This window comes from Roseibium aggregatum (genome assembly GCF_017309185.1).
In the GTDB taxonomy this organism is placed as follows: domain Bacteria; phylum Pseudomonadota; class Alphaproteobacteria; order Rhizobiales; family Stappiaceae; genus Roseibium; species Roseibium aggregatum_B.
The window spans coordinates 1-57,671 of the sequence record NZ_JAEKJZ010000003.1; the positions used below are offsets into that span (position 1 = coordinate 1).

General features: G+C 61.4%; 44 protein-coding genes. 18 read left to right on the forward strand and 26 right to left on the reverse strand.

Annotation, left to right across the window (positions count from 1 at the left end; all coding sequences use genetic code 11):
• Positions 1 to 278: 278 nt before the first annotated feature.
• The 8 genes from JF539_RS15245 to JF539_RS15280 all read right to left on the reverse strand — a co-directional run bounded on the left by JF539_RS15245 (position 279) and on the right by JF539_RS15280 (position 11,279).
• Positions 279 to 1,301 (reverse strand): YeiH family protein, encoded by a 1,023-nt coding sequence (locus JF539_RS15245; protein ID WP_207141562.1) that lies wholly within the window; start codon positions 1,299 to 1,301, stop codon positions 279 to 281.
• A 61-nt stretch (positions 1,302 to 1,362) separates the two neighbouring features.
• Entirely contained in the window at positions 1,363 to 3,147 is a 1,785-nt protein-coding gene (gene xsc / locus JF539_RS15250; protein ID WP_207141563.1) for a sulfoacetaldehyde acetyltransferase, read from the reverse strand.
• 212 nt (positions 3,148 to 3,359) lie between these two features.
• Positions 3,360 to 4,127 (reverse strand): SDR family NAD(P)-dependent oxidoreductase, encoded by a 768-nt coding sequence (locus JF539_RS15255; RefSeq protein WP_207141564.1) that lies wholly within the window; start codon positions 4,125 to 4,127, stop codon positions 3,360 to 3,362.
• Positions 4,128 to 4,352: 225 nt separating this feature from the next.
• Positions 4,353 to 5,204, reverse strand: coding sequence for an IclR family transcriptional regulator (locus JF539_RS15260; protein ID WP_207141565.1), 852 nt, complete (start codon positions 5,202 to 5,204; stop codon positions 4,353 to 4,355).
• Positions 5,205 to 5,275: 71 nt separating this feature from the next.
• The gene (locus tag JF539_RS15265; protein ID WP_207141566.1) at positions 5,276 to 6,988 is read right to left on the reverse strand and encodes a thiamine pyrophosphate-binding protein; all 1,713 of its coding nucleotides are present in this window, start codon (positions 6,986 to 6,988) and stop codon (positions 5,276 to 5,278) included.
• A gap of 360 nt (positions 6,989 to 7,348) precedes the next feature.
• Entirely contained in the window at positions 7,349 to 8,158 is an 810-nt protein-coding gene (locus tag JF539_RS15270) for an IclR family transcriptional regulator (RefSeq protein WP_207141567.1), read from the reverse strand.
• A 132-nt stretch (positions 8,159 to 8,290) separates the two neighbouring features.
• A complete protein-coding gene (locus JF539_RS15275; RefSeq protein WP_207141568.1) occupies positions 8,291 to 9,211 on the reverse strand; it encodes an NAD-dependent epimerase/dehydratase family protein in 921 nt (306 codons plus the stop codon).
• Between the two features lie 370 nt (positions 9,212 to 9,581).
• Positions 9,582 to 11,279 (reverse strand): thiamine pyrophosphate-binding protein, encoded by a 1,698-nt coding sequence (locus JF539_RS15280; protein WP_207141569.1) that lies wholly within the window; start codon positions 11,277 to 11,279, stop codon positions 9,582 to 9,584.
• 191 nt (positions 11,280 to 11,470) lie between these two features.
• Between JF539_RS15280 and JF539_RS15285 the strand changes: the two genes are divergently transcribed.
• From JF539_RS15285 to JF539_RS15295, 3 genes are read left to right on the forward strand one after another with little or no spacing between them, the layout of a single operon-like run.
• A complete protein-coding gene (locus JF539_RS15285; RefSeq protein WP_207141570.1) occupies positions 11,471 to 12,496 on the forward strand; it encodes a LacI family DNA-binding transcriptional regulator in 1,026 nt (341 codons plus the stop codon).
• Between the two features lie 28 nt (positions 12,497 to 12,524).
• Positions 12,525 to 13,475: a 3-hydroxyacyl-CoA dehydrogenase family protein gene (locus tag JF539_RS15290; RefSeq protein WP_207141571.1), complete on the forward strand. Its 951-nt coding sequence runs from the start codon at positions 12,525 to 12,527 to the stop codon at positions 13,473 to 13,475.
• Entirely contained in the window at positions 13,472 to 14,233 is a 762-nt protein-coding gene (locus JF539_RS15295) for an SDR family NAD(P)-dependent oxidoreductase (RefSeq protein WP_207141572.1), read from the forward strand. Before JF539_RS15290 ends, JF539_RS15295 begins: the two co-directional genes overlap by 4 nt.
• 74 nt (positions 14,234 to 14,307) lie before the next feature.
• On the opposite strand, the gene JF539_RS15300 is transcribed toward JF539_RS15295, so the two are convergent.
• The 4 genes from JF539_RS15300 to JF539_RS15315 all read right to left on the reverse strand — a co-directional run bounded on the left by JF539_RS15300 (position 14,308) and on the right by JF539_RS15315 (position 19,697).
• Positions 14,308 to 15,393: an acyl-CoA dehydrogenase family protein gene (locus tag JF539_RS15300; RefSeq protein WP_207141573.1), complete on the reverse strand. Its 1,086-nt coding sequence runs from the start codon at positions 15,391 to 15,393 to the stop codon at positions 14,308 to 14,310.
• Positions 15,394 to 15,405: 12 nt separating this feature from the next.
• Positions 15,406 to 16,566 carry an acyl-CoA dehydrogenase family protein gene (locus JF539_RS15305; RefSeq protein WP_207141574.1) on the reverse strand — a complete coding sequence of 387 codons (1,161 nt, stop codon included), beginning with the start codon at positions 16,564 to 16,566 and terminating at the stop codon, positions 15,406 to 15,408.
• Positions 16,563 to 18,770, reverse strand: a complete 2,208-nt coding sequence (locus JF539_RS15310) for an acetate--CoA ligase family protein (RefSeq protein WP_207141575.1) — start codon at positions 18,768 to 18,770, stop codon at positions 16,563 to 16,565. Before JF539_RS15310 ends, JF539_RS15305 begins: the two co-directional genes overlap by 4 nt.
• A 129-nt stretch (positions 18,771 to 18,899) precedes the next feature.
• Entirely contained in the window at positions 18,900 to 19,697 is a 798-nt protein-coding gene (locus JF539_RS15315; protein ID WP_207141576.1) for an IclR family transcriptional regulator, read from the reverse strand.
• Between the two features lie 223 nt (positions 19,698 to 19,920).
• Here JF539_RS15315 and JF539_RS15320 point away from each other — a divergent pair, with 223 nt between their 5' ends.
• From JF539_RS15320 to JF539_RS15330, 3 genes are read left to right on the forward strand one after another with little or no spacing between them, the layout of a single operon-like run.
• Positions 19,921 to 20,322, forward strand: a complete 402-nt coding sequence (locus JF539_RS15320) for a Zn-ribbon domain-containing OB-fold protein (protein WP_207141577.1) — start codon at positions 19,921 to 19,923, stop codon at positions 20,320 to 20,322.
• Positions 20,319 to 21,482 carry an acetyl-CoA acetyltransferase gene (locus JF539_RS15325; RefSeq protein ID WP_207141579.1) on the forward strand — a complete coding sequence of 388 codons (1,164 nt, stop codon included), beginning with the start codon at positions 20,319 to 20,321 and terminating at the stop codon, positions 21,480 to 21,482. Before JF539_RS15320 ends, JF539_RS15325 begins: the two co-directional genes overlap by 4 nt.
• Before the next feature lie 20 nt (positions 21,483 to 21,502).
• Positions 21,503 to 23,557 carry a 3-hydroxyacyl-CoA dehydrogenase NAD-binding domain-containing protein gene (locus tag JF539_RS15330; RefSeq protein ID WP_207141581.1) on the forward strand — a complete coding sequence of 685 codons (2,055 nt, stop codon included), beginning with the start codon at positions 21,503 to 21,505 and terminating at the stop codon, positions 23,555 to 23,557.
• Between the two features lie 339 nt (positions 23,558 to 23,896).
• Here the strand turns inward: JF539_RS15330 and JF539_RS15335 are convergent, their stop codons facing one another.
• The 6 genes from JF539_RS15335 to JF539_RS15360 all read right to left on the reverse strand — a co-directional run bounded on the left by JF539_RS15335 (position 23,897) and on the right by JF539_RS15360 (position 30,306).
• Positions 23,897 to 25,183 (reverse strand): TRAP transporter large permease, encoded by a 1,287-nt coding sequence (locus JF539_RS15335; RefSeq protein WP_207141582.1) that lies wholly within the window; start codon positions 25,181 to 25,183, stop codon positions 23,897 to 23,899.
• Positions 25,180 to 25,698 carry a TRAP transporter small permease gene (locus JF539_RS15340; protein ID WP_207141583.1) on the reverse strand — a complete coding sequence of 173 codons (519 nt, stop codon included), beginning with the start codon at positions 25,696 to 25,698 and terminating at the stop codon, positions 25,180 to 25,182. The genes JF539_RS15335 and JF539_RS15340 overlap by 4 nt, the downstream gene beginning before the upstream one ends.
• Positions 25,699 to 25,848: 150 nt before the next feature.
• Positions 25,849 to 26,886, reverse strand: coding sequence for a TRAP transporter substrate-binding protein (locus tag JF539_RS15345; protein ID WP_207141584.1), 1,038 nt, complete (start codon positions 26,884 to 26,886; stop codon positions 25,849 to 25,851).
• A 509-nt stretch (positions 26,887 to 27,395) separates the two neighbouring features.
• A complete protein-coding gene (locus JF539_RS15350; RefSeq protein WP_207141585.1) occupies positions 27,396 to 28,178 on the reverse strand; it encodes a DeoR/GlpR family DNA-binding transcription regulator in 783 nt (260 codons plus the stop codon).
• 59 nt (positions 28,179 to 28,237) lie between these two features.
• The gene (locus JF539_RS15355) at positions 28,238 to 29,554 is read right to left on the reverse strand and encodes a hypothetical protein (RefSeq protein WP_209017340.1); all 1,317 of its coding nucleotides are present in this window, start codon (positions 29,552 to 29,554) and stop codon (positions 28,238 to 28,240) included.
• A 146-nt stretch (positions 29,555 to 29,700) separates the two neighbouring features.
• Complete coding sequence (locus JF539_RS15360; RefSeq protein WP_207141586.1) at positions 29,701 to 30,306, reverse strand: DUF1134 domain-containing protein; 606 nt, start codon at positions 30,304 to 30,306, stop codon at positions 29,701 to 29,703.
• A 211-nt stretch (positions 30,307 to 30,517) separates the two neighbouring features.
• On the opposite strand from JF539_RS15360, the gene JF539_RS15365 reads away from it, so the two are divergent.
• The 8 genes from JF539_RS15365 (at position 30,518) to JF539_RS15400 (ending at position 38,958) form a co-directional block, all read left to right on the forward strand.
• Positions 30,518 to 30,919 (forward strand): YHS domain-containing (seleno)protein, encoded by a 402-nt coding sequence (locus JF539_RS15365; protein ID WP_207141587.1) that lies wholly within the window; start codon positions 30,518 to 30,520, stop codon positions 30,917 to 30,919.
• A gap of 215 nt (positions 30,920 to 31,134) precedes the next feature.
• The gene (chpT, locus tag JF539_RS15370; protein ID WP_207141588.1) at positions 31,135 to 31,779 is read left to right on the forward strand and encodes a histidine phosphotransferase ChpT; all 645 of its coding nucleotides are present in this window, start codon (positions 31,135 to 31,137) and stop codon (positions 31,777 to 31,779) included.
• A gap of 134 nt (positions 31,780 to 31,913) precedes the next feature.
• Positions 31,914 to 34,727 carry a hybrid sensor histidine kinase/response regulator gene (locus JF539_RS15375; protein WP_207141589.1) on the forward strand — a complete coding sequence of 938 codons (2,814 nt, stop codon included), beginning with the start codon at positions 31,914 to 31,916 and terminating at the stop codon, positions 34,725 to 34,727.
• Positions 34,724 to 35,215, forward strand: a complete 492-nt coding sequence (locus tag JF539_RS15380; protein ID WP_207141590.1) for a chemotaxis protein CheW — start codon at positions 34,724 to 34,726, stop codon at positions 35,213 to 35,215. The genes JF539_RS15375 and JF539_RS15380 overlap by 4 nt, the downstream gene beginning before the upstream one ends.
• Positions 35,216 to 35,251: 36 nt before the next feature.
• Positions 35,252 to 35,617 (forward strand): response regulator, encoded by a 366-nt coding sequence (locus JF539_RS15385; RefSeq protein WP_207141591.1) that lies wholly within the window; start codon positions 35,252 to 35,254, stop codon positions 35,615 to 35,617.
• A 20-nt stretch (positions 35,618 to 35,637) separates the two neighbouring features.
• Positions 35,638 to 36,861, forward strand: a complete 1,224-nt coding sequence (locus JF539_RS15390; RefSeq protein ID WP_207141592.1) for a protein-glutamate methylesterase/protein-glutamine glutaminase — start codon at positions 35,638 to 35,640, stop codon at positions 36,859 to 36,861.
• Positions 36,858 to 37,718: a CheR family methyltransferase gene (locus tag JF539_RS15395; protein ID WP_207141593.1), complete on the forward strand. Its 861-nt coding sequence runs from the start codon at positions 36,858 to 36,860 to the stop codon at positions 37,716 to 37,718. The genes JF539_RS15390 and JF539_RS15395 overlap by 4 nt, the downstream gene beginning before the upstream one ends.
• Positions 37,719 to 37,986: 268 nt before the next feature.
• Entirely contained in the window at positions 37,987 to 38,958 is a 972-nt protein-coding gene (locus tag JF539_RS15400; RefSeq protein WP_207141594.1) for an MBL fold metallo-hydrolase, read from the forward strand.
• Between the two features lie 79 nt (positions 38,959 to 39,037).
• On the opposite strand, the gene ctrA is transcribed toward JF539_RS15400, so the two are convergent.
• Positions 39,038 to 39,730, reverse strand: a complete 693-nt coding sequence (ctrA, locus tag JF539_RS15405) for a response regulator transcription factor CtrA (RefSeq protein ID WP_207141595.1) — start codon at positions 39,728 to 39,730, stop codon at positions 39,038 to 39,040.
• A 372-nt stretch (positions 39,731 to 40,102) separates the two neighbouring features.
• Between ctrA and fliI the strand changes: the two genes are divergently transcribed.
• Both fliI and fliJ read left to right on the forward strand, forming a co-directional pair.
• Positions 40,103 to 41,428 (forward strand): flagellar protein export ATPase FliI, encoded by a 1,326-nt coding sequence (gene fliI / locus JF539_RS15410; protein WP_207141596.1) that lies wholly within the window; start codon positions 40,103 to 40,105, stop codon positions 41,426 to 41,428.
• A 28-nt stretch (positions 41,429 to 41,456) separates the two neighbouring features.
• Positions 41,457 to 41,864 carry a flagellar export protein FliJ gene (fliJ, locus tag JF539_RS15415; protein ID WP_207141597.1) on the forward strand — a complete coding sequence of 136 codons (408 nt, stop codon included), beginning with the start codon at positions 41,457 to 41,459 and terminating at the stop codon, positions 41,862 to 41,864.
• A gap of 245 nt (positions 41,865 to 42,109) precedes the next feature.
• Here fliJ and fumC read toward each other — a convergent pair whose 3' ends face one another.
• The 6 genes from fumC to JF539_RS15445 all read right to left on the reverse strand — a co-directional run bounded on the left by fumC (position 42,110) and on the right by JF539_RS15445 (position 52,957).
• Positions 42,110 to 43,507, reverse strand: a complete 1,398-nt coding sequence (gene fumC, locus JF539_RS15420) for a class II fumarate hydratase (RefSeq protein ID WP_207141598.1) — start codon at positions 43,505 to 43,507, stop codon at positions 42,110 to 42,112.
• A gap of 30 nt (positions 43,508 to 43,537) precedes the next feature.
• Positions 43,538 to 43,897, reverse strand: a complete 360-nt coding sequence (locus tag JF539_RS15425; RefSeq protein ID WP_207141599.1) for a VOC family protein — start codon at positions 43,895 to 43,897, stop codon at positions 43,538 to 43,540.
• A 78-nt stretch (positions 43,898 to 43,975) separates the two neighbouring features.
• On the reverse strand, positions 43,976 to 44,566 hold the full coding sequence (locus JF539_RS15430; RefSeq protein WP_207141600.1) for a hypothetical protein: 591 nt from the start codon (positions 44,564 to 44,566) through the stop codon (positions 43,976 to 43,978).
• On the reverse strand, positions 44,559 to 45,566 hold the full coding sequence (locus JF539_RS15435; RefSeq protein WP_207141601.1) for a ChuX/HutX family heme-like substrate-binding protein: 1,008 nt from the start codon (positions 45,564 to 45,566) through the stop codon (positions 44,559 to 44,561). The genes JF539_RS15430 and JF539_RS15435 overlap by 8 nt, the downstream gene beginning before the upstream one ends.
• 72 nt (positions 45,567 to 45,638) lie before the next feature.
• Positions 45,639 to 47,411 (reverse strand): sulfite reductase subunit alpha, encoded by a 1,773-nt coding sequence (locus tag JF539_RS15440; RefSeq protein ID WP_207141602.1) that lies wholly within the window; start codon positions 47,409 to 47,411, stop codon positions 45,639 to 45,641.
• Between the two features lie 41 nt (positions 47,412 to 47,452).
• Positions 47,453 to 52,957 (reverse strand): glutamate synthase-related protein, encoded by a 5,505-nt coding sequence (locus tag JF539_RS15445; RefSeq protein ID WP_207141603.1) that lies wholly within the window; start codon positions 52,955 to 52,957, stop codon positions 47,453 to 47,455.
• 354 nt (positions 52,958 to 53,311) lie between these two features.
• On the opposite strand from JF539_RS15445, the gene JF539_RS15450 reads away from it, so the two are divergent.
• Entirely contained in the window at positions 53,312 to 53,746 is a 435-nt protein-coding gene (locus tag JF539_RS15450) for a paraquat-inducible protein A (RefSeq protein WP_207141604.1), read from the forward strand.
• 133 nt (positions 53,747 to 53,879) lie between these two features.
• Here JF539_RS15450 and JF539_RS15455 read toward each other — a convergent pair whose 3' ends face one another.
• Entirely contained in the window at positions 53,880 to 54,998 is a 1,119-nt protein-coding gene (locus tag JF539_RS15455; protein WP_207141605.1) for a DUF2336 domain-containing protein, read from the reverse strand.
• Between the two features lie 281 nt (positions 54,999 to 55,279).
• Between JF539_RS15455 and JF539_RS15460 the strand changes: the two genes are divergently transcribed.
• Positions 55,280 to 57,565, forward strand: coding sequence for a mechanosensitive ion channel domain-containing protein (locus JF539_RS15460; RefSeq protein WP_209017341.1), 2,286 nt, complete (start codon positions 55,280 to 55,282; stop codon positions 57,563 to 57,565).
• Positions 57,566 to 57,671: the final 106 nt, after the last annotated feature.

Below are 57,671 nucleotides of genomic sequence, written 5' to 3' on the forward strand. Positions count from 1 at the left end.
CTGAAGGTCGCAGGTTCAAATCCTGCTCCCGCAACCAGAAAAACCAAAGGCCGTCCATCAGGGCGGCCTTTGGTTTTTCTGCGCGCGGGGTCGAGGAGTTGATCCTGACGGGGTCCCCGAAAGGAGGGCTATGCCCGACGCAACAGGGCAGAAAACATCAAATCCTGCGAACCAAACCAATAAAAAAACCCGGCCACGCGCCGGGTTTTTTGTTGGAAAGGGCGGTCATGGTTGGGGGTCTTGCAACCCCTATGGATACGCTGTTGGAAATTCGCCGGTCAGGCAAGGAAATGCAGGCCGGCGACGATGAAGACGCCGAGGAACACCGTTTCGGCCACCACCAGGCCGATGGCTGCCGGGCCGACTTCGACCATGCGGCCAAGCGACGTCTTGATCCCGACCGCGGCCACGGCGATCAGCAGCGCCCAGCGGCTCAGCGACCCGACCCAGTCGGACAGAAGGTGCGGGATCAGACCGATGGAGTTCAACGCCGCCAGGACCAGGAATCCCACCACGAAGAGCGGCATCAACGGCGGCCGGTTTGTCTGTTGCGCATCGGATTGACCGATCTGGCGGATGACAAGCGAGAAGACCAGCACCACCGGGGCCAGCATCGAAACGCGGATCAGCTTTACCAGAGTGGCGGTTTCGCCGGTTTCCGGGCCGATTGAAAAGCCCGCGCCGACCACCTGCGCCACGTCGTGAATGGTGCCGCCCAGAAAGAGACCGGAATCGCGCGCATTGAACTCGAACAGTTGCGCCAGCATCGGGTAGAGGACCATGGCGACGGTCGACAGAACGGTCACGGACAGCACCGTGAAGACCAGATCGCGTTCGGATTTCTCGTGCCGGGGCAGGACGGCGGCGATCGCCATTGCCGCTGAAGCGCCGCAGATCGCAACGGAGCCTCCCGTCAATAAGCCGAACCGCCAGTCGCGATTGAAAAGCCGGCTTGCCAGCAAAGCGAACAGGATGGTCAGAACGACCCCGGCGGCGACCAGCGCCACGGACATGCCCCCGAGCTGGACCAGCAGGTCGACGCTGATACGCGCGCCCAGCAATGCGACCCCGATCCGCAACACGCTGCGTGCGGTGAACTCCACGCCCTTTGCCGTCCGGGTGCCCGGTTCGGAGAGAAAATTCAGCGCCAGGCCGAGCAGAAGCGCCATCAGCATCGCGGGAGCGCCATAATGCTCCGACAGGAACTGCGCGGTCGCGGCGGCGAGCGCGGAAACCGCGAAACCGGGAAAAATCGACTTCAGCGCCTGCCCGCCGGGCAGCCGCGTAGCTATGCTGGTCATGGAAGAAGTGCTCCGGTGGAAACGGCCCGGCGGTGAGAAGCCGCCGGGCCGGTTGCCGCAGTCAGACCGCGCCGTTTTGCGGGCACATGTCGTCCTTGCTGATGCCGGCGACCGCGACGGGTTTCTTCATCGCGTCGCGACGGAACGGTTCGCCCAGCTCCTGGTTGATGAGAGCCTCGATCAACGTGGTGACACCGTTTTCCATCTGGTCGGTGACCGCCTGGGCCAGGGCTTCCGTCAGTTCGTCCATGGTGCGCGCGACAACGCCCTTGAGCCCGCAGGCATTGGCGATGGCGGCATAGCTGACCTGTTCGTCCAGTTCGGTGCCGACGAAGTTGTCGTCGTACCAAAGCGTCGAATTCCTCTTTTCCGCACCCCACTGATAGTTGCGGAAAACGACCTGGGTGATGGCCGGCCATTCCTCGCGGCCGATGGCGGTCAGTTCGGTCACGGCGATGCCGAAGGCGCCATCGCCGGAAAAGCCGACCACGGGGACGTCCGGGCAGCCGATCTTGGCACCGATGACGGCCGGCAGACCGTAACCGCACGGTCCGAACAGGCCGGGCGCCAGGTATTTGCGGCCGGCGTCGAAGCTCGGATAGGCGTTACCGATGGCGCAGTTATTGCCGATGTCGGACGAGATGATCGCCTCTTTCGGTAAAGCCGCCTGGATCGCGCGCCAGGCCATGCGCGGGCTCATCCATTCCGGCTTGTCCGCGCGGGCCCGCTCGTTCCAGGTGGTGCCCGGATCGTCCTGCTCATGATCCATGGACGTCAGCTGCTGGGCCCAGCGGCTCTTGGTCTCGGCGATGCGCGCCTTGCGCGCGTCCCGGCCGGCATTGCCGGCGGAGCCCGACAGCTGGGTGAGGATGCCCTTCGCCACCCGCGCGGCGTCGCCAACGACGCCGACGGAGATCTTCTTGGTCAGGCCGATGCGGTCCGGGTTGATGTCGACCTGAATGATCTTCGCATTCGTCGGCCAGTATTCCATGCCGTAGCCCGGCAGGGTCGAGAACGGGTTGAGGCGTGTTCCCAGCGCCAGAACCACATCGGCTTCCTTGATCAGCTCCATGGCGGCCTTGGAGCCGTTGTAGCCGAGAGGACCGGCGAACAGCGGATGCGATCCGGGGAAGGCATCGTTGTGCTGGTAGCCGACACAGACCGGCGCGTCGAGCCGCTCGGCCAATTCCATGGAGGCGGCGATCCCGCCTTCCGCCAGCACCACGCCGGCGCCGTTTAGGATCACCGGATTTGTCGCCTCGCTCAGGAGGCGGGCCGCCTCGGTCACCGAGGTCTCGCCGCCGGAGGAACGCTCGAAGAGGATCGGATCCGGAATGGCGATGTCCACGACCTGGGTCCAGTAATCGCGCGGCATGTTGATCTGCGCCGGTGCCGAAGCCTGCTTGGCCTTGGAGATCACACGGGTCAGAACCTCTGCAACGCGGCTCGGATCGCGCACTTCCTCCTGATAGGCGACCATGTCGCGGAACAGCGCCATCTGCTCGACTTCCTGGAAACCGCCCTGTCCCATCGTCTTGTTCGCGGCCTGGGGCGTCACCAGCAGCAGCGGCGTATGGTTCCAGTAGGCGGTCTTCACCGCGGTGACGAAATTGGTAATGCCGGGACCGTTCTGGGCGATCATCATCGACATCTTGCCGGTGGCGCGCGTATAGCCGTCCGCCATCATGCCACCGGAGCCCTCGTGCGCGCAGTCCCAGAAGGTGATGCCTGCCTTGGGGAACAGGTCGGAGATCGGCATGAACGCCGACCCGATGATGCCAAACGCATGTTCAATGCCGTGGCGCTGCAGCGTTTTGACAAAGGCTTCTTCGGTGGTCATCTGCATGGCTGGAACTCCTGTAAGTCAATATGGGCCGCAGCTGCGGCGGTAAGGGACCGACCCGCCGGCCGGACCGCGCGGGCAAACGCAATTCTTTCAAACCGGGTCCTGCATCCGTCTGGTGCCTTTTCGGATATGCGGGAAAACATACTGCCGGGACCTGAGACCCGATTTCCACCCGGTCCGGAAGAAGAGGGCGCGAAGCGCCCGGTTTCAAATCATGAAGCCATTCCTTGCCCGCCGTTCACGTCCAGCAATTGCCCGGTAATGAAGCCGGTTTCATCGGAAGCGAAAAACGCGACCGCGGCGGCCACGTCCTCAACCCGGCCATGGCGACGTACGGGGATGGATGCCAGCACAGCGGCCCGTTCTTCCGGGGACTGGCGCTCGCTCAAAAGCCGCTCGACCCGAGGGGTGAGGATCGCGCCCGGGCAGACGGCGTTGCAGGTAATGCCGTGCGGCCCGAATTCCTGGGCGAGCTGCAGCGTCATCGATTGTACCGCGCCCTTGGCGGCGACATAGTTGGCGCCGGTGAAGAGGCTGCCGTACCGTCCCGCTTTCGAGCCGAGATTGACGATGCGACCGTGGCGACGTTCAACCATTCCCGGCACGGTGGCGCGGATCAGCCTGACGGCGGCGGTCACGTTAAGGTCCATGACCCTTGCCCAGTCCTCGTCGGTTTCCTCCACAAAGGCGCGTGGTGTGTGCAGAGAGCCGCCGGCGTTGTTGACCAGGATATCGAAGCCGAAACCGGCGTCGTGGAGCCGGTGGACGACCGATGCGATTTCTTCGGCATTTGACAGATCGACCTGTTCAAAATGCACATTCGCCATTTCGGGGCGCGCGGATGAGCGCTCAATGGCATCCGGGCTGCGATCAAGCACGACGACACGCGCGCCATCGGCAGCGAGCCTTGCGGCGATCGCTTCGCCGAGACCATCCGCTGCCCCGGAGACGAGGGCGGTTTTCCCCTCTAGACTTGTCACGATAACGGTCCTCCCAAACCATTTCAGACGGTTCCGACCGCCTGCCAAGAATTGTATATATTGAATTCTAATTCCGCAATATAAAATTAAATGAGGAAGCCATGATGGGCTTCGCGGACCGGTTCTTGAAAAGAAGCCATGAAATTGGGCGAAAAGCAGGTTGCTCCGCGCACCGAGACGGCACGTGTCAGCCCATCGACGGGATCACGCTCAATAAAGTCTGTTTTATTCGGTCGGGCCGCCGCCGAGCGCGGAAATGTCCTGCGCGGCGCTCAGGAGTTTCGGCAGATGTTCCTTGCGAAGCCGTTCCGGCGTCAATACGGACGCGTTTCCGCCGACGCTGAGCGTGTAAATGTCACCGGTTAGCGGATCGTACAAAGGAATCCCGATCGCGTTGTGGTCCGGCTTCCATTCCCCGAAGCTGTCCGAGTGGCCTTGCCGGCGCATGCGGTCCAGGGAGGCCGTCAGGGCCGGCTCGACGTGATCCTGCCACGCTTCGCCATGATGTTGCGCGAGTTCCTTGAGAACGGCCTCGCGTTCCTTTTCCGGCGCCGCGAACAGATAGGCTCTGCCGGGCGCGGATTCCGCCATGGGAATGCGTGAACCCACATTCAGGGACAGATAGATCGCGGTGGGTTCGCGAATGAGTTCCACGAACATCATGTCCAGCCGGTCGCGCACGCTGAGGGCGACGACACAGTCGCCCTGCGCCGCGATCTCCTCCATGCGCCGGCGCATGAGTTCGCCGAAGCCGAACCGGCCCATGACCGCATAGCCGAGTGTCAGCACCTGGTTGGAAATGGCGTATTTGCCGTATTCCGGCATGTAGCGCAGATAGCCAAGCTTGGTGAGGGTGCCGAGCAGACGCGACACCGTCGTTTTGTGCAGGCCAGTGCGTTCGGCCAGCACCTGCGTTCCCAGCATCCGGTCCTCGGCCCGGAAGGCGCGCAGGATCGACATCCCGCGCGCCAGTGAGCTCACAAATGGGCGGTCGTCGGTGAAGTCGTCCGCGTCAGCTCCCTGACGCGGCCTTCCCCGGCGGCGTTTCCCGGGATCTTTCGGAGGCGTGTCGCTCATGATTGCCATTTACAGCAGCAGCATGGCGGTGTCACCCGCAATCCGCCGCCACTCCCAGGAAGGGCGAACGGTCAGGCCCGCCCATTGAGATCGGGAAGCTCGGCGTAATCCGAGCAATCGCGGTGGCTTGCCGCCGGATCGACCTTCACGTCGATGACCACCGGGCCGCCCCGGCTGTGGGCCTCGCGCAAGGCGTCGCCGATCTGATCGGCTTCGGTGACCGTGACGCCAGAGCCACCGAGGCCTTCGGCCACCTTGGTGAAATCATGGTCGTTGAAATCGACGCCGATCGCCTGGTTGCCGAGGTTGTCGCGTACCATGCCGAGGCCCGCGTTGTTGGCAACGACATAGACCGCGTCGAGCCCGCGCTCGGCGGCGGTTGCGATCGCGTCCATGGTCATGACGAAACCACCGTCCCCGATCATGCCGGTGACGCGTTTTTCCGGACAGACCACCTTGGCGCCGGTCGCGGCCGGCGTGCTCCAGCCCATGCCGCCGATGCCGCCGGGAGCGACAAGCTGGTGGGGGTGGCGAAGCGGCAGCCGGGACGTTGCCCAGATCCGGTTGGTGCCGGCATCGAGCGTCAGCAGATCGTCTTCCGTGAGGAAGTCGGACAGGGCTCGCATGATGTCCGCGTAATGGACCGTGCCCGGACGGGTCTTGTATTGCGGCAGGACACCGTAATCGTTGTCCGCCTTGATCTTTGCGATCGTGTCCTTGCGCCGGTTCACGGTGATTGCGTCCTGCGCGGGCTTCGTCAGCAGGAAATCGAGCACATCGGACACATCGGCGGTGACGGCCTGATCCACCGGCAGGACCCAGCCGGCCTGAAGCGGATCGATGTCCACCTGGATGATGGTCTGGTCGCCCGGACGAAGCATCTTTTCATCGCGAAAGCGGGTGTATTCTGCGCCGAGGCTGCAGCCGAGAACGAGGATCACGTCGGCGGCCTGCACCATGCGGTTGGCGGCGGCCGACGCCCAGGTGCCCATCATGCCGACGGCGATGTCCGAGGTCTCGTCGATGGTGCCCTTGCCGTGATAGCTGGAGGCGACCGCGATCCCTTCGCGGGACGCGTATTCCTGCAGCTTCCTGCCCGACCGGCTCATGTAGATACCGTTGCCGGCGATGATCACCGGGTTTTTGGCGCCGGCCAGGGCGGTGGCAATTTTTTCCAGCGCCGTCCGGTCCGGGACCATCGGCGTGTACCGGAGGTATCCTTCGGTCGGGTAGAGCTTTGCCCGCAGATCGTCAGGCACGTCCTGCTTGATGATGTTGGTCCGCATGACCATCGCCGCCGGTCCCTGGCGCGGGGTCATGGCGTGCTTGATGGCCATTTGCGTGCCGTAGATCGCTTCGGCGGGCGTCGTCGCATAAGTCGCGAATTTGGTCATGGTCTTGAGGACGGCGAAGGCGTCGCCTGCGCCGTAGTCGCCGGTCATCGTCTGGTAGACGCCCTGCTGGGCAAAGCCGTCGTAGCAGGAGGTGTCGGTCATGATGACCATGGGCGAGGAGGAGAAATAGGCTTCCAGAATGCCGAAGGCGCCGGTCGTGGTCGCAAACGGCCCCTGTGCCATGAGCAGTCCGGGCTTGCCGGTCAGCTTGCCGGCCACCTGCGCCATGACGGAAGCGGACTGTTCGGTGCGTGCCAGGACAAGGTCAAACTCGGACTTGCGGTCATGGAAGGCCGGCAGCGACCAGGTGATGCCAAGACCGGGCAGTGTGAAGCCGCGCGTGATGCCTGCCTCGATAAATGTCGAGATCACGCCTTCATTCGTTCTCATTCCAGTTTCCTCCAACTCCGCTGGCGATGTTCAGCCTGCGTGAATGCTTGTTCTTTCTTTTATTAATTCTGCTATGCGCAATTTTATTTTGCAATACGGTTTTTGAAATTGCGTTTCAAAACACGCGAAACGGCGTTGAAGGAGGTCATCCGGGGGACAAAAGAGTGTGTCTTAGCAGGGGTGGGGCATGTCGCCGCCGGGAGAAAGCCTCGCGGCAAGACACGCGAGGCTACCGCCTTGCCGCAGACAAGGGAGCGCACAGATCCTGCGCCGAGCGTTCGCGAGCCAGGACGTCAATTGAGTTTCTGTAAGAAGCCAGGGTGAGGGGTCAGGACCCCGGGCGCTGTGGGGAATGCGGCTTCAAAGCATGCCCCGGGCAACCATTTCGATCTTGCGCGTTACGCCCAGAAGGCGCGGGGCAAGATCGTTCATGAGCCTGTCCGTGGTGATGATCGACCGCAGTCCACCCACGTTGACTGCATAGACGGGATAGCCGTCGGCCCGGCAGACGGCGGCCCCCGCGGAGTTCGCTTCGGCAATCCAGTCGCCGCCGCTCAGCGCAAAGCCGTTTTCCTTGGCAAAGGCGATGGCATTGCGAGCCGCGTCTTCCACATCCGGCCATTCCTCGTCGGAGAAGCCGCTTCGGATCTGGGCAAGGCGTTCTTCACGCTCGGATTCCGGCAGGGCAGCCAGAAAGGCACGGCCCATGCCCGTGCTGATCATGGGGATGCGTGAGCCGACGCCGAGGCGAATTGCCATGGAAGCCGGGGTCCGGCAGGCTTCGATATAAATGATCTCGATGCCGCTCGGCGTTCCGAGATAGACGCTGGCATCCGCGTATTCCGCCAGCTCCTGCATGTAGGGACGGGCGATGTCCCGGATCTCCATCTGCGCCAGAACGTCGTAACCCAGCGTCAGGACTTCCGGGCCCAGCGAATAGCGGCCGGTGCCTTCATCGTAGTTGAGGTAGCCAAGCTCGGTCAGTGTGAATGTCAGGCGTGAAACGGTCGCCTTGGGCAGCTTCACACGTTCCGCGATCTCCGCATTGCCTACGGGACGGTTGTCCGGACCGAAAGCCTTGAGGACAGACAGGCCCCGGGCAAGACCTGAATTGACCCTGTAGTCTTTTTGTCCGCTGTCTTCGGGCGGTGCGGCTTTACGTTTGACCAATTCGATACCTGTTCTGCGATGGTTGAAAAGATGATCGCACAAACTGGCATTTATCGGAAATTCGAAGACAATCCAATCCTGCGTGCGGAAATCTTGCGCCACGTAAGTTGTGCCGTCAGAAAGTAGCCGCGATTACCGTGCGGCAATTTCGCGATAGAGACTGACGGTTTCGCGGATTCCCTCGGCAAGAGGAAGCTCCTTGAAGTCTCCAACAACCATTTTAAGAGCGCTCGTGTCGAAGCCGTCGCTGGGCGAGATGCGGATGGTCTCGGCACAACTGATGGCGGCCTCGGGCACAACCTGCCGAATCGCCTCGACGACATCGTCGGTGGAATGGACGGTGTCGGTGACGTCGGAAAGCAGGGCTCCGTCCCAGCTCGATAGCGCGGCACGGACGAAAACATCGGCCACATCCGCCGCATACTGAAAGCAGCTGCGGGTGGAGAAGGGGATTTCGTAAGGCTTGCCGAGGGCCGCCGCTTCGATCGCACGGGTAATGGCCGACGTCTCGCCGTCGTCGCGGCCGACCCCGAAAACCACATAGGGCCGGAGGCCCAGACTGGGAAGCTTGTGATCCTCCCAGTAGATCCGAGCGATTTCCTCGTCCGTTTTCTTGAAGACGCCATAGAAATTGGAAGGGGCATTCGCCTTGCCGCGGGGTTTGGCCGCAATCGAGCTGGTGTAGAGGATCCGATCGATGCCGTGCTTGCGGGCCGTCTCGAAGATGTTGATGTGGCCGCCGATATTGATTGCCGCGCCGAGCGCCGGATTGGCCCGGCACTGAGGGATCTGCAAGGCGGCGAGGTGGATGATGCCTGTCGGCCGGGTTTCCTCGATCTGCGCATTCAGTCCCTCGGCATCCGTGACATCGCAAATGCGGAAGTCGATCAACTCTCTGGGAAGGTCGGGTTTCAGAAGCTCCAGGCGCCGGTGGTCGTTGCTGATGTCCGTTGCGACCACCTCAATGCCGCGGTCGACCAGACGCGCAATAATCCAGGAGCCAAGAAATCCCGTCGCGCCTGTAATGAAGATCTTTTCCCTCGACCGGGTCATTCCCTACCTCGCATACCACCAGGGTTGAGCGGCCTCCTCCCGCCGATCTTCATCAACGCAAAGCCTTTTTTCGTTGTCCCGGGCAGCCGGTTCAATGCCCGCTGCCGAAGTGATTTTCAATTTTTAAAACACTATTTCAAAAATGATTGCAAGCGATATCGCATCGGCGTCGGGGCGGCTCCTGCAGTGTTTGCCGCTATTCTGTTTTCAGATGGGGCGCCGAAGAGTGTAGGCGTTAGGTATCTGAAAAAACGAGGATAATCTGTCCGAGAGGTGGCGGCAAAAATGGCGTCAGATCGGGAGAACCAGTCTGACGCCAAAATGTCGTTCCAGCGGATGGATGCGCTGGAACCATCGGGATTTATCGAGTTCAGGCCCCCGTCGGCTCCCAGGGCTCGGGGGCACGGGGATGAATATCGGTCACGACGTCGATCAGCACCGGCTTGCGCGCGGCGATGGCATTTTGCAGCACGGGGGCGAGCTCGGCGGGATCTTCGACACGGATACCCTCGACGCCGAAGTCACGTGCCACGGCAGCGAAATCCGTCGGGCCGAACCGGTTGATTTCGGCCGGGTTGCCGCCTGCACGGCCTTCATAGAAAGAAGCCACCTTGGGCGTGCCTTGGCCGAAGCCGGAATTGTTGTTGATCACGGTCACGACCGGGATGTTCCAGCGCTTCTGGGTCTCCAGCTCACTCAGGTGATAGTAGAAGGCGCCGTCGCCGGAGAAGCAGACTACCGGACGGTCCGGCGCGCCGCACTGCGCGCCGAGCGCGGCCGGGAAGGCCCAGCCGAGCGAACCCGCCGCGCGCAGGTAGCTCTGGCTCGCATACGGGAGATCGAGCATCGTCGCCGTCCAGATGCCGGAATACCCGGTATCGGCGACCAGAACGCCGTTTTCGGGAAGGGCTTCGGAGATCTCCCGGCACAGCCGCTCGACACGGATCGGCGCGGCATTCGAAAAGCTCAGCGGTTCCATTTTCGCCCGCCACTTGCCGACGACCTCGGCTGCGTGCGCGGCCCAATCCGCCCATCGCGGGCGGGCCACTGTCTTTTCGACAAGGTCCGCGAGAGCCTGTTTGGGGCAGCCCCAGACCTTTGTGACATTGGGGTAGTTCCGGCCGATTTCCTGGCCGTCGAGATCGATCTGAACACTAGGCGTGCCTTGGGCCGGGACCTTGTAGTTGTTGGTCGGCTGGTCGCCCGCATGGCAGCCGACGAAGATTACCAGATCCGCCTCGTAGACCAGCCGGTTGCCCGGAGGTGCCGAGTAGGTCCCGACGGTGCCGACATGCCTGGGGTGCGTTGTCGGAATGATGGCCCGTCCCCCGAGGGACGTCGCGACGGGGATGTTCAGTTGCTCTGCGAGGGCGAGCACTTCCGCCTGGGCGTCGGCCTGGATGGCCCCCGCGCCGACGACCAGCACCGGACGTTCGGCTTCACCCAGACGGCGTGCCGCCTCCGCGATCGAGCGCGGGTGCGCCAGGGGGCGGTCTTCCGGCAGGCGGCCAAGCTCTGCAGGAGGAAGCACGGGATCGGAAACGACGCCCTTTTCGATGATTTCGCCGCCAAGGCCGTTCAGGTCCAGATGGACCGGGCGGGGAGATCCGTCGGCGGCCTGGCGGAACGCCTGCGCCAGAAGATGCGGCAGTTCGCGCGCCTCGGCCACATCCAGGGAGTCCTTGGTCACGGAGGCGTAAAGCGGTGTGTGCGGCACTTCCTGATAAGCGTTGCGATGGCGGAGCATCGGCTCCTTGCGGCCCGTCAGGGCAACGATCGGCGCGCGGTGCAGGTAGGCATCCTGCAGTCCCGCCGCGAGATTGGCCGCCCCGACCGACTGCGCCATACAGACACCGACCCGTCCGCTCACCCGTGCATAGCCGTCTGCCATATAGGCTGCGGACTTCTCGGAATGGGCGAGGATGCGATTGATGCTCAGTTCCTCCATCTCTACGAGGGTTGGGCGAAGGATCGCGTCCATGAAGAAGACGTGGCTGACCCCCAGCTGCCTGAAGGATTCGGCGATATAGCGCGCGCCGTTTTTCGGCGCGGTGCGGTTCGTGGACATGTCAGACCTCCCGATTTTTTCAGATTTGCAAACGCTTACATTTTTCTTCATTTCAGAAAAAATGTCTTTTTTCAAGAAATTTAATAGTTTTTGAAATTCGATTTCATATTTTATTTTGTAAGCGCTTGCAGAAAAATTTCATCGTTTCTATAGTCGTGGCTCAACCTGAGAATTGGAAAGCCCGGTCACGCGTGAGCCCGCAGGAAAAGACACAAACATCGCCCCGCAAGGTGCGAATGGAAGAGGTGGCCAAGGTCGCCGGCGTTTCTGTCGCGACGGTTTCGCGTGCGCTTCGGACCCCGGATGCCGTGTCGCCGAAGCTGCGCACCCGGATCGAGGAAGTCTCTCAACGGCTCGGTTATGCGCCCAACCGGATCGCCGGAAGCCTTGCAGGTGCGCGCAGCCCCCTGATCGGTGTGATTGTCCCGAGCCTGACGAACTCCTTCTTCGCGGGAACGCTGGATCAGATGACCACGCTCTTCGAAGCGAGCGGCTACCAGTTGATGATCGGACAGCACGGCTACGACACGGACCGGGAGGAGCGGATCGTCGCGGCCTTCGCCAGCTGGAACCCTTCCGCCCTGATCGTGACCGGCCGCCGACATGCGCGGGGCACGCTGGCCACTCTTTCCGCCGCGGCCTGCCCGGTGGTCGAAATGTGGGACCACGGCGAACGGCCGCTTGACTCAGGGATCGGTTTTTCCAACCGGGCCGCCGGAGAACTGGCTGCGCGTTACTTCGTCGAACAGGGCTTGATCCGGACCGCCTTTGTCGGCGCCACCCTCGACAAGGACGACCGTGCTCGCGCAAGAGCCGAAGGCTTCAAGGATACATTCCGGGGGCTGACCGGTTTGGAACCGTTGATCCTGCCCGCCGGCAGCCGCGAGTTGGGCGAGGGTGGGGCTGCGCTGAAACGAGTGATCGCGCGCCAGCCGGAGATCCAGGCGATTGCCTTTTCCGGCGACATGCTGGCCGTCGGCGCCATGTTCGAGGCCGACCGGATGGGTCTGTCCATTCCAGGCGAGCTCAAGATCCTGGGATATGGCGACCTTGAAATCGCACGCCACACCAATCCCCGCCTGACGACCATCCGCCCACCTCACAAAGAAATCGGCGAGGCGGTCGTCCGGCATGTGCTGGAGAGGCTCAAGACACCGGACACTCCAAGCGTCAACCTGGACCTCGGCGTGAAGCTGATCCTGCGGGAGACCGTCTGAAACGAACGACTATCAAGGGAGGACCACGATGGAGATCCAGCGCGTAGCGGTGATCGGCGCGGGAACCATGGGCCACGCCTTGGCCCTGGTGCATGCGCTTGGCGGCTGCCCTGTAAACCTATTCGACAGCAGTCCGGAAGTCCTGAGCGGTGCGCCCGTCCGGATCGCCGCGGCCTGTGGAACCCTGGAAGAGGCCGGGAGGATTTCTGAGGAACAGGCACAAGCCGCGCTTCAGCGGATCGCTTTTTCCGGATCTCTGGCCGAAGCCGTGGCGACAGCGGACCTGATCGTTGAGGCCGTTGTCGAAAAGGCCGGGATCAAGCGCAGTGTCTTCGCCGAGATCGACGCACACGCGCCCATGGAGGCTGTCATCGCCAGCAACACCTCCTATCTCGACGTGTTTCCACTGATCCCGCAGGCGCGTCAGGCGACCAGCGCCATCGCGCATTGGTATACGCCGCCGTATATCGTCGATCTTGTCGATCTCGTTTCGGGACCCCGGACGAATCCGGAAATCGTCCCGGCCCTGAAGTCCCTTTATGAAGGCTGGGGCAAGGCGCCGCTGGAGTTCGATACGATGGTGCCCGGATATATCGCCAACAGGCTTCAGGCGGCCCTCAATCTCGAATGCCTGCGCATGATCGAGGAGTTCGGCGTGTCGGCGGAAGACATCGATTTTTCCATTCGTCACGGATTGGTCGAACGGCTCGCCGTGCTCGGCCACATGCGCAAGATGGATTTTACGGGCCTGGAAATGGTGCGCAACGGCATTGCGAGCGGCACCTATCAGCCTCCGGTCAACAACGGACAAAGCCCCGTCCTCGACAGGTTGATCGAAGACGGGCGCAGCGGTGTCGGCGCCGGTGCCGGCTTCTTCGATTATGGCGGGGCGTCGGCCGAAGAGCTGTTTCACGACCGTGACCTGCGCCTTCTCAAGTTCAAGACACAACTTAAAAATCTCATGGGGGAAAAACAATGATCCGCGCCGATTTGACGGGAAAACGGGCCCTGGTGACAGGCGGGGCCTCGGGCATCGGGTTTGCTTGCGCGGCGATGATGGCGGAGATGGGCGCCACGGTCGCCATAAATCATCTGGATGACGATCCCAACGGTCCGGAGAAAGTGAAAGAGCTGACCGGGAAAGGCCTCAAGGCGATCTCCGCGCCCGGCAACGTCTCCGTTCCCGGCAATGCGGAGGCCATGATCGAAGCCGCCGTTTCGGAGATGGGCGGGCTGGATTATCTGGTCAACAACGCGGGCACGTCGGGCACGCAGGACAAGATCCCGCCCGGTGAACTCGACAAGATGACCGAGGACTTCTGGCAGCTTCTTCTCGGCACCAACCTGATCGGTCCGTTCCGGTGCGCGCATGCGGCGGCCGGTGCCTTGAAGGACAGCCGGGGGGCGATTGTGAACATGGCCTCGATCGCGGGGATCGGCCAGCAGGGCAGTTCGATCGCCTATGCCGCCAGCAAGTCCGGTCTTGTGAGCCTGACCCGCAGCCTCGCGCGGGGACTTGCTCCCGAGGTGCGCGTCAACGCGGTTGCTCCGGGACAGACGAAGACGCCCTGGACCGAGAACTGGCCGGAAGAGCGCAAGCAATGGGCCCGCGATCAGGCGGTTCTGAAGCGCCGTTCCTCGCCCGAGGACATTGCCGAGGCCGTTCTTTATCTTTGCGCCGGAGCAAGCATGGTGACCGGTCACGTGCTCGTCGTCGACGGCGGCATGACGCTTTAGGCAAAAGGCAAAAAAGAGCCGGGGCAAAACCCCGGCAAGTCACGGTTTCCTTGGGAAGAGCTCCTGAATGTCTGTCAGGCAGCCTTGCGGAACTTTCCGAGAGCTGCCTGCCGGCCCCCGTCGAGTTGGGTGAGCATCAGCATGCGCTTGACCATATGGCCCACCGGCAGCTCGTCGGTGACCCCCATGCCGCCGTGAAGCTGGACGGCGTCGCGCAGAACTGCGCGGGCGTTGTCGTAGATCTTGACCTGCGCGGCGGCAACCAGCTTGGAACGAAGGGCGACGTCTTCGCCCGTCATGGCTTCCGCGGCCATGTCGACCATCGACTGGGCTTCCTCGCGCTTGATGAACATGTCAGCCATGCGGTGCTGAACCACCTGGAACCGTCCGAGCGGCCGGCCGAATTGTTCGCGCAGCTTCATGTAGTCCAGTGTCTTGCGGTACAGGCGATCGATCAGACCGGTCAGTTCCGCCAGCTTGCCAACCATGGCCAGATCGTTGCCATAGGCGAGGGCTTCTTCGCAGTCCGTCACGGCGTCCGCCGCAGAACAGCGCGCTCCCTGCAGGGAAACCTTGGCGGCCGATTGTCCGTCGATCAGCGGAAATTCCTCGACCCAGACCTTTTCCGCGGGCACCGGGACGAGAAATGGGACGCCTTCGCAGTCGGCGACGATCCAGAAAACCGACGCCTGCGCGCCGCCGATCACAAGCGGGATGGTGCCGGTCAGGACGATGTCGTCACCTTCGCGGCCTGCCTTTACGGGCGCGCCGGCCGGTCCGGCGGCGATCAGTTCAATGCTTTCACCGGACAGAACTGAAGCCAGAACGGCCTCAGCCCTGGTGGAAGACAGAGCCCTTGCAAGGGTCGGTGCGCAATGCATGGCGACGGGGCCGATCGGCTCGAGCACGAGACCGGCGCCAAGAACGCTCAGAAACGGCACGACCTGTTTCGGTGTCAGCCCCAGTCCTCCGGCATCCTCGCCGACGGGAGCCGCCAGCCAGCCGAGGTCGGCCATTTCTGCCCAACGGGCAGGCCTCCGGCCGGCGGAAGCGGTGAGCATCACATTACGCAGCGCCAACTCGTAATGGTCCGCTACGAACCGCTCCGCCGTTTCCTTCAGCAGCAGCGTTTCCTCATCGGCAGGTTTGAAATCAATCATTTGACGCTCCGCTTATTTCAGACCCAGAACCTGGGTCGCCAGGATGCTGCGCTGGATTTCGTTGCTGCCGCCGTAAATCGACAGCTTGCGCCAGTTCAGGAACTGATACATGGCGTTCTCGAACGGTTCCTGAACGCCAACGCTGTCGCGAGTCGGCAAGGCCGCCGGGCCGGCGATATCCAGCATCAACTCGGTGAGCGCCTGCTGGATTTCGGTTCCCCTTATTTTCAGAAGAGAGGTCTCCGCCCCGATCTTCACACCGGCTTCGACGGCGGCGAGCAGGCGCAGGGTAGTTGCCTCGATGGCCATGACGTCAATTTCCAAGGTGTCGAGCGCGTTGGCGATCTCGGGGTCGTCCGCGCGGCCCGTGGACTGTGCGGCTTCGCGCACTCTTTGAAGAAGATGTTTGGACCGGCCGATACCGCCGATGCCGAAGCGTTCATGTTCGAGCAGCGCCTTGGCGTAGGTCCAGCCCTTGTTGATTTCGCCAACCACGAGATCGTCGGGGACGAAAACCTGATCGAGGAAGATCTCGTTCACCTCCTCCGTTCCGTCCATCAGGCGGATCGGCCGGCGGGAGACGCCGGGCAGGGACATGTCGATCAGCATCATGGAGATGCCTTCCTGCTTCTTGACCTCCGGATCGGTTCGCACCAGGCAGAATATCCAGTTGGCGTATTGGGCGTAGGTCGTCCAGGTTTTCGATCCGGAAACCAGCCAGCCGCCTTCCGTGCGCTCCGCCTTTGTCTTCAGGGAGGCGAGATCGGAGCCGGCGCCCGGCTCCGAAAATCCCTGACACCACCAGTCCTCGCCGGACAGGATGCGCGGCAGAAACCGTTGCTGCTGCTCAGGCGAGCCGAACTGGATCAGGATCGGGCCGATCATCTTGAGCCCGAAGCCGGGCAGCGGCGGCGTGTGCAGGCGGAACAACTCTTCGTCGGCGACGATGCGTTCGCGCGCGGTCCACCCCGGTCCGCCATGCTCCTTCGGCCAGGCCGGGGCGACCCAGCCCTTGGCGTGGAGGCTTTCCTGCCATCGCGCGAAGTCATCGCGCGTCATCGGGGCGCCGCGGGACACCTTGGCGCGGGTTTCTGGGTGGAGTTCGGCGGAAACGAAATCCCGGATCTCCTGCCGGAAGGCCTGATCCTCGGCGCTGTTCAAGAGGTCGGTCATTCGGCGTTCTCCGGCTTGATGATCAAGGCATCCACTGCGATGCAGCCCTCGCCTTCAGGCAGAACCAGCAGCGGATTGATGTCGATGCTCTCGATGCTGTCCGCATGGGCGGCCGCGAAGGCCGACAGGCGCAGTACGGCGTCTTCGAGCGCGGCCCGGTCCGCCGGTTCCGCTCCGCGATAGCCTTCCAGGAGAAGGCTCAAGCGGGTTTCGCCGATCATCTCGGTGACGTCCGCCCGGCTGAGCGGTGCTCTCCTCAAGGCCACGTCATTCATGAGTTCGGTCATGACCCCCCCGACGCCCAGAAGGATCATGGGCCCGAAATCGGGGTCGTTCTGCATGCCGAGGATCGCCTCGACACCGCCCTTGACCATCTTCTGAACGAGGCAGGCCGCGGGCGCGTCGCCGAGCTTGTACCCGTCGATCTTCGCGCTCAAATCGGCGAAGGCCGCGCGCACCGCGTCCGCGTCGGTCAGATTCAGTTTCACGAGGCCGGCTTCGGTCTTGTGCTCCATGCCGTCGGCCAGACCTTTCATGACGACCGGGTAGCCGATGTCCTGCGCGGCCTCGAGGGCTTCTTCCTCTGTCCGCACAAGCGTTTCGCCGACCATGGGAAGGCCGTAGGTTTTCAGGGCTTCCTTGGCCGCGTGTTCGGAAAGGCTGCGCCCGGAAGCGGCCAGCAACCTTTCGATCGTTTCGTCCGCGCCACCCTCGATATCCATCAGCTTCCCGTCGAGGGGCGCTTGCGCCGCCGATTTTCTCTTGTGGTAGCCGACGAAGCGCTTCAGCGCCTTCAGCATCTGCTGACTGCCGCGATAGATCGGCAGGGATTTGTCGGCTGCCAGGAAATCCCAGCCCGGCTCGACGATCTTGCCGCCGTCGTAGACGATCACGATCGGCTTGTCCGCGGTCCTGGCGAGTTCCAGGACCGGCCCGATCAGGCGGCCGCGCCAGGCCTCGCGCACCTGGTGGATGAAGACCACCACGATGTCGGTGTTCTCGTCCGCGAGAACCGCCTCGATGCTTGCGCCCCAACGCTCGGGGTGATTGTTGACGTTGCCGGAGAGGTCAAGCGGATTGACCGGCGGGGTGAAGTCGAGCAGAGGTTTAAGCTTCTCGACGGTCTCCTCGGTGAAGTCGGCCATCGGCAATCCGAGAGCCTCCGACTGGTCGGCCATGACGCCGCTCCAGCCGCCGGAAAAGGTGACCACGGAAATGCGTTCGCCGCGCGGTTCGGGGCACTTCTCGAACAGGGCGGCAACATCCGCGAGTTCCAGCGGGTCATCGACGGAGACGACATTGTTCTGGCGGAACACGGCCTCATAGGTCCGGAAAGCGCCCGCCATCTTGCCGGTGTGGGCAAGCGCGGTGCGCGCCGCCCTCTGGCTTCGGCCCAGCTTCAGGACGATCAAGGGCTTTTCGGTTTCCCGGGCCTGCTTGGCAAGCTCCAGGAAGCGGCCCGGGCTGCGCAGGCCTTCGAGGGCCATGCAAACCGACTTGATCTCGGGATCTTCAAGCGCCCATCCGGCGTAATCGGACGCCTCGACGTTCAACTCGTTGCCGGTCGAAACGAGATAGCGCATGTGGACGCCGTGATCGTGTGCCCGGGACAGCATGACCATCAGCAGCTGTCCGCTCTGGGAGATCAGCGCCGTGTGACCGGCCGACATGTCTTCGGGAAAGGTCGCGGCGGTCAGACCCATGAAACCGCTGTCCAGATTGGCGAGCCCGAGGCAGTTCGGGCCGCAGATCGCGATCCGGTTGTGGTTGGCGATCTCGCGCAGGGTCTCTTCCAGCTTTTTGCCTTCCTCACCGGTTTCGGAAAACCCGGAGGCGAGGATGACGGCGCCGCGCACGCCTTTCCGGCCGCATTCCTCCAGAATGTCCGGCAGCGCACGCTGGGGCACGAACATCAGAGCGGCATCCACCTCTTCGGGGATGGCGGTGACCGACGGGTAGCAGGGCATCCCGTTCAGCTCTTCATATTTCGGGTTCACCGGAAATATCTTGCCGCTGTAACCGAGGCGCCGCAAAACCGGTATAGCACCGCCGCTCCAGCCCTGTGCATTCGCGCTCGCGCCGATGACGGCAACGCTGCGCGGCGCCATCAGGCCTGTCAGGCGGTCGAAAAGACCGCTTTTATCGTTCATGTCGTCGAAAGGGCGCGCCGCTCCTCCGGCAGCGCGCTGGATACTCTCGGCCATTCAAATCTCCTCCCGGCCTGTCGTTGGAGACTTTATCGGCCAGCGGCGTTGGCGGGTCAAGTTTTTTAAAATATATGTCTGCATAGCGAAATTAATGTGATCTTCCTGAAAAGGGGGCGAAAGCGTTCCCTATCGGTGAAAGGCTCTGCGCATCCGGTTCTGGATGACCTGCGTGGCATTCAGGAGCGCTGCCGCATATTCCCCCTTGAGGCGCTCGGCCGTGAGAGCGGACGTCAGCCCTGAAACCGACAGGAGAAGCGGGTCCCCGTCGTCGACGATTCGGATGGGGGCTGCGATCGCGCTCAATTCCGGCCACCAGCCGCCGAACGAGGTGGCGAAGCCCCGCCGTTCGAAGTCTGCCATGTCGGCATATACGTCGGCTTCCTGAGCGGCGAAAAGGCCCGGATCCTCCTGCTTGATTTGCACGAGCAGGTCTTCACGCTCTTCTGATGAGAGGCTGGCGAGATAGGCGCGTCCGATCGCGGTCTGCAGCATGGGGATCAGGGCACCGGCGTCCAGGTTCAGGACGATGGCTTCCGGGCGTCTTCGGAGTTCAAGATAGCGGATATGCAGGCCGCTCGGCACGCCGAGCGCGACCGAGAACGGCCCCAGTTCAGCCAGGGTTTCCATCACGGGGCAGGCAATGTCCCGGATTTCCCCCGCAACGAAGGCGGCGCGCCCCAGTTCCATGACCCGGGGTGTCAGGCTGTAGCGACCGGTATCCGGATGAAAGGCGAGGTAGTTGAGGCGGCGCAGCGTGTGGGTGAATCGCGAAACGGTCGGTCTCGGCAGGCCTGTGCGTTCCGACAGGTCCTGGTTGCTGAGTGCGCGGTCGTCCGGCCTGTAGGCGGACATGACCCTGAGGCCGCGCTCGAGTGACGCGATGAATTGGCGGTCTGTCTTGCCGGTCTTGTCGCCTTCGCTCATTCCACACTCTCCTCTGCGTGCCGCGCTTCTTGATAGGAAACATCCGGCAGCCGCACAAGCCGGCGGGCTGTTGGCTCTGCGGAGGGTTCGGTTGCAAGCCTCTCTTCCGAATGCTAACTTCTATTGGAATATAATTTCGCATTGCGGACAGGGCGAGAGTTTTCTCGCGAAAGACTGCACTTTATCCGCAGTCCTGCGGGGATGCGAACGAAAGGGAGGAAATATGGCCAGCTTACCCAAAGCCGGGCCCGACAAGGCTTTTCAGGAACATGTCTCCGACGGCCGTCTCTGGCTTCAGTATTGCGACGACTGTGGCGAGGCGGTGTTCATGCCGCGTGTCCTGTGTCCTCATTGTTCGTCTTTGTCGCTGGACTGGCGGCCGGTCTCGGGAAACGGCACGGTGCATACACTGACCGTGCTTCATCAGCGGTCCAAGCCGGGTCAGCCGGAAAGACAAAATCACGCCATCGTTCTGGTCGATCTCGATGAAGGCCCAAGGATGATGAGCCGCTTGCCCGAGGTTGCTCCGGAGGACATCCGTATCGGCATGCGCGTCAAAGCCCGCATTGAAGGAAAAGACGGCGAGCGTGCGGTCGTCTTCGATCCGCAGGAGAGCGACCAATGAGCACTCCGAACGGATCCGGCCTGCGCGGCAGCGCGGCAATTGTCGGTGTCGGCACAGCCGGGCTCGGCGAAGCCCCGGGGTTCAACGCCATGGACATTCAGGCGCTCGCGGTTCGCGAGGCGCTGGACGACGCGGGGCTGCAACTGTCCGATGTGGACGGCGTCTTCTGCGCCAACATGAGCCATACGTTCCCGGTGATCTCCACAATCGAATATCTCGGTATCCAGCCGCGCTGGATCGACGGCACCAACACCGGAGGTTCCAGCTTCGTGGCCTATGCGATGGCCGCCAGCCTGGCCCTTCAGGCGGGGCTGTGCGACGTGGCTCTGATCTGTTACGGGGCCACACTGCGATCCGGTGCGGGCCGGATGGTTCCGGCCAACGAGCAACCGACCTACGAGGTGCCGCACAAGCCGCGCTATCCGATGACGGCCTATGCGATGTCGGCGGCCAGACACATGTCGCAGTTCGGGACGACGCGGGAGCAACTCGCGGAGGTCGCGGTCTCGGCGCGGCTCTGGGCACAGAAAAATCCTGAAGCCTTCGAGCTTGGACCTCTGTCCATCGAGGATGTTCTCGGTTCGCGCATGGTCATGGAACCGCTGACCGTCCGGGACTGCTGCCTTCTCACCGACGGCGCGGGCGCCGTGGTGATGACGCGCGCAGACCAAGCGCGCGACCTGAAGGAGAAGCCGGCCTATTTCCTGGGTGGCGGTACCGCTTCCTATAACCGCGCCGTTTCCGAGATGCCGGACCTCACCAGCACCGCCGCCAGGGACTCCGGGGCACGGGCATTCGCCATGGCCGGAATGAAGCCGTCGGACATGACCATCCTGCAGCTCTACGATGCCTTCACCATCAACGTGATCCTGTTCCTGGAAGATCTCGGTTTCTGCGGGAAAGGCGAAGGCGGGGCCTTTGTTTCCGGCGGCCGCATTGCGCCGGGTGGGGACTTGCCGGTCAATACCAATGGCGGCGGCCTCTCCTTCTGCCACCCCGGCATGTACGGCGTCTTCACCCTGATCGAAGCCACCCGCCAATTGCGTGGCGCGGCCGGAGAGCGTCAGGCCGGCGAGGTCGAGACCGTGCTTTGCCACGGCAACGGCATCACGCTGTCGCATCAGGCGACCGCCATTTTCGGCACGGACGCCACGCTTTGAGCGCAGGAAGACAGGTTATCATGGAAAAACTCATCGATACGGAAATCCGTGGTCCGCTCGGCATCATCCGCATGCAGCGTCCACCCGTGAATGCTCTCGGATACGCTCTGCGCGGGGCCATTTCGGACGCGCACCGTGCCTTCGAGGCCGATCCGGCGATCAAGGCCACGGTATTGACTGGCGACGGCAAGTTCTTTTCCGCCGGGGCCGACATCACGGAATTCGACACCGGCCGAAAGAAGCCTTACCTGACCGACCTGATCGCGCAGCTCGAAGAGGGTTCGAAGCCGGTGGTGGTCATCATCAACGGCATCGCCTACGGCGGTGGCTTCGAATTGTCGCTGGGCTGCGACTATATCTACCTGCTGCCGGGAGCGAAGCTCGCCTTTCCGGAAATCAACCTGGGCAACATTCCAGGCGCCGGCGGCACACAGAAGCTGCCGCGCCTGATCGGCGGACCGAAGGCCCTGGATATCATTTTAACCGGAAAGCCCATCGGCGCGGAAAAGGCCCTTGAACTCGGGATCGCCGAGGCCATCGTCGCCGACGAAGACGACGCGCTTGGCGTGATAACGGCCGCCGTGAACGCGGGACTGCCGCGCCGCCCGATCCGGGATCTGACGGTTCCCGGTTCAGCCGACGAACTGGAGGCCGCGGCCGAGCCGTACCTTCGCAAGTCTCGAGGCGCATTGGCGGTGCGAAAGGGTGTCGAGGCCGTGGGTATGGCCTATTCGGTTCCGATCGACGAGGCCCTTCAATGGGAGCGCGACACCTTCCAGGAACTCAACGTTTCCTCGGAAGCCCGCGCGCAACGGCACATCTTCTTTGCCGAACGGTCCGCAAGAAAGATCGAGGATGTGCCCGCGGACACCCCCCTGCGGCAGATGGACAGCGCCGGCATTGTCGGCGCCGGCACAATGGGCACGGGCATCGCCATGTGTTTCGCCAATGCCGGCATTCCGGTCTGCGTCATCGAGCAGGAGCAGGAACGCCTGGACCAGGGGCTTGCCAGGATACGGCAGACGTATGAAAGCATGCGCGACAAGGGGCGCCTTTCAACCGAAGCGGCGGAGGAGCGGATCGCTCTCGTCACCGGCTCCGTGGATCTGGCCGCGCTGGCGGATGCCGATATCGTTGTCGAGGCGGTGTTCGAGGCGATGGACGTCAAGCACGACGTCTTCTCCAGGTTGGATGCGGTCTGCAAGGCGGGTGCGATCCTGGCCACGAACACGTCGACCCTGGATATCAACAAGATCGCCGAGGCGACCGACCGGCCCCAGGACGTGATCGGGATGCACTTCTTCTCGCCGGCCCATATCATGAAGCTCCTGGAGGTGGTGCGCGCCGACAAAACCGAGAAGGATGCGATCGCGACGACGATGGCGCTCGGTCAGAGGATCGGCAAGATCCCGGTCCTGGTCGGGGTCTGCGACGGTTTCGCAGGCAACCGCATGTTCATCAATTTCAATCGCGAAGCCCAGATCCTGATCGAGGAGGGAGCCCTTCCCTGGCAGGTCGACAAGGTGTTCACGGATTGGGGCCTCGCCATGGGGCCGCTGTCGGTGATGGACCTTGCCGGTCTCGACGTCGGCTACCGGATCCGTCAGGCGAGGGGACCCCAGACGCCCTATCCGTTCACCACCGCGGATCGTCTGGCGGAGGCCGGGAAATACGGGCAGAAAACCGGTAGCGGCTGGTATCTCTATCCCGAGGGCGCCCGCCGGGGCGTTCCCGATCCGGACGTGGAAAAGCTGATCGAGGAGGTCTCGCGCGAGAAGGGGATCACCCGCCGCGCCGTGTCCGATGAGGAGATCCTGCACAGATGCCTGTGGCAGATGGTCAATACGGGCTACCAGATCGTCGAAGAGGGGATTGCGCAGCGGACCAGCGATCTGGATGTAATCTTCGTCAACGGCTACGGCTGGCCGCGGATGCGCGGTGGTCCCATGTTTTACGCGCAGGAGACCGGGCTTGCCCGCGTGGCCGCTGACATCGCCCGTTATCACGAGGAGATCGGTCCGCACTGGAAGCCATCGGCACTGCTTCTGGAGAAAGCCAAGGCCGCAGGCGCATGACGGTTTAGGGACCCCAAGGGCTCAAAACGAAAAACGGCCGCTCCTTCGAGCGGCCGAACTTGCTGACAAACCCTCAGGCCGTCATTCCGTACAAGTGCAGCGGAGCTGCGCGCAGATCCGGAGACCAGACATATTCCGCGCCGAAGGCGCTCAATACTCTAACTTTAACAGATAGATACGAGACTAGGTGCTCGCTGCCGCTCGCGCTGTTTGCTGGATTCCGGCTCACGCGATGCCGCTTAGCGGCACGCTGACCGGAATGACGGTAAGTGGGTTGTCGGCAGACTCAACGGCCGCTCCTTCGAGCGGCCGTTCTTCTTGGGAGACTGTGGTCCTGCGTCAGGCGAAGCCGAACAGGCGCGGGAAGAACATGGTGATGAAGGGTACGTAGGTAATCAGCAGCAGCACCAGGAGTTCCGCCGCGATGAAGGGCAGGATCGCCATGCTCAATCGTGCCAGCTTTACTTTAGAGACCCCGCAAGCCGCAAACAGCACCAGGCCGAAGGGAGGTGTCGCCAGACCGATGGTCAGGTTCACGCAGGTGATCAGCCCGAAATGGATCGGGTCGACACCGTACTGATAGGCGATCGGCGCGATCAGGGGACCGAGAACGATGATGGCAAAACCCATGTCCAGGAACATGCCCAGGATCAGGAACAGGACGTTGACCATGAGCAGGAAGACATACTTGTTCTCGGTCAGCTGAACGAAGGCGAGCGTGACGTGCTCGACCAGATTGTAGTAGCTCACCAGCCAGCTGAAGGACTTGGCGCAGGCAAGCAGGAACATGATCATGGCCGTCGCGGTGACCGTGTGCTTGAGAATGTGGACGATGTCGTTCCAGCTCAGCGTCCGGTAAAAGAGAATCCCGACCGCCAGACCGTACATCACTGCGACGGCCGAGGCCTGGGTCGGGCTGAAGAAGCCGCCCAGAATGCCGCCCATGATGATGGCGGGAAGGAGCAGCGCCGGGATACCGCGCAAAATGGCAAGGAACAGATTTGCGAAGCCCACGAAGGGGGCGCGCTCGCCGATCCCCTTTCTGACAGCCACGATATAGGCGGTCGCCATCAGGAACAGCGCAACCAGGATTCCCGGGATCAGGCCGCCCAGAAACAGACCCGCAATCGAGACATTCATCACCGAGGCGTAGAGCAGCATGGGGATCGACGGCGGAATGATCGGGCCGATGATCGAGCTGGAGGCCGTGACCGCCGCGCTGTATTCCTCATCGTAGCCGTTTTCCTTCATCGCCGGGATCATGATGCCGCCCACCGCCACGGTGTCCGAAACGGCCGAACCGGTGATGCCCGCGAAAAACATGCTGGCGATGATGTTGGTATGGGCGAGGCCGCCGCGGATCCATCCGACCAGCGCGCCGGACAGGGTCATCAGCCGGTCGGTGATCTTGGCCCGGTTCATGATCTCGCCGGCCATGATGAAAAACGGGATGGCCAGCAGCAGCAGGTTCTCCGTGCTGGTGAACATGCGCTGCGGGATTTGCAGAAAGAGCAAAGGATTGCCCATGTCGATGAAGACGAAAATCGTCATCAGGACGAGACAGAGTGCAATCGGCACTCCGAGCAGCAGCATCGGGACGAAACTGCCGACAAGAATACCAATCATATCTCCGCCTCCTCAATCTTCAGTTTTTCTTGGTCGGGAGCACCTGGCAGGGCCGACCCGATGGCGTTGAGTCCAAGGATCAGGCCACCCGCAGGGATCGCCAGGTAATAGTAGTAGAGGTTGATATCGAGATAGAGGGAGGTCTGCGACCGGCCGACGAACAGAGCCATCTTGTAACCGAAGTAGACCATGACCCAGACCACGATCAGCGTGAGCGCCGCGAACACGACGCGCAGGAGCGTCATGACTTTCGGCGACATGTAGTCGTGGAGAATATCGACACCGATGTGACCACCCCGGCGGCCGATCGCCCCGGCGCCGAGAAAGACCACCCAGGCAAACAGCAGATTGCTGACTTCCTCCACCCAGACGAGGGAGCTGCCGGTGATCTGTTCGGTCGTGATTCCGGCGGCGTTGATGAGAAACAGCAAGGCAACCAGGATCATCGCCACGAAGAGCGTGCCCCGTTCGAGGTAATCCAGAAAGAGCTGATAGAGCTCCACGACCCGTTTCATGTAGAGCGATCCAAGTAGACGTGTGACGTTCCAGGCATGCGCCGGCCGGAGCGGTTTTCGCCGCCTTGAGCCCGATGCGGCCCCCTGTTCGTCAATCTGACAGAAAACAAAACGGGCGGCCATGATCGGCCGCCCTGAAATCGGCTTGAATCAGGACCCTTCGCGGGCAGCTTCGGCCGCTGCAAGGATCTTGTCGACCCAGGCCTGGCCGTTTTCACCGATCTTGCGAACGATGGTGTCGATATACGGTTGCTGGCCCAGAGCGCGGAACTGCTCGATTTCTTCCGTGGTCGGATAATAGAATACGGCGCCTTCCTTCTCCATGGCTTCCTGAACCACGAGTGAGCTCAGGTAGGAATGCGCATTTCCGACGCGGGTGTACAGTTCGGCCGCCTGCAGAACGATGTTCTGGTGTTCGAGCGACAGGGACTGGAAGAACCCCTCGTTCATCATCAACGGGTGGAGGTTGTAGCTGTGGCGGGTCACCGTCACATGCGGGTTCACCTCGTAGAGTTTCTTCGAGTACATCGAATAAAGCTCGGTGTCGTGCCCTTCTGCCATGCCCGACTGCAGGGCGGTGTAGAGTTCGCTCCAGGTAATCGTGACCGTTTTGCTGCCCCAGGCGCGGAACATTGCGAGGAGCCCCGGATTTTCCGGAACGCGCATGGTCATGCCTTCCAGGTCTTTCGGGCTGTGAACCGGTTTTTCGGCGTAAATATTGCGGAAGCCCGCTCCGTCAGCCCAGCCGAGGACGCGCAGGCCGGTGTTCTTCAGGAACAGATCGGCCAGCTCCTGGCCGACGGGGCCTTCCATCACCTTCCATGCGGTCAGGTTGCTGTCGAAAACGTAGGGAATCTGGGTGATCGCGATCTCCGGTGCGAACGGCACCATGATCGACGTGTAGGCACCGGCTACCTGAATGACGCCAAGCTGCGCCTGTTCGACAATGGCGCGGCCGTTGCCGAGCTGGCCGTTCGGATAGACCTCCACGACCATCTCGCCATGGGACTGGCTTTCAATATAGTGTTTGAATGCGTTGACACCGGCAGTGCGGCCCGCGCCCGGCAACATCGTGTCGGCTTCCGAGGAATGACCGACCTTGATCACGATCGGTTCCGCAACCGCGGCTCCCGTCATGGACATTGCGGCCAGGGCCAAGCCCAGAATACCCGCCTTGAGTTTCTGCATCTGATGAAACCTCCCTAATCATCATTTCGAAATCAGGCTTACGACTCCTCTTGTCGTGCCTTTTTTATTTTTTGAAACTCTATTTCAAAAATTTTTTTGTGTCGACAGCTTTCTTGAAAAGGAGCTTCTTTTGCAGCCCGAATGACAGCGGCTGAAATGCGTCTGACGACCTTTTCGCGGCTTGGGAACGAACCTGTCCTCAAGTCCTGTTGCGGTGATCGAGAGGCTGAACCACGGTCTTCCGTTCAGGCGGCGCCACTTGAAACAAGCTGCAATTCATCAAGCTGGGGCGACGGCTTTTCTCTGGCCGAGGCAAGGCGGAAGACCGCGATAATAGGAAAACGCGCAACCTGGTAACCGGACCGGTCGCGTCGAGTTGCCGCTATCCGGCCGGTTTCATCGACCCCAGGATTTGTTTTGGTATTGCCGAAGCGGAGGCTCGTATCAGCACGCCGGGTGAAGCTTGGGGGGCGCCGCTCGGATCGGCCCGTGAGCATCCAGGTGAGCGCTCAAGCTGGTTCTTCGGTTTCCTGCGGTCCGGTTTCAATCAGCTTGACGCCGGCTTCTTCGGCGATTTTCACGAATTTCGGGTGGGGACAGTGATCGGTCACGAAGGTGCCGACCTGTTCCAGGTGGCCAACGCGGACCGGCGCCGTGCGCTCGAACTTGGTGCTGTCGGCGGCGAGAATGACGTGCCGGGCGTTTTCCATGATCGTCTTGGTGACCTTGACCTCGCGGTAGTCGTAGTCCAGCAGGGATCCGTCCGGATCCACGGCGGAGGCGCCGATGACGGCGAAATCGACCTTGAACTGGCGTACGAAATCGACAGCGGCCTCGCCGACGATCCCGCCGTCGGAATGACGCAGGACACCGCCGGCGACAACCACCTCTATCTGGGAGTAACCGCGCATCAGGCTGGCGACATTCAGGTTGTTGGTGATCACCATCAGGCCGCGGTGTTGCAACAGGGCCTGGGCGACGGCTTCGGTGGTCGTGCCGATATTGATGAAAATCGACGCGTTGTCGGGAATGAGCGCCGCGACGCTCTCGCCGATATCGGCCTTTTCCTTGCTTGAAATGATCCGGCGGGCCTCGTAGCCGACATTTTCGATGCCGGAGGACAAGAGGGCGCCGCCGTGGGTTCTGGCGAGCAGGCGGCGCTCGCACAGTTCGTTCAGGTCCTTGCGGATGGTCTGCGGGCTGACGTCGAAGCGCCGCGCTAGGTCGTCGACACTGACACGTCCCATTTGGCGGGCAAGTTCGAGTATGGCGTTGTGGCGTTCGATCAGCATGGGCCGCTAACCTGCCGTTTTCAGGCTAAATGTGTGAGAGGTCTGTTGCGCCATCCGGATCAAGCGACGTTTTTCTTCTTTGCTTTGGTTGCCTTGGTCTTGCGGGCCGTGGGCGCGCTTTGCGGCGTACTCGCAGACGGATCCTTTGTGTCCGATTGCGGTTTGTCCCGGTTGGAAGACACGATTCGGCTGACCAGAGCTTCCGCCGCGGAGGCGATTTCGGACGATTTGGCGGAGACCGGATTCTGCGGGGCGGTGGCGCCGGCGGCGGAATTCGCCGGACCGGAAGCTTGAGCCTCGCGCTGCTGAGGAGCCGTGGAAGCCTCCGGGGGGGGGAGTTGCTCGGCCGGGGCGGCCGTTTGCTCGGGCAATGTGTCGCCGGACAGGCCGCCGGCGGCGATGGAGACCGTGTCCGCCCTGGCAACCCTGGAGGCAAGCGCCTTCAATTCCTGCCGCAGTTCCAGCAGGGCGGGAGAGCGGGCGAGATCTTCGCGAAGGCGGTCTATCTGCCCGGACATACGCGCCATCATACGGTTTTTGGCTTCCAGATCCGACTGGTGGCGGGCATTTTCCTCCGCCAGCATTTTCATCTGGTCGTCGAGGCTTTTCTGGAGGCCGGTTTCCGTGGCATTGGCGGAGTCCAAAAGCAGTGACAGGCGGGTGACTTCCGCCTGGGCGGCAATGAACCTGGACTCCGTGTCCACAAGCTGTCCTTCGAGTTCCGCAAGGCGGCCCTTGGCGGCTTCGTTGCGGCTTTCCTCGATCTGACCTGCAACGGTCGGTGAGAAACTGGCCAGCTTGGCTTTCAAGGTGGCGACTTCCGCCTCCAGGCTAGTGATCGTCGTCAGGGCAACGGTATCCGCGGTCGGCAGCCACGCGGAGGCGTCCTCGGGATTTTCCGCCGCAGCGGCAGGCGCCGCCTTCTCACCCGGTCCCTTGGTCCAGTTTTGCGCGAGCGCTTTTTCCGCCTCGGAAAGCTTCTGGCGCAGCGTCTTGACTTCTTCGGTCAGAAGATCGATCGCCTGGTCGTCTCCCGCGATCGCCGCGATCTTGGCTTCCAGTTCCGCGATCCTGGCCTTGTGGACCCGGTTCTGTTCCCGAAGCTCGCCCTTGAGGCGCGTGGCGTCGATGTGAAATCTGGAGGATTTGTCGCGCTCGTCTTCGAGACGCCTTTCCGCCCGGCGCAGATCCATGGCGTGCCGGGCGCGCTCCTGATCCTGTGCTGCGCGGACTTCTGCATAGCTCGAAGGATTGACGGCCCTCAGGGCTTCTTCCGTGAGCCGGGCGGCCCGTCGATAGAAGGCAGGCAGGATCGCCAGGCCGATCAGCCCGGCGGTGCAAAAGCCCAGTGCCATGTACATTGCTGCTTCTATCACGTCAGGCTCCCGGTGACCTTCCTAAGTGCCAATCTTTCCATCATTAGACGACCAGAAGGCTATCGCCAAGTCTTCGGAGAAAAACCCATGAGGTTCCTGCCACCTCCAGCCGCTCCATCCCGGAAAATGACTGCAACTTCTGGGTGTTAAAACGGGTTCCACGTCGGTTTCGGGGTGAACTTCAAATAGCCCATGTTGAGGCCGAGGCGGGCGCCGACACCGGCGCGGACCGGCACGAGAACGACTTCGTTTTTCAGGAGCACGGTCATGCCAACGCCGCCGACGAGATAGGCGGAGCCGTTGACGCCACCAAAGCGCTGATAGATCGTATTCACCGTCGGCAGCCCGTAGACCAGCGTCATGACACGGGCGCCATCGGCCCCGAAGTCCCAGCCAACGGAGGGGCCTTGCCAGAAAACCTTGTGGGTGCCGGCGTTGCGGGTATAGAGATGGCCTTCGCCATACCGCGCTCCGGCAACGAGCGCGCCGGAGCCTTCCTCGCCGAGAATATAGCCGTTGGGTTGGCCATAACTCGAAAAGGCCTTTTCGATCACGGACGCCAGTCCTCCGGAAACGGCGCCGAAGAACTTGTGGCCCGCGTTGAGGATTTCATCCTCCGTGTAGGTTTCTCCCGGGGGAATAGGTTCGTTCCCGGTCGACTGGGCTCTTGAAGGTGTGAACGCGGCAAACAAACACACGAAGAAAAACGCAGCCGCAAGCCTCGATGCCAATCGCAAGGTTCCTGTCGCCATTTCAGAAGAACTCCTCGTGTCGGGCCCCGTCCCAAGCAGTGTTGCCGTCCGGCCAGAGCAAAATGCTAGACTTCGCCAGAAGAATGGTGATTCGCGTGTCTCCATGCACCTTTCATAAGCCGAATCGATGAAAAACTGGCCCGAAAAAAAGACCTGGTTGTGTCTTTTCCTGGTATTGATCCTGGCTCCGGCGGTTTTTGCCGGAAATGGCGTGGCGCGTCCCCAGCTTTTTGTCCCGGACCCGATTTCTGGGTATGCGATCGGAGGGCACGATCCGGTCAGCTATTTTGTCGACGGGCGCCCGCGCAAGGGAAGCCGGCGATATGAATACACATGGGGCGGTGCGGAGTGGATCTTCGTCAACGAAGGCAATCTTGCCGCCTTCAAGCGCGATCCCCATGCCTATGCGCCGCTTTTTGCCGGCTGTGGCGGACATGCGCTGTCCGATGGCTTCGCAGCGGCCGGAAACCCCTTTATTTTCGCGATTGTGGGCGGCCGGCTGGTGTTTTTTCATTCGGTGGTGAACCGGTTCCTGTTCCTGGCCAATGTGACGCAGCTTTTGAAGGATGCCAGCGCGAACGCGAGAAAGACGGGTTGCTATCCCGACGAATGATCCCGGGCGTGCGTGCGGCCAGCCGAGATTAATTCCCGGTGCTGTTACGGCAGGAGGCGTGCAAAACCGGCTTCGGGGAAGCTCCAAATTCATCTGGATCATCCCAATTGCTGCCGGACGTCGCCTTGGCAGGGGCTGCCGGGATGTGTAACTCTTGCGCCAAATAACGCGAATCATCCCGCGCACAGACATTCAACATAGAGCCTCGCAACGCCATGTCCGCACTCAAAGAGCTTTCTTCTCTGGACCTCGCCGCCCTCGTGGCCAGCCGCGTCTGTCACGATATCATCAGCCCGGTTGGCGCGATCACAAACGGTCTGGAAGTCCTGGACGAAGAGGGCTCGGAGGATATGCGCGAGTTCGCGATGGATCTCATCCGGAAAAGCGCGCGCCAGGCATCCGCGAAACTGCAATTCGCCCGGCTTGCTTTCGGGGCCGCCGGATCGGCGGGAGCCGAGATCGACCTCGGAGACGCACAGGTCGTTGCCACGGGGTTCATGGAAAACGAAAAGTCCGACCTTAACTGGCAGGTCGACCGGCACCTGATGGCAAAAAATTATGTCAAGCTCCTGCTCAACCTCATCCTGATCGCCAACCAGTGCGTGCCGCGCGGTGGTGAAATCAAGGTAACGATGGAAGGCGAGCCGCAGTCTCCGGCTTTCACGCTGCATGCCAGCGGGCTCAATCCACGCATCCCCCTGGGAATGAAGGAAACCCTGGGCGGCGAGGAGCCCGAGCGGGTGGACGCGCATTCCGTCCAGCCGATTTACACTCTGTTGCTCGCCCGTGAATCGAATATGGTCTTAACATTAGATAAAGAAGACGAATTGGTAAAAATTACGGCGCTACCTAAAGTCTAAACCTGACAAACAAAAGTCATGGTTTGTTTCAGCGTATCTTAACTCTTTACGGTCAACCTAGCTCTCATGGACTTCCGGTCCAGACATCCTGAACAGGATGCGGAACCAAGTAACAAGTCGGGTGAGTGCAGGCTATGGACGACCTCCTCAGGGAATTTATCACTGAGACGAACGAGAGTCTCGACGTTGTCGACGTAGAGCTCGTGAAATTCGAGCAAGAACCGAACAACGCAACGATACTAGACAATATCTTTCGCCTGGTGCACACGATCAAAGGCACCTGCGGCTTCCTGGGCCTGCCCCGTCTTGAAGGTATCGCGCACGCCGCGGAAACCCTTATGGGCAAATTCCGCGACGGGGCTCCGGTAACGCAAGAAGCCGTTTCTCTCATTCTGACCTCCATCGACCAGATCAAGGATATTCTGGGCGAACTGGAAGCAGCCGAAGGCGAGGAGCCGCAAGGCGACGACAGCGAGCTGATCGGTCAGCTTGAGAACATGTCCGCCAAGGCCGATGCGGCAATGGCAGGCGGAGGCGCCGCGGAAGAAGAGGCCGAGGCCGCCGCCCCCGCCGAGGAAGCCGAGGCTCCGGCCGAAGCGGACGCCGCAGAAGGCGGCGAGCTGCCGGAACAGGCCCTGGAGCGTCCATTGCGCCCGGGCGAAGTTTCTCTCGATGAACTTGAGCGCGCTTTCCAGGAAACGGAAATCGAGGTTGAGGTCGCCGAACCGATCGTCGACGTAGAGGAGCATGTCGAGGAAGCCGAGGAACCGGCTCCGGCACCCGTTGCCGCCAAGGCGGAAGAAAAACCTGCGTCCAAGGCGCCTGAAAAGAAAAAAGCAGGCGAGGGCGGCGAGAAAAAAGCCGCCGGTGGCGGGGTTTCCAATCAGAGCATCCGCGTTGCCGTCGACACGCTCGAGCACCTCATGACCATGGTGTCCGAGCTCGTCCTGACCCGCAACCAGCTTCTGGAAATCGTCCGCCGTCATGAAGACAGCGAATTCAAGGTTCCGCTGCAGCGCCTGTCCAATGTGACCGCGGAGCTGCAGGAAGGCGTCATGGCGACGCGGATGCAGCCGATCGGCAACGCCTGGCAGAAGCTGCCGCGTATTGTGCGCGACCTCAGCCAGGAACTTGAGAAGCCGATCGAACTGGAAATGATCGGGGCGGACACCGAACTGGACCGTCAGGTTCTTGAGATGATCAAGGATCCGCTCACACACATGGTCCGCAATTCCGCCGACCACGGTCTCGAGCGTCCGGACGAACGCCGCGCCGCCGGCAAGAATGAAAAAGGCACCATTACACTGGCGGCCTATCATGAAGGCGGTCACATCATCATCGAAGTCCGCGACGATGGTAAGGGCATTGATGTCGACCGGGTCAAGGCGAAGATCCTGGAGCGTGGTCTGGCCACGGAGTCCGAAGTCGAGAAGATGTCGGATTCCCAGATCCACAAGTTCATCTTCGCTGCCGGCTTTTCCACGGCCGCCCAGGTCACCAGCGTTTCCGGACGCGGTGTCGGCATGGATGTTGTCAGAAACAACATCGAGCTTATCGGCGGCACGGTGGACCTGCGTTCGGTCACGGGCAAGGGCTCCAGCTTCATCATCAAGATCCCGCTGACGCTCGCCATCGTGTCGACGCTGATCGTCGAAGCCGGTGGAGACCGGTTCGCGATCCCGCAACTGTCGGTGGTCGAACTGGTCCGTGTGCAGACCAATTCCGAACACCGGATCGAGCGGATCAAGGACACGCCTGTGCTGCGCTTGCGCAACAAGCTGCTGCCGCTGGTTCACCTGTCTCAGTTGCTCGGCATCTATGAAGGCGAAGACGCGGACAACGCCATTGACGCGGACAACGGCTTCATCGTGGTGATGCAGGTGGGCAGCCAGACCTTCGGTGTGGTGGTCGACGGTGTCTTCCACACGGAAGAAATCGTGGTCAAGCCGATGTCGACCATGTTGCGCAACCTGGACATGTTCTCAGGCAACACCATTCTCGGCGACGGCTCGGTCATCATGATCATCGACCCGAACGGTATCGCAGGCGCCATGGCAAGCCATGCTTCCAGCTCGGTTGCCGAAGCCCAGGAAGAGGAACAGGAAGACCTGCAGCGCAAGTCGATCAATGGCCAGAACGCCATTTCGCTTCTGCTCTTCCGTGCCGGCGCACCCGAGCCGAAAGCGGTGCCGCTGTCCCTGGTCACCCGCCTCGAGGAGTTCGAGGTCTCCAAGATCGAGCGTTCCAACGGACGCGATCTGGTCCAGTACCGCGGTGCTCTGATGCCGCTGGTCTATGTCAACGACGGCGATTGCCACAAGGCGGATGGCACGCAGCCGATGCTGGTGTTCTCCGACGCTGGCCGGTCCATGGGCCTTGTGGTCGACGAAATCGTCGACATCGTCGAAGACCGGTTGGACATCGAGGTCGGGTCCGAGCGCCCGGGCATCCTCGGGTCCGCGGTGGTCAAGGAACGGGCAACGGAGATCATCGATCTCGGCTACTACCTGCCACAGGCCTTCGAAGACTGGTTCATGCGCAAGGAAATGGACATCGAGGCTCTGACGAAGAAAGTGCTCTTCGTCGACGACAGCTCCTTCTTCAGGAACATGCTGACGCCGGTTCTGAAGGCCGCGGGTTACGATGTGACCACCTGCGACAGCGCGCAGGACGCCTTCGATCTTTTGGAAAACGGGGCCAAGTTCCACGCGGTCGTGTCGGATATCGAAATGCCGCAGATCAACGGCTTCGAATTCTGCGAGTCGCTGCGCCGCGATCCCCGGTTCCGCAACATTCCGATCCTGGCGCTTTCGTCCCTTGTGACACCGGCGTCGATCGAGCGGGGCCGTCAGGCGGGCTTCGACGATTATGTCGCGAAATTCGACCGTCCCGGCTTGATTGCCGCGCTGAAAGACGTCTTCTCCGGTGAAATGGGAGCTGCAGCATGAGCGTGCTCGATCAAAAAATTACCACGGGTCGTGAAGCTGCCAGCGACATGATCCAGTATGTCACCGTGGTCATCGGCGGTCAGCTTTTCGGGTTGCCGATTTCCCAGGTCCATGACGTCTTCGTGCCCGAGAGCGTCACCCGCGTGCCGATGTCGGCGCGCGAGGTCGCCGGCGTGCTCAATCTGCGCGGCCGAATCGTCACGGCAATCGACATGCGCCGCCGGCTCCACCTGCCGCCGCTCGAGGAAGGACAGATGATGGCTGTCGGAATTGAGTACAAGCATGAAAGCTACGGTCTGGTGATCGACACCGTCGGTGAAGTGCTGACGCTGCCGTCGGCCTCCGCGGAACCCAACCCGACGAACCTCGACCGCCGCTGGGCCGAGATTTCCGGCGGCGTGCACCGCCTGGACGGGCAATTGATGGTGATCCTGGATGTCGACCGCCTGCTGGGCGCGATGTTCACCGAACCGATGGCTGCAGCGTAAGAGGCCAGAGACGGCCGTGAAGTGGAGAAACGCCTGATGAAACAGTGCCTCGTAGTCGATGACTCCAGCGTCATCCGTAAGGTGGCCCGCCGCATTCTTGAGGACATGAACTTTGAGATCAGCGAAGCCGAAGACGGTCAGCAGGCGCTCGATGAATGCAGAAAAACGATGCCGGACGCAATCCTCCTGGATTGGAACATGCCGGTCATGGACGGACTTGAGTTCCTGACCAGCCTACGGGCCGAGGAAGGCGGCGAGAAACCCGTCGTCGTCTTCTGCACCACGGAAAACGATGTCGCCCATATCGCGCGGGCGATCCGTGCAGGTGCCAACGAGTACATCATGAAACCGTTCGACCGCGAGATTGTCGAAGCCAAGTTTCAGGAAGTTGGTCTTATCTAGTCTCGAGTTGGACAGTCTAAATGGCATTTGCACAAAGAAGCGTCTCCGCAGGCGCCAGCCCCATAAGCGATCCAATCAAAGTCATGGTCGTCGACGATGCGGTGGTTATCCGCGGTCTGTTGACGCGCTGGCTCGGCGAAGACAAGGGCATAAAGGTCGTCGGTTCCCACAGAAACGGCAAGATGGCCGTTGAGGATATCGAAAAAAGCAATCCGGACGTCGTCGTTCTGGACATCGAAATGCCTGAAATGGACGGCATGACCGCCTTGCCGCTGATGCTGGCCAAGAAGCGCGATCTTGTGGTCATTATGGCGTCGACGCTGACACGGCGGAACGCTGAAATCAGCCTGAAGGCCCTTTCCCTGGGCGCAGCCGATTATGTTCCGAAGCCGGAATCGACGTCTGAAGTGACCACTTCCGTCGATTTCCGCCGCGAACTGGTCGACAAGGTTAAGGCGCTTGGCACCCGCGCCATCCGCATGCGCGGTCCCGCGCGGACCATGCGCGCCGAAACCAGTGCCGGACGCACCGCTCAGCCGGTCCAACCGGTTCCGTCCCGCCCGACAACAGATACGCGCGCAAGCTTTCGTGGAGCTGCCCAACCGGCAGCGGCAGCCGCGGGTGGCCGCAAGTTTCAGACGCGGCCCTATTCCTCGGCCCGGCCACGTATCCTGGCCATCGGTTCGTCTACCGGCGGACCGCAGGCGCTCCAGGAAGTGATGAAGGAAGTCGGCACGGCGATGAACGATGTGCCGGTCGTCATTACTCAGCACATGCCGCCGACCTTCACCGCGATCCTTGCCGAGCACATGGGCAAGGCGGCTCTGCGCCCGGCCAAGGAAGGCGAGGATGGCGAGATGCTGAAACCCGGCAACATCTATGTCGCACCGGGCGGCAAGCATATGGTGCTGGAAAAGGAAGCGGGCGGGGTGAAGATCCGCCTGACCGACGGACCTCCCGTGAATTTCTGCAAGCCCGCCGTCGACCCGCTGTTCGACAGTGTCGCCAAGGCATACGGTTCGGCCAGTCTTGCGGTGATCCTGACCGGCATGGGTCATGACGGCGCGGACGGCGTGAAAACCATCTCCGCAGGCGGTGGCAGTGTCATCACCCAGGACGAAGCCTCGAGCGTTGTCTGGGGCATGCCCGGCGCCGCCGCGGCCACGGGCGTGTGTTGCGATATCCTGCCCTTGAAGGACATCGGACCGAAGATCTCACGCATTCTGAAGGGGAACACACGATGACCCCGAGCGAATTCGAGTTTCTCAAGAGCTTCCTGAAGACCAAGTCCGGTCTCGTCCTGTCGAACGACAAGCAGTATCTGGTCGAAAGCCGGCTTCTGCCGATCGCGCGCAGTTCAAAGCTGGAGACGCTGAGCGCGGTTATCCAGACCCTTCAGCGCGGCGGCAACCGCGCGCTGGAGACCGAGGTGATCGAGGCGATGACGACGAACGAGTCGTTCTTCTTCCGCGACAAGACGCCTTTCGATCATTTCAACGACACCATGCTTCCCGCTCTCCTGGACAGCCGGGCAACGCGCCGGCAGATCAAGATCTGGTGCGCGGCCGCATCCACGGGGCAGGAACCTTATTCTCTGGCGATCTGCCTCAAGGAGGCGGCGGCCAAGATGGGCGGCTGGCGGACGAGAATCCTTGGAACGGATCTTTCGCAGGAAGTCCTGGAGAAGGCGAAAACCGGTCTCTACAGCCAGTTCGAGGTGCAGCGCGGCCTGCCGATCCAGATGCTCCTGAAATATTTCGAGCAGAAGGGCGACATGTGGCAGATCAATTCCGCCATGCGCGCCATGGTCGAGTGGAAGAAACTCAACCTCCTGGAAAGCTTCACACATCTTGGCGAATTCGACATCGTGTTTTGCCGGAACGTGCTGATCTACTTCGATCAGTCGACCAAGTCGGAGATCCTCGAGCGCCTGGCGAAAACGCTTCCAGATGATGGCTTCCTGGTTCTCGGTGCCGCCGAAACCGTGGTGGGGCTGACCGATGCCTTCAAGCCGGTTTCAGGCAAGCGTGGCCTGTTCCAGAAGAAACAGGCGGTTCATGCGGCCACCGGAACGACGATGCGTCCGAGGCTTGCGGTCTAAGCGCGAGCGCCGCGGATCCTGAAAATGCAAACTGACGAAGGCGGCCTAAAGCCGCCTTTTTCGCGTTTGTCGCAGGATGCTTCAACGCCCGACACGACCTAAACCCCATTCCGCCGACTCTCGTAAATTTTACGGGATTGGTCGCGGTAACCTCTTGCCAAAACAGGTATCCATTCCAGTTTTACAACCGTAGTCAGTCCGGGTTCCCGAAGACCGATCTTTTTTTCAAGGGGGCCTGATCGTTCGGACCGAATGACGGGAGTAAAAAATGACCGAGATAAAAGTGGAACTGACGCGCCGTGCTGCTCTTCTTGGAGCGGGCGGGGCGATTGCAGGTGCAAGTCTTGCCGGATCGACGGCGGTTCACGCGGCAGCCGAAAAACAGGGAGCCCTGCCGGCACCCGTCGCGCGTTACTCTGTTGGCGGTTTCGAGGTGAACACCCTCCATGACGGCGCGGTTTCCCTTAAAGAGCCGCAAAAAACGTTCGCGATGAATGTCGATGTCGATACCTTCGCGTCTACCAACGCGGAAAATTTCCTGCCCAATGACGATTTCCAGATCAGCTTTACGCCGACGCTGATCAACACCGGAAACGAGCTGGTCCTGTTCGATACGGGCAATGGCGAGGGCGCGCGGCCCGCGCGCGGTAACCTGACTTCGGCCGTGAAAAGTGCCGGCTACCTGCCGGAACAGGTGGACGTCGTGGTGCTGACCCACATGCACCCGGACCACATCGGTGGCCTGATGGAGGGCGGGGCGCCGACGTTCGCGAACGCGCGCTACGTGACCGGCCGCAAGGAATACGATTTCTGGGCCGGCATGGACCCGGAAGCCAATGGCGTGACCAAACTGCTTGCATCGAATGTGAAGCCGCTCGCTGAAAAGATGACTTTTCTGGAAGATGGCGGGTCCGTGGTGAGCGGGATCACGGCGGTGGCAGCCAACGGTCATACGCCCGGTCACATGATTTACATGATCGAAAACGACGGCAAACAGCTTGCTCTGACCGCGGATACGGCGAACCACTATGTCTGGTCCCTGGCGCATCCGGAGTGGGAGGTCCGTTTCGACATGGACAAGGAAGCCGCCGCGGCCACCCGAAAATCCGTGTTCAGCATGCTGGCGAACGACAAGATCCCGTTTGTCGGTTACCACATGCCGTTTCCGGCGGTGGGATATGTGGAAACCAATGGCACCGGTTTCCGCTATGTTCCGGCGTCCTATCAGCTGCAGCTCTGAAGGGCTGCACAAGACGTTTGACAACAAAAAAGCCCCGGTATCGACCGGGGCTTTCGATTTTCGGTGTTGGCGCCGTTGATTAGGCGGCTGCCTCGACGTCGGGCTCGCGCAGCACGTAGCCGCGGCCCCAGACCGTCTCGATGTAGTTCTTGCCGGAAGTGGCTGCCGCCAGTTTCTTGCGCAGCTTGCAGATGAAGACGTCGATGATCTTCAGCTCCGGCTCGTCCATGCCGCCGTAAAGGTGGTTCAGGAACATTTCCTTGGTGAGCGTCGTTCCCTTGCGCAGGGAGAGAAGCTCGAGCATCTGATATTCCTTGCCGGTCAGATGAACGCGCTGGCCGCCGACTTCGACGGTCTTGGTGTCCAGGTTGACCCGCAGGTCGCCGGTGACGATGACCGATTGCGCATGGCCCTTGGAGCGGCGGACGATTGCGTGGATACGCGCGACCAGCTCATCCTTGTGGAACGGCTTGGTCATGTAGTCGTCGGCGCCGAAACCGAGGCCGCGGACCTTGTCTTCGATACCCGCGTTGCCGGACAGGATCAGGATCGGTGTCTTGACCTTCGAAACCCGCAGCGTGCGGAGAACCTCGTATCCGGACATGTCCGGAAGGTTCAGATCCAGCATTATGATGTCATAATCGTACAGTTTGCCGAGGTCGATACCTTCCTCGCCAAGATCTGTCGTGTAGACGTTGAAGTTCTCGGACTTGAGCATCAGCTCGATGCTCTGCGCCGTTGCGCTATCATCCTCAATCAACAGTACACGCATTGCCAATCCCCTTGTTCTGCCTTTCCTGGGCAAGTCGCAACGGCTCTGTCGGTGCCTGCTACGAAGGACTGTGTTAACCCCGACTCAAAGCTAGTGGTCAATGGTTAACAAATTATGATTCGTAGCGGCAAGCTCCGACGAGAGTAATCTGTGAACAACAGTCAACTTATTGAATCCCCAGAAAAAAGTCAGATTCATAAATCTTAATGTTGAACATTAAAAAACCGGCGTAACCGATTCCTTCTAGATTCCTTTCGACAAAGCCGTTTTAACTTCGAAATGGCTCTCGCTTGTCAGCCTTCCAAACGTTAAGATTAACCAGAGTCGTAAACGATCGGTTACCAAATCCATTAACTAGGAAAGGAATCTTCATTGAAGGCGCTTTTCGCCGAGATTGATTCGCTTTTGCCGACCGAGATTTATGGCCGGGTTACCGCGGTTCAGGGGCTTCTTGTGGAGATCGCGGGACCGATTCACGAGATGAGCGTCGGTTCGAGGCTTCTGATTGATTCGGGTGAGGATAACCCGAAGGTTCCCGCGGAAGTCGTAGGATTCCGCGAAGGACACGCCTTGTGCATGCCGTTTTCGGGGCTCGAAGGCGTGCGGATGGGCTGCAAGGCGGTGATCCAGGCGCGCGACAGCGTGGTGCATCCGGCCAATGCGTGGCTCGGACGCGTGGTGAACGCTCTCGGCGAGCCGATAGATGGTAAAGGAGACCTTCCCAATGGCGGAGTGCCTCGCAAATTGCGAAGTACGCCGCCGCCGGCCTCGGAACGTAAACGGGTCGGTCCGGCGCTCGATCTGGGGGTCAGGGCGCTCAACACGTTCGTGACCTGCTGTGAAGGCCAGCGCATGGGGATCTTTGCCGGCTCCGGCGTTGGCAAGTCCGTGCTGATGTCGATGCTCGCCAGAAACACCGACTGCGATGTCGCGGTGATCGGTCTTATCGGCGAACGGGGCCGGGAAGTTCAGGAATTCATCGAAGACGATCTGGGCGAGGAGGGGCTGGCGCGCTCCGTCGTCGTCGTGGCGACATCGGACGAAAGCGTCCTGATGCGCCGTCAGGCGGCGTATCTGACGATGACCGTGGCCGAGCACTTCCGGGACGAAGGCAACAATGTGCTGTGCATGATGGACTCGGTCACCCGGTTCGCCATGGCGCAGCGGGAAATCGGCCTGTCGATCGGAGAGCCGCCGACATCGAAAGGCTACACGCCCACGGTCTTTACCGAATTGCCGCGCCTTCTGGAACGGGCGGGGCCCGGCAAAAGCGGCGCCGGATCGATCACCGGCCTGTTCACGGTGCTTGTCGAAGGCGACAATCACAATGAACCTGTCGCGGACGCGGTGCGCGGTATCCTCGACGGTCACGTGGTAATGGAGCGAGCGATTGCCGAACGCGGACGCTATCCGGCGATCAATGTGCTGAAATCCGTTTCCAGGACCATGCCGCGCTGCGTTCCCCCCGAACAGCTTCCTGTCCTTCGCAAGGCCAGGCAATTGCTTTCCACCTATTCGGACATGGAGGAACTAATCCGGCTGGGAGCTTACCGGAAAGGTTCCGACCCGGTCGTGGACGAGGCAATCCACAGGTTCGGACCGATCGACGATTTCCTCAATCAGGGAAAAGACGAATCAACATCGCTTTCCGATGGTTATGTGCAACTTGCCAACCTTTTGGAAATGACTCCGGGGTAGACTGCCCGAGTTAGGGGAGTATTGAGTAATGAAAACCCGAGACAGTTTGATCCGCTTGAAGCGGTTTCAGGTTGACGAAAAAAGGCGGCAGCTTGCTCAGATCGAGAGCATGATCTCCGAGTTCAATCGCATGGCCGACGAACTCGACGATCAGATCCGGTCGGAGCAGGAACGGGTCGGGATCACGGATGTGACACACTTCGCTTATCCGACCTTTGCCAAGGCCGCCGCCGACCGGCGCGACAATCTGCGCAATTCCGCGCACGAGCTGGACGATCAGTTGCAGAGGGCTCAGGACGAGCTCAGCGAAGCCATCGAAGAGCTGAAGAAGTTCGAGCAGCTCGAAGAACGCGACCAGCAACGCGAGCGGACCGCTCAGGAGATCGCCGAGCAGGACCAGCTCGACGAAATCGCGGCCCGGGCAAGGGCGCGCTGAGCGCGGCCATATATACTGAAACTGTTTTTCCGGTGCCTGATCGTAAATTCCTGCGGTCGGGCGTTAGCCCTTTGTCAGCTGTTCTTTTGCGTCACGGTCCTTGGGCCTGACAAACCCTGTCGTGTGCAGTCATCCCTCGACCAGGGAGCGCGGCCATGCCGGAGCGCTCCCGGCGGGCTGCGTTCCGTCACCGCAAGGGCCGGTCCGCTCTGCCCGCCGACAGCGTCAAATCGCTCATTCGTTGATCAGTCGCTCGGTCCGATCATCTGGTCCGGACGCACCAGCGCATCGAATTCTTCCGCCGTTGCATAACCGAGGTTCAAAGTCTCTTCCCTGAGGGAGGTGCCGTTCTTGTGCGCGGTCTTGGCGATTTCGGTTGCCTTGTCGTAACCGATGGCGGGAGCGAGGGCCGTCACCAGCATGAGGGAGCGTTCCATCAAGGCGGTGATGTTGTCCTCGTTGGCCTTGATGCCGGTGACGCACCGATCGGCAAAACTCACAGAAGCTTCCGCAAGCAGTTTGATCGACTGCAGCATGGAATAGGCCATCACGGGCTTGAAAACATTGAGTTCGAAGTGCCCCTGGCTGCCGGCGAAGGAAATCGTGGCCTGGTTCCCGTGCACCTGGGCGCAGACCATGGTCAGCGCTTCGCATTGGGTCGGGTTGACCTTTCCCGGCATGATCGAGGATCCGGGTTCGTTTTCCGGCAGGGAAAGTTCGCCGAGGCCGGAGCGGGGTCCGGATCCCAGAAAACGGATGTCGTTGGCGATCTTGAAGAGCGAGACCGCAACGGTATTCAGCGCGCCGTGGGCATAGACGTAGGCGTCGTGAGCGGCCAGCGCCTCAAATTTGTTCGGAGCGGTGCGGAAAGGCAGTCCCGTGATTTCGGCCACCTGAGCGGCGAATGCTTCGGCAAAGCCCTTCTTCGTGTTCAGGCCGGTGCCAACGGCCGTGCCGCCCTGTGCCAGTTCATAGAGACCGTCGATGGCTTCGGACACCCGCCGGATGCCCATTTCGAGCTGCGCCGCATAGCCCCCGAACTCCTGGCCGAGCGTCAGCGGCGTCGCGTCCTGGGTGTGCGTACGTCCGATCTTGACGATCCCGGACCACTCGGCGGACTTGGCGGCCAGCGCCGCCTTCAGATGGGCGAGCGCGGGCAGCAGGGTCTCCTGGATCTCGCGCGCGGCCGCAATATGCATGGCTGTCGGAAACGTGTCGTTCGACGATTGGCTCATGTTGCAGTGGTCGTTCGGATGCACGGGCGTTTTTGAGCCGATCTCGCCGCCCAGGATCTCGATGGCCCGGTTGGCGATCACCTCGTTGGCATTCATGTTGGACTGGGTTCCAGACCCCGTCTGCCAGACGACGAGAGGAAAATGATCGTCGAACTTGCCGCCGGCAACCTCGCCGGCGGCTTGCTCAATGGCCTCCGCGATGTCCGCGGCGAGTTTTCCCTGAGACCGGTTCACCCGGGCTGCCGCCTGTTTGATTACTCCGAGCGCATGCACCAGCGGCAGCGGCATGGTTTCGCCGCCAATCGGGAAGTTCATAAGGGAGCGGGCGGTCTGGGCGCCGAAATATTTATCGCCTGGAATTTCGAGGGCGCCGAAAGAGTCGGTTTCCGTACGGTCGGGCTTGGACATGTTTCCTCTCATGGGTTTGGGTGTGCCTGATCAGGCGGCTTCAACGAAGTAGAGACTGTTTTTATCCGGGTCGGTCATCGAGAATTGACGTTTTCCGCAAATGCCCTGCCTGATCTTACTCAGGTTGGGCAGGGAGCGGCCGGAAAATTCCTTGTGGAGTTTTTCGATTTCATTGACGCGAAAGACGACGCTCAGGTTGGACAGAAGGCCGGCGTCCGTCATTGGAGCGACCTTGAGGTCCAGTTCATCGCGGCGGATCCTCAACCCGTCGCTTTCCCGGTGGACCGCAAAGCCCAAACCGTCGCTGTAGAACATGGTGGTAAGCCGCAAGTCGGAGGAAAACAGCACCGGTATTGCGGCATAACCGTGGTCGATGACACTTGTATTCATGATTGGCTTCCGCCTGTGTTGGACCATATCCTGAGCCGGCAGAATTCCCTGATGCGCCGGATCGTCCCGTGTCTTGCCTCAGTGCAGGGTCGAGTTTCTGGCATCGCGCAGCGCGTCCGTCGTCTGGAGCGTCGCTTCGATGTCGGCAATGGAGACGGGGCGAAAGCGCTGCCGCAGCCAGAGAAATTCCGCGGCAAGCGCCCAGGCGCGGCTTTCCAGCTCCCGCCAACCGGAACCGCGCGTGATTTCCGCAAGACACCTTGCGGCGCAGTTTCCATCCTGATGCTGCAGGGCTGAAATCAGGGCCATCGAGAGATATTCGTCGCGGGCCATGCAGGGACAATCAAGTCGATGATAGCCTGTTGGGCTGCAGGCGTGGCACCTGTAAATCCGCACGAATTCCCACAATGCATCCAGAAGCGGGCGGCAGCGGTCGGCGCCGAAGTGCCTGGTGTAGGTTTCCCAGGCATCGCGCCATTGCTGTAGGTAGCGGGTGTCGAACCCGTTTTGCACGCAACGCAGTCCGAACACAAACAACCGTTCCGGGCTGTAATCCGGTTTGGGTTTCCGGTCGCTGTTTTCGTCGAGCGCTTCCGCAATCATCGTGTTGTCAGCCTCTTCGATTTGCTGCTTTTGCCTTTCGGGACAGGTCTTCCGGTGTTCAGGCATGGCGGTTTCGCAGTCCGTCGTCGGTTCGCGGCAATGACGCCAGAATTTCCATCCAGGCGGTGTTGAACCGGCTTTCCTCAACCCGATCCTGAACGAAGACCAGAACGCAGGATCCCGATTTCGAATAAAACTCCAGCGACAGGCTCTTCCCGGAGCGAACCACCCAGTAGTCGTCTATGGCCGCTGGATCGAAAAAGGTCCGGTTGGCTTCGCCGGTCAGTTCGACAAGGTCTCCATGGCGCAGTACGCTGTCCAACCGACCGGGTTTCAGCTGCATGCAGGCCCGGGCAGGAACGCCAACGGTCAGGGGCATTCGCATTTCGCAGAAATAGCGCAAGGCGTGCGGAACAACCTGCCGGTCGATGGTCCAGGCTTCGGCGCTGTCGAGCCGGCCAAGCCGGTCGCGGCGGTCTGTTCCCTCGTCAAGCAGGCAGGTATCAAGATTTTCCGATACGCCGAGCTGACAGAACCTCTGTTCGGGAAGTTTTCCGGAAGGCGTGCGGGTTCGGGAAAGAAAGCCGGACATGGCTCCCGCCAGACCCGCCGTGATTTCCTTCTCGCTGGCGCCGTACATGAGAACATCAAAGGCAAGCTGGTCCGACAGGCTTGCGATATGGCACTTGTGGACGGCACGTCCACCCGCTTCGAACAGCTGGAGCGATGGCGCCTCCCTGCTGTTCCTGTCCGCCTCAACCGCCGCGACGGTTTCAATGCCTTCGGGACATAATCTTATTGCTATCCCGGAATTGTCGAAGGTCAGCTCCTCGCCGATGACCATCGGCTTCTGATAAGCGCCGATTTCGCTCATGATGGCACAGTCGTTCGACGTGGTGGCAACCGTTCGGGAGAAACTCGGCAACCAGTCCCTGAGCAGTTCGACGCCGTTGTCCAGTCCTCGCGTGCCCCTGTCCGCGGACATGAGCAGCCGGGTCAGATCGCTGTGCCTCGGGTCCGTCACGCATCCTCGCGCTCCGGGGGCGTTGTCAACTACCAGTTTCACTCCGGCCTCACGTCTTCTCACGATTTCGTCCACGAATTCCGGCTCCCGGTTCTTGCTTCTGGCAATGGATGCTCAATAAACATCGCGGAGATAGCGTTTCTCGCGTTTCAGATTGGCGACATAGGCCTCCGCCGCCTCCGGCGAGAGCGAGCCGAAGGTTGCGACGACATCGTGCAGGGCCTGGTCGACGTCCCTGGCCATGCGCGTCGCGTCGCCGCAAACGTAGAAACAGGCCCCGTCCTCAAGCCAGGCAAACAGGTCCTTGCCGTTTTCCTTCATGCGGTGTTGCACATAGATCTTCTGGTCCTGATCCCGCGAGAACGCGAGATCGAGCCGGTTGAGGACGCCCTGTTCGGTGAATTCGGTCAGTTCTTCCTCGTAAATGAAATCGTGGGCCTTGTGCTGGTCGCCGAAGAACAGCCAGTTCAAGCCCTTGGCGCCGGACGCCCGGCGTTCCTGCAGGAACGCGCGGAAGGGGGCGATACCGGTTCCCGGTCCGACCATGATGACCGGCCGGTCCGTATCTTCCGGCAGCCGGAACGAGTTGTTGGGCGACAGGAAAATTCCGGCGTTGCCGCCATGCTCGATCCTGTCGGCGAGAAAGGTCGAACAGACACCGCCGTGTTCGCGTCCGAAGGCGCGATATCTGACGCTTGCGACGGTCAGATGGATCCGCTCCGGCGCTTCCAGCGGGCTGGAAGAGATGGAATAGGCGCGATGCTGCAGCGGTTTGAGGAGCGCGGCGAACTCCGCCGCCGAGAGGCTCTGGGCCGGCAGCATGCTGAGCAGGTCCAGGATGTCCCGGCCCCAGAGCCAGCTTTCCAGCGCTTCCTTGTCGCCGTTTTTGACTATGTGGCTGAGTTCCTCGTCGCCGGCCCGCCTCTCGATCTCGGCAATCAGGTCCTTCGACGGCGTGGCGATCTCGAGCCGGTGTTTCAGAGCGTCTCCGAAGGCGCCCTCAACGCCGTCAACGGAATCGCCGTATCCGGAACCCAGAACCTCCAGGATCGCTTCGACGAGTTTAGGGTCGTTGACAGGCATAACGCCAAGCGCATCCCCGGCGCTGTAGGAAATTCCGCTGTCACCAAGCGAAAATTCGAAGTGACGGATTTCCTTGCTGGAGCCTTCTCCGGACAGAAGCCGGTTGAGAGCCAGGCTGGACGAATAGGGGGCCTTGCGGGACCATTTCTGCTTTGCCGGTTGCAACGTTCCAGCGGTTTCGGCGGGAACGGAGGCCGGGTCGGCCTTGCGCTCGCTGGCAATCCTGGGCAGGGCGTCTTCCATCCAGCCGCTGGCGTCGTCTTCGAAATCGACATCGCAGTCCGCGCGTGGCAACAGGCGGCGGGCGCCAAGCTGCTCGAGACGCATGTCGATCAACTTGCCGGCCTGACAGAAGTCGTCATAGCCGGTGTTGCCGAGCGCGAGCACGCCGAAGGCCAGGCTTTCCAGTCTCGGGGCTGTCTGCGCGGACAAGGCATCCCAGAAGAGCTGCGCATTGTCCGGCATCTCGCCTTCGCCGTAGGTCGAGATCACGACGAGGACATGAGACATGCCCTTGAGCGCGTCGAGCGCGACATCGTCGAGCGCCTGTACGACCGGTGCCAGTCCCTTGGATTTTGCGACGCCGGCGGCATCCATCGCGACGGTTTCCGCGTTGCCCGTCTGCGTCCCGAAGAGAATGTTCACCACCGGCGCTTCCTTCTGACCGGCGGCGCCCGGTGCGGCGGAAGCCGCGGGCTGGCCCTGCAAGGACAGGCGCGAGTGGAGCCCCGCCAGGAAACCGGAGAGCCATGACCGCTGGTCCTCGTTGAACGGGGCATCTTCTGGGATAAACGGAATTTGCATGTTCGCTCTTTCAGAAATGTATCCGGCCGGTCCCGCCGGGGTCAGGATGAATGCGTTGCGGTGAAGGCCATCAGATCGGCGATGCTGTGTCTGGCGAAGAGTTCCTCGAAACTCGGCAGCTTGCCGACCTTTTCCCGGTTCTTTGCGTTCTGATGCAGGATCCAGCCATAGGTGCCGGGGCTGTCCATCGAAAGAACGTTTCTGCGGGCGAGGGCGGTCTTGTAGTCGCGCAGCCGCTTGTCCGCGATCAGCACGGCCAGTTCCTCGTCGCCGTATTCGGAAACCGCCGTGCGCGCGTAGGCCTGAAGTTTCTTCAGCAGCGAGAAATCTTCCGTCAGCAGCAGGTTGCGGGCGGCTTTTTCAACCTCGGTGTCGGTGATGGCAGTGCTCCCGCTCACCCGCGTCAGCGCGACCGATTGGGCGGTCGACATCACCAGGTAGTTGTTCAGGAGCGCGTACATTTCCTCTGTGTCGGTCTGTCCGTAGCCCGGGACGGCGCCGTCGAGGATCGGCTTGCCCGCTTTCAGCGCAGTCTTGAATTTCTCCAGCTGATGGGCAACCAGCGCAGCGCTCAGTTCCTCTATGAGCTCCTTGCGGGGGCGGGCCGCCAGGATCGCATCGCTGTCCTGGTAGAGAAGAAGCGATTTGGGCATCGCATAGACGAAGTTGCGGCTTTCGCTTTCCCAATGGTCCAGAAGCCATGCGGCCTTCGCCGATCCGGTGGCTTCGGCATGGAGCTCCAGCAGGAAATGAACGGCATCCGCGTGCATCGCCGCGAGCGGCGTGTCCTCGTGAAGACCGTGAAGCTCCACGGAATCGTGGCTCGCCTTGCCGGCGAGTTCGCCGTAGGGGTCGTACTGGTAAGCGAACCCTCCGCTCATGCCGTTGGCAAATCCCTTGCCGAAGCTGCCAATGTTGAGCACAGCGCCGTTGGTCATGTATTCACAGCAGAATTCGCCGACACCTTCGACGACCGCCGTTGCCCCGGAGTTACGCACCGCGAAGCGGTCGCCGGCCTGTCCCTCGATGAAGGTCCGGCCGCCGGTCGCTCCAAAAAGCGCGAAGTTGCCGATCAGCACATTGCCGCCGGCCTCGTCCGACCCGCCGCCCGGCGAACGCACGACAATCGTGCCGCCACAGGCACTCTTGCCGACACCGTCGTTGCAGGTCCCGCTGTGTTCTAGGCGCATGCCGTCGTTGCAGAACGCACCGAAGGACTGTCCCGCCGAACCGGCGGTTTCGATCCGGATCGTGTCCGCATCGAAATAGCGCCTGCCGCGATGGTCCGCGAAGACGGGTGCGGCCGCGCGGGCGGTGCGGTCGTCGATCTGGTAGTTGAGAAGCCGTTCGATATCGACGGCAAGCTGACCGGCGACCGTCTTGTTGCAGTTGTTCAGCCGGGCGTTCGGCTTGAGCACAACTTCCTTTGCCTCTTCCTCGAAGAGTTCCCGACGGACGGCTTCGAGGAAACGGTCGTCGTGCTGGAAATCCTTTTCCAGATAGACTGGTTCGTCGACCAGCACTTCCGAGGCACAGGCCAGCATCGCCCTGAGGTCGAGCCGGCCGACTTGTGCGGCGTGATCGATCAGGTGGAGAAGGTCGGCCCGTCCTCTTGCCTCACGCAGGGAAGGGAGGCCGAGGCCCGACAGGATTTCCCGCGTCTCATGGGCGATATTCAGCAGATACTGAGCCAATGCGCGCGGATCGCCATCGAAGACTTCCGGATTGGTGGTGAGACCCGCCGGACATTTGACGTTGCAGTTCTTCGCCATAACGCATTTCAGCATCATCAGCGCGGTTGTGCCGAATTCGAAGGAATCGGCTCCAAGCAACGCGGACTTGACCACATCGCTGGCGGTCTGATGGGCGCCGGAGCACCTCAGGACGACCTTCTGGCGGATACCGTTGGCGCAGAGCGCCTGATGCACTTCGGCGATGCCGATTTCGGCGGAGCGGCCGGTGTATTTCAGGCTTGTCACGGCAGCCGCGCCGGTGCCGCCCGTGTTGCCGGCGACGTTGATGACATCCGCTCCGGCTTTCGCCACGCCCACGGCGATCGTGCCGATACCTTCGGAAGACACGAGTTTCACGATGACGCGGACACGCGCTGCCTTCGCATCATGGATCAGCTGTGCCAGATCCTCGATCGAATAGGTGTCGTGATGAGGTGGGGGCGAGACGAGTTCGACACCCGGCGTACCGCCACGGGCCGCCGCGATTTCGACGGTGACCTTCGGCGCTGGAAGCTGACCGCCTTCCCCGGGCTTGGCCCCCTGACCGATCTTGATTTCGATCTCTTCCAGGCTGGGGTCGGCCAGGTACCCGGCCCAAACGCCGAACCGTCCCGAGGCAAACTGCTTGATCTTCGAAGACCGGATCGTTCCGTAGCGCGAAATATGCTCGCCGCCCTCTCCGGAATTCGACATGCCTCCGGCCATGTTGGTTCCATGGGCAACCGCTTCGTGGGCCGAGGCGACCAGCGCTCCGTGGCTCATGGCTCCGCTTGCAAGCAGCGGCGTGATCTCGCTGGCCGGCTGGACGGAACCGAGAGAGACCGCTTCCGGCGCGGAGCGGACACGGGACAGGAAGTCCGCCGCCGGTCCGGTGACCCGAACCTTGACGAAACTGTCTTCAAGCCAATGTCCCTGGACGTCGCCCGGGAAGCGCCTGACCAGGGCCTCCGCCAGCTCGGACCGCCGTGCCAGTTGATTGCCACCGGGCCCTGTCAGCGCGAGCTTGAAGGTTTCCTCGTCGACACGATGGCACGACAACCCCCGAAAGTAGAAGAACGAGTTTCCGAAGGGCGCAAACCGGCCGAGCTCGCGTTCGAAGTCCTGCGCGGAGGAGGAAAAGGAGACGTCGGCGGGAAAGTCCAGCACGTCGCGCAGAGCGGCCGGCCGCCGGCCGCGTTCCTCGGACATCATGCGCGAAAAGGCGCGGTACCCGGGCGTGATCGTAAAGGCGTCGATCATCGCGGGCGTCAATCTGTCGAAATTCGTGTAGGTATAAGCCTTTTCGTCCAGTCCGAAGGCCTGCTCCAGGCAGTCCACCGGCAGCAGGCGCAGGTACTCGTCCTGCGCGCCCGCGTCGGGACTGTCGTTGACCTGGATCTTTTCCTCCGTCATGTCGACGAAGCCGCGAACGGCGGTGGTTCCGTAAGAGTGACCGGCCCCTTCCGCGCGCTCCTTGAACAGGCCCAGGAGCGGAATGTCCTTTTCTCCGGAAACCGTGCGGGCCCGCTGGTGCCAGTCGTTCACCGCGGTCGCGATCGTTGTGAACCCGACGCCGCCGACAGGGGTCCTGACGTTCGGAAAATACCGCTTCAGCACGGGGTCGCTGGTATCGAGAAAGTTGGGCTCGAAGAACTCGCCGCCGATGTAACTCTCGGCGGTGCACAAGCCGACCTTGCCCATCGTTTTCAGAAGCGATTTCTCAGCGGCTTTGGCAAAGCGCTTGAATGCGGCATCGGCGTCTTGCGGGAACGTCTCCTCGGCCCGCAGCTGGACGGCGAGCGGATAGACCGCCGAGGCCCCGAACCCGAGCGCCGCCGCTATATGGTGGGCGGAAGAAATCTGTCCGCTTTCGCCGATCAGGGAGGCCTTCAGCCGCAGTCCCTCTTCGATCAGCCGCTGGTTCACCGCCGAGACGATCAGCGTCAGCGGCAGGGCGGCCCGGTCGGAAGAAACCTGCCGGTCGCTCAGAATGACAATACCGCCATGCCTGCCGACATGCTCGGCCACCTGCGAGCAGATTGCCGCGATCTCCGCCTCTAGGGCGCGCGCGTTCTCTTCCCTGTCTTCCGGGACCGGTGTGTAGAGGATGTCCACGACCTTGACCGGCGTCGTGGTCTGGGTGCGCAGCCACTTCATGTCGGTCCTTGAAAGGATAGGACTGTCGATGACGATCTGGCAGTCTTCGCTCCCGGAAAAACTGGGTTTGGCGCCGAGCGCCACCCGCAGGGTCATGCCGTCGGCCTCGCGGATGGAATCGAGCGGCGGGTTGGTCACCTGCGCGAAACGCTGCGAGAAATACTTGGCAACTCCGCCTTCCTGATCGGACAGGGCATTTATTGCGGCGCCGTAACCCATGGCGGAGATCTTCTCCGCGCCTGTGGCCAGCATCGGGTCCATCAGGAACTTGAAGCTTTCCTGATTGTGGGAATAGGCAACGTAGCGCTGGTGCAGTTCGAGATCACCTTCATAGGGGACCAGCCGCCCGGGAATCCTGATCGGCGGGCCCCTGTGCTCGGCAAGGCACAGACGCGCGGCGCTCAGCAGCTTTTCGTAGTCCTGCTTCGCGGCAAGCCGTTCCAACGTCTCGCGGGTGCCCCAGACCCGCTTTTCGCCATGGTCGTAATAGAGCATGCCGCCGGCTTCGATCCGTCCGCGCCGGACAATGTCTTCAGGCGGGAAACCGATCTGACCGGCTTCCGACATGACCGCCAGATACTCCGCTGTCTCCGTCGTCCTGAGAGGACGCAAGCCGAGCCGGTCGAGCCGGGCGCCGATAATGGTGCCGTCGCCGAAGATAAGCGCCGCGGGGCCATCGTTCTTTTCCTCGTAGAGCGAAAAATACTCCAGCATCGCTCTGACTTCGGCAGACAGGGAGGTGTCGTTTTCCCAAGCGGGCGGCATCATGGAGACCACCGCGGTTACCAGATCCAGATCGTCTTCGAGCACCCGCCCCTGCAGGGTCTGGTCGAGCCGGCAACTGTCGGACTGGCCTCTCGGTCGGATGATATTGGCGTTCTTCGCCCGCGCGACGGCCGTTTCCGACAAGCGGTTCTTCTTGTCCGTATTCAACTCGCCGTTATGCGCCATGAAGCGAAACGGCTGCGCCATGCTCGGGTGCGGATCGGTGTTGGTTGAAAAACGCGTATGGAAATAGAGCGTGTGGACCTTGTGCTCCGGATCGCGGAGATCCGTGAAATAGGGTACCAGCTCATAGGAATTCAGCCGTCCCTTGAACACCTGCGTCCGCGTGCTGAGCGACAGCGGATACAGTCCCGCAAGTTCGCTGCGGGTATAGGCTTCGGCCTCAATTGCCAGCAAGGCCTTGTGGACGGTCTTGTCGCAGAGTTGCGACACCCCGCTTTCGTGACTGGCGGTGAACACCCACTGCCGGATCGGCAGCTGGTGCCGGACGGCCCGGGGGCGAAGCGCCGAATTGTCCACCGGCAGATCCCTCTTCAGGATCACAGAAAAACCATGCAGCGTCAGAACATCCGCAACCAGTTTTTCAGCGGCACCGTGCTGGTCCGTGTCGTTGGGCAGAAAGAAATTTCCAACCCCGAAGGTGCCGAGGGCCAGGTCTTCGCGGCCGGTCAGATGGCGGAAGTAGGATTCGGACAGGTCAATCGAAACGCCGGCACCGTCGCCCACACCTTCCGAGGACATTCCGCCACGATGGGGCACGGCGCATAGGGCCTCATGCGCCATCCTGAGGACGTCGTGCGTTTGATGGCCGTCTTTACGGGTGATGAAGCCGACGCCGCAGCTGCTTTTTTCCGTCTGTGCGTCGTAAAGTCCGAAACCTGTCTCTTCCACCTATATGCGTCTCCTCGATTGCCCGATCCGGATATGTGTTCAAGCGGTCCCGCCGGGCGTTCTGGAGCGTGCACCTGCCTATGCCGGTCCGCTGGCGCGGGCCATGCATCACACTGCTGCGTGTCGGTCGGGAGTTGTCGGCTCGCTCCAGGAATGACTGTCGAGCTGGCTTGACATCGGCCTTTGAGTATTAAACTTGAATTTAAGTTTCAAGTTTTATTTCTTGGCGCTGTTCCGCCGGGCCTGCGCAACGAGCGCCCTGCCGCCTTTCGCGGGACGGCTTTTGCCCCTATATAAAACCACCTGAAAACGGTTTATCCGCCTGATCTGAACGTCCGGGGCACGGCACTTTCCATGCGATTTTTTCTGGCTCTGCTGCTACCGGTGTCGACTTTCTCCTTCGCGCTTGGCCTGACGCAGCCGCTGATGCGCTTCGAGAGACTGTATTTCCTGGAGGACCGGCCAAGCCTGATCGAGATGATCCAGGGGCTCTGGCTGGAAGGCGACGCGTTGCTGGCGACAATCGTCGCTCTGTTCTCGATCGGCTTTCCGGCTTTGAAAATCCTGCTCATTCACTATGAGGTTCTGACCGGCGGCAAATCCCGCTCGCTTGCTCTGCTGTCCATGGTGAGCAAGTGGTCGATGCTCGACGTGATGCTTGTGGCGCTTGTCCTGTTTGCCGCCAAGACGAGCGGGTTGGCCGCCGCTGCGATCCTGCCGGGGCTCTGGTTCTACGCAGCCGCCACGATATCCACCGCGATAGCGGCAAGCCTGTGTGCGCGGACCTGAAGACAGGCGCTTGTGGCCGCGCAGCCCGGGCCATCTGCAGTGGGACCGACACGGACACCTGGCCGTGGGAGCCACATGGAACCGGCGCGGCGTCGGGTGAACCGGCCCGCCGCTTCACGCTCGAAGGGGGCTGTCAAAAACCGGCGGCGTGGCGGAGTGAGCGCCGGCCGGCCGGTTTTTCCCTTCTGTTTTTTCTGCGGGCCTGAAAGTCGCTGCGCGGGGCGGAGGCTTCCCTCCCGGCTCTGCTGAGAACACCGGAATAGGCCGCGATCCACTGCGAGGCTTGCGACGCGGGAAGCTTCAAGTGTTCGCACCGCGACTTGGCGAACATGGCGAACACGGCCGGTGACAGACCGGCCTTGGCGACCGTCTCCGCGACGGCCTCCTTCTCGCCGTTGAAGACGGCATCCTTGAAGGCCCTCGGCTCGGTTCTGACACGCATGGCAAGCAATTCGATGGTGTGGTTGAAGCGGTTGTCCTGAAGCAGCAGGATGACCAGTTCGTCGAACGTGATATGCGCCCGCTGCGCATCGCGCCACAACACGTTCATGTCTGGATTCTCAAGTGCGAGACCGAATTCCCTGCGCAAGATCTTGAGCCGCGCGATCTGGTTGAGCTGGACCTGGGACAGGGCGCCTTCGATCATGCGGTGCAAGCGCTTCTTCGTCTCGCTGTCCACCAGGGGGAGCAGGCTGCGGCAGACCGACGGAGGTAGGTCGGAGCGCAGGGCAAGATCCTCCCTCAAAACGGTGTCTTCGGCGGCCAGTCTGACCAGTTTCAGCATGGTGGCGCGGGAAAGCTCGATCTCCCGGTTGCCGGCCAGAATGCGCTGTACCGGCGTGTCGCCCTTCTCGACGAGCCTGTCGGAGACACCCGGCGAAAGGTCTGTGCGCCGCGCAATGACCTGAAGATGAGCCTTGCTCAGCCTTTCGACAAAATCGAGCAGGTCGTCTTGTGTCAGCACCGGGCAAGACGCCAGGATCGGCATGGCGATGCTGAGATCGTCTTCGGCCATCCGGCAGGCAAGGGGATGAGGCAGGGAGGTGTGCGTCGCGAGCTTCTGCGCGAGCCTTGCCCGGTCCTTCGCGGAGGCAAAGGCGTAGAGTTTCAGAATGACTTCCGAGAAGATGGCCAGTTCCCGATCGGTCCGCTCCTCGAGTTTCGCGGTCATCAGCTCGCTGAGCTGCGCGAACAGCCGCCGGCGGGCTTCGTCCGAGCCTTCAAGTGCCAGTTTGATCAGAGATCTTGGCATAACGTTACCCCCATCGAGGTAGAATGGGGTCAATATCGTTATTGTCAGGTTACCCGGTGCGATAATCGGACGTCTTTTGTTCGCGACTTGCCTGAGGAACCCCGGTTTTTCTTCGACTTCTTTCCTGAAAGGGTGCAGCATCGATTCTGGCACCTGTAGTTCCGCTCAATTGCAAAAACTGGGCGTCACAGCCGGCGGGGGGTTTTCCTGGCGCCCTCTTCTTCCATATTGTCCGGACGATGCAAACGCCGTACCCATGGACCATGATGGAACGCCCTTCTATGACAGTATTTCTCCGCCGCCTGTTCGCCCTGGCAGTCCTTGTGACCTTGAGCGCGGCCCCCGCGCTGAGCCAGGAGGCATCCGGATCGGGAGACGCCGCGACAACCGAAGTGCGGCAGGCCAGCGACGCGCTCATTCAGGTCCTGAACGACCCGGAGAGCCGGGCCGCTCTTGTCGAGATGCTCAAGAAAGCCGGAGAGGAAGGGCAGGCTCCGGCGGAGGACGGAACGACTGCCGAAGGCGAGACCGCGACCGCGGACGAGACCCCGGCGGGTTCGAGCGACAAAGAAGGCTTTGTTCTTCGTGTCGGCGAATATACGAGAGCACTGGCCGATGAATTCGGCGCCATTCTCGACCGGATGGGGCATTCGCTGAACGGTCTGTGGCTCGTTTTGAGCGGCGAAATTCCTGTCAAATGGGATCGGGCAGGCGATATTCTTCTGCAGGTGGGCGTCGTTTTGTCGGCGGCCTATATCACCTACTGGGCCGGGCAGCTCGTTGCTTACAAGATCTATCCGAAGATGGCGACCCGCGCCCGCTACGGCGGAGGACTGACACGCAGCTTCATCTTGCTTCTGACCTCTGTGATCGACGGATTGACCGTCGCGCTCGGACTTGGCGTCGGCTACATGGTCGCGCTGGCCGCCTACGGCGGTGTGGAAACCGGCGTCACCCTGCAGGAGAGCCTTGCGCTCAATGCCTTCTTCATCACCGGCATGGCCAATGTCGCCCTGCGCTTCGTGTTCGCGCCCCGGCGTCCGGAGTTGCGCTTTCTGCCTTTCGACGACGACGGCGCCGTTTACTGGAATGCGCGTCTGAGCCTTTTCACCTACTGGATCAACTACGGGGTCCTGCTCGCGGTTCCGCTGGCGAACATCGCCGTCTCCTTCGTGCTTGGCAACGCGCTCCGGTTTCTCGTCGTCCTGTTCGGCATGCTCTATCTGATTGTGCTCGTGGCCCGCAATCGCGTGCGGGTGCGCGAGGGGACGAAGACCTACGCAAAGACCATGCAGAGCGCGCTCGCGCAAAGGGCGCTGTCCAATCTCGGCAGTCTCTGGCACCTGGGAGCTTACGGATACATCGTCGCCGTGTTCCTCGTCTGGGTCACCCGCCCGTTCGACGCGACGACCATCATCCTGCGCGCCACGGGGTTTTCCATCGTCACGATCATGGGTGGCATGGCGCTATCGCTGATCATGACGCGGGCGATCAAGGGCGGCGTCCGGCTGCCCGCTGAACTCAACCAAAAACTTCCGGCGCTGCAGCACCGTCTGAACGCCTTCGTGCCGCGGGTATTGAAACTCACCCGGTTCGTGGTGTTCCTCGGAACCATCCTGCTTCTCCTCGATATCTGGGGGGTGGTAGAAACGATCAAGTGGTTCGCCAGCGACACCGGTCAGGGGATCGTCGGCAACTACGGTTCGGCCGTTCTCGTTCTGATCGCCGGTTTCCTGATCTGGCTTGCGGTCATGTCGTGGGTGGACCTGCGCCTACAGTCCCGGGTCGGCTACATTGTGACGGCCCGAGAGCGGACACTCTTTCAGTTGTTCCGGAACGCCTTCACGGTGGTCATCGTCGTCATGGCGAGTTTGCTGGCGCTGTCTGAAATCGGCATCAACATCGGGCCGCTGATCGCCGGTGCCGGTGTCGTCGGCCTGGCCATCTCCTTCGGCGCGCAGACCCTGGTGAAGGATATCATCACGGGGGCATTCATTCAGATCGAGAACGCGATCAACGAGGGCGACGTGGTGACCGTGGCGGGAGTGACGGGAACCGTGGAAGGGATCACCGTCCGGTCCGTGCGTCTCAGGGACCTGGACGGAACGACACACATCGTTCCCTTCTCGTCGGTGGATATGGTGTCGAACTTCATGCGCGGCCATTCCTTCCATGTTGCCGTTATCGGCGTGGCCTACGATACGGACATCGCATTCGCCAAGGAGGCAATGTTCGAGGCCTACCGGCGTCTGCAGGAGACCGACTACAAGTCCAAGATCTACGGCGACCTCGAGATGCACGGCGTCATCAATTTCGGTGCAAGCTCGATCGATATCCGGGCGCGGATCAAAACCACGCCGGGCGACCAGTGGTCCGTCGGCCGTGCTTACAACGAATTCGTCAAACTGGTTTTTGACGAGCGTGACATCGAAATTCCGTTCCCGCAGGTGACCTATCATTCGGCGGTGCCGCCCTATGTGGACAACCTGAAAAAATCGAAACAAGGGTCGCAATCGGGTCCGGAACCTGAGGTTCTGGCTGATGATGCGCCTCCCGGGGAAGACTGACCCTCCATAATTCAGATATTTAAGGAAAACTTGTCGGAGTTTTGCCCCGAGCCGTCCTCAGGCGGCTTGGGTTTTTTGTTTCCGAAGTCGCTTGCGGATGTGAATT

What these genes read in the sequence shown, in the direction of transcription:
- fliJ (WP_207141597.1), top strand. Translation starts at nt 41,457, where the DNA reads ATGAAAACCCGAGACAGTTTGATCCGCTTGAAGCGGTTTCAGGTTGAC.
- JF539_RS15340 (WP_207141583.1), bottom strand. Translation starts at nt 25,698, where the DNA reads ATGAAACGGGTCGTGGAGCTCTATCAGCTCTTTCTGGATTACCTCGAA.
- JF539_RS15460 (WP_209017341.1), top strand. Translation starts at nt 55,280, where the DNA reads ATGACAGTATTTCTCCGCCGCCTGTTCGCCCTGGCAGTCCTTGTGACC.
- JF539_RS15455 (WP_207141605.1), bottom strand. Translation starts at nt 54,998, where the DNA reads ATGCCAAGATCTCTGATCAAACTGGCACTTGAAGGCTCGGACGAAGCC.
- JF539_RS15400 (WP_207141594.1), top strand. Translation starts at nt 37,987, where the DNA reads ATGACCGAGATAAAAGTGGAACTGACGCGCCGTGCTGCTCTTCTTGGA.
- JF539_RS15430 (WP_207141600.1), bottom strand. Translation starts at nt 44,566, where the DNA reads ATGCCTGAACACCGGAAGACCTGTCCCGAAAGGCAAAAGCAGCAAATC.
- JF539_RS15360 (WP_207141586.1), bottom strand. Translation starts at nt 30,306, where the DNA reads ATGGCGACAGGAACCTTGCGATTGGCATCGAGGCTTGCGGCTGCGTTT.
- JF539_RS15440 (WP_207141602.1), bottom strand. Translation starts at nt 47,411, where the DNA reads ATGCAAATTCCGTTTATCCCAGAAGATGCCCCGTTCAACGAGGACCAG.
- JF539_RS15335 (WP_207141582.1), bottom strand. Translation starts at nt 25,183, where the DNA reads ATGATTGGTATTCTTGTCGGCAGTTTCGTCCCGATGCTGCTGCTCGGA.
- JF539_RS15395 (WP_207141593.1), top strand. Translation starts at nt 36,858, where the DNA reads ATGACCCCGAGCGAATTCGAGTTTCTCAAGAGCTTCCTGAAGACCAAG.
- JF539_RS15290 (WP_207141571.1), top strand. Translation starts at nt 12,525, where the DNA reads ATGGAGATCCAGCGCGTAGCGGTGATCGGCGCGGGAACCATGGGCCAC.
- JF539_RS15320 (WP_207141577.1), top strand. Translation starts at nt 19,921, where the DNA reads ATGGCCAGCTTACCCAAAGCCGGGCCCGACAAGGCTTTTCAGGAACAT.
- JF539_RS15310 (WP_207141575.1), bottom strand. Translation starts at nt 18,770, where the DNA reads ATGGCCGAGAGTATCCAGCGCGCTGCCGGAGGAGCGGCGCGCCCTTTC.
- JF539_RS15245 (WP_207141562.1), bottom strand. Translation starts at nt 1,301, where the DNA reads ATGACCAGCATAGCTACGCGGCTGCCCGGCGGGCAGGCGCTGAAGTCG.
- JF539_RS15260 (WP_207141565.1), bottom strand. Translation starts at nt 5,204, where the DNA reads ATGAGCGACACGCCTCCGAAAGATCCCGGGAAACGCCGCCGGGGAAGG.
- JF539_RS15450 (WP_207141604.1), top strand. Translation starts at nt 53,312, where the DNA reads ATGCGATTTTTTCTGGCTCTGCTGCTACCGGTGTCGACTTTCTCCTTC.
- ctrA (WP_207141595.1), bottom strand. Translation starts at nt 39,730, where the DNA reads ATGCGTGTACTGTTGATTGAGGATGATAGCGCAACGGCGCAGAGCATC.
- JF539_RS15275 (WP_207141568.1), bottom strand. Translation starts at nt 9,211, where the DNA reads ATGACCCGGTCGAGGGAAAAGATCTTCATTACAGGCGCGACGGGATTT.
- JF539_RS15375 (WP_207141589.1), top strand. Translation starts at nt 31,914, where the DNA reads ATGGACGACCTCCTCAGGGAATTTATCACTGAGACGAACGAGAGTCTC.
- JF539_RS15380 (WP_207141590.1), top strand. Translation starts at nt 34,724, where the DNA reads ATGAGCGTGCTCGATCAAAAAATTACCACGGGTCGTGAAGCTGCCAGC.
- JF539_RS15325 (WP_207141579.1), top strand. Translation starts at nt 20,319, where the DNA reads ATGAGCACTCCGAACGGATCCGGCCTGCGCGGCAGCGCGGCAATTGTC.
- JF539_RS15385 (WP_207141591.1), top strand. Translation starts at nt 35,252, where the DNA reads ATGAAACAGTGCCTCGTAGTCGATGACTCCAGCGTCATCCGTAAGGTG.
- JF539_RS15315 (WP_207141576.1), bottom strand. Translation starts at nt 19,697, where the DNA reads ATGAGCGAAGGCGACAAGACCGGCAAGACAGACCGCCAATTCATCGCG.
- fumC (WP_207141598.1), bottom strand. Translation starts at nt 43,507, where the DNA reads ATGTCCAAGCCCGACCGTACGGAAACCGACTCTTTCGGCGCCCTCGAA.
- JF539_RS15425 (WP_207141599.1), bottom strand. Translation starts at nt 43,897, where the DNA reads ATGAATACAAGTGTCATCGACCACGGTTATGCCGCAATACCGGTGCTG.
- JF539_RS15305 (WP_207141574.1), bottom strand. Translation starts at nt 16,566, where the DNA reads ATGACCGACCTCTTGAACAGCGCCGAGGATCAGGCCTTCCGGCAGGAG.
- JF539_RS15295 (WP_207141572.1), top strand. Translation starts at nt 13,472, where the DNA reads ATGATCCGCGCCGATTTGACGGGAAAACGGGCCCTGGTGACAGGCGGG.
- xsc (WP_207141563.1), bottom strand. Translation starts at nt 3,147, where the DNA reads ATGCAGATGACCACCGAAGAAGCCTTTGTCAAAACGCTGCAGCGCCAC.
- JF539_RS15330 (WP_207141581.1), top strand. Translation starts at nt 21,503, where the DNA reads ATGGAAAAACTCATCGATACGGAAATCCGTGGTCCGCTCGGCATCATC.
- JF539_RS15300 (WP_207141573.1), bottom strand. Translation starts at nt 15,393, where the DNA reads ATGATTGATTTCAAACCTGCCGATGAGGAAACGCTGCTGCTGAAGGAA.
- chpT (WP_207141588.1), top strand. Translation starts at nt 31,135, where the DNA reads ATGTCCGCACTCAAAGAGCTTTCTTCTCTGGACCTCGCCGCCCTCGTG.
- JF539_RS15280 (WP_207141569.1), bottom strand. Translation starts at nt 11,279, where the DNA reads ATGTCCACGAACCGCACCGCGCCGAAAAACGGCGCGCGCTATATCGCC.
- JF539_RS15265 (WP_207141566.1), bottom strand. Translation starts at nt 6,988, where the DNA reads ATGAGAACGAATGAAGGCGTGATCTCGACATTTATCGAGGCAGGCATC.
- JF539_RS15350 (WP_207141585.1), bottom strand. Translation starts at nt 28,178, where the DNA reads ATGCTGATCGAACGCCACAACGCCATACTCGAACTTGCCCGCCAAATG.
- JF539_RS15390 (WP_207141592.1), top strand. Translation starts at nt 35,638, where the DNA reads ATGGCATTTGCACAAAGAAGCGTCTCCGCAGGCGCCAGCCCCATAAGC.
- JF539_RS15345 (WP_207141584.1), bottom strand. Translation starts at nt 26,886, where the DNA reads ATGCAGAAACTCAAGGCGGGTATTCTGGGCTTGGCCCTGGCCGCAATG.